45 protein-coding genes are annotated in these 47,258 nt (G+C 33.8%); 11 read left to right on the forward strand and 34 right to left on the reverse strand.

The window, feature by feature from the left end; all coding sequences use genetic code 11:
- Window positions 1-92: 92 nt before the first annotated feature.
- From P8I29_03605 to pdhA, 5 genes are all read right to left on the reverse strand, one after another.
- The gene (locus P8I29_03605; GenBank protein MDG1916883.1) at window positions 93-1,274 is read right to left on the reverse strand and encodes a hypothetical protein; all 1,182 of its coding nucleotides are present in this window, start codon (window positions 1,272-1,274) and stop codon (window positions 93-95) included.
- Between the two features lie 54 nt (window positions 1,275-1,328).
- Window positions 1,329-3,752 carry a phenylalanine--tRNA ligase subunit beta gene (pheT, locus tag P8I29_03610; protein ID MDG1916884.1) on the reverse strand — a complete coding sequence of 808 codons (2,424 nt, stop codon included), beginning with the start codon at window positions 3,750-3,752 and terminating at the stop codon, window positions 1,329-1,331.
- Window positions 3,753-3,814: 62 nt separating this feature from the next.
- Complete coding sequence (recG, locus tag P8I29_03615) at window positions 3,815-5,908, reverse strand: ATP-dependent DNA helicase RecG (protein ID MDG1916885.1); 2,094 nt, start codon at window positions 5,906-5,908, stop codon at window positions 3,815-3,817.
- 65 nt (window positions 5,909-5,973) lie between these two features.
- Complete coding sequence (locus tag P8I29_03620) at window positions 5,974-7,215, reverse strand: dihydrolipoamide acetyltransferase family protein (GenBank protein ID MDG1916886.1); 1,242 nt, start codon at window positions 7,213-7,215, stop codon at window positions 5,974-5,976.
- Window positions 7,216-7,220: 5 nt separating this feature from the next.
- Window positions 7,221-8,216 carry a pyruvate dehydrogenase (acetyl-transferring) E1 component subunit alpha gene (gene pdhA, locus P8I29_03625; GenBank protein MDG1916887.1) on the reverse strand — a complete coding sequence of 332 codons (996 nt, stop codon included), beginning with the start codon at window positions 8,214-8,216 and terminating at the stop codon, window positions 7,221-7,223.
- Between the two features lie 240 nt (window positions 8,217-8,456).
- Here pdhA and P8I29_03630 point away from each other — a divergent pair, with 240 nt between their 5' ends.
- The gene (locus P8I29_03630) at window positions 8,457-9,092 is read left to right on the forward strand and encodes a hypothetical protein (protein ID MDG1916888.1); all 636 of its coding nucleotides are present in this window, start codon (window positions 8,457-8,459) and stop codon (window positions 9,090-9,092) included.
- A 2-nt stretch (window positions 9,093-9,094) separates the two neighbouring features.
- Here the strand turns inward: P8I29_03630 and P8I29_03635 are convergent, their stop codons facing one another.
- From P8I29_03635 to P8I29_03645, 3 genes are all read right to left on the reverse strand, one after another.
- The gene (locus P8I29_03635; GenBank protein MDG1916889.1) at window positions 9,095-9,706 is read right to left on the reverse strand and encodes a hypothetical protein; all 612 of its coding nucleotides are present in this window, start codon (window positions 9,704-9,706) and stop codon (window positions 9,095-9,097) included.
- 94 nt (window positions 9,707-9,800) lie between these two features.
- Entirely contained in the window at window positions 9,801-11,804 is a 2,004-nt protein-coding gene (locus P8I29_03640) for a urocanate hydratase (protein ID MDG1916890.1), read from the reverse strand.
- A complete protein-coding gene (locus P8I29_03645) occupies window positions 11,801-11,983 on the reverse strand; it encodes a DUF5522 domain-containing protein (protein ID MDG1916891.1) in 183 nt (60 codons plus the stop codon). Before P8I29_03645 ends, P8I29_03640 begins: the two co-directional genes overlap by 4 nt.
- Window positions 11,984-12,033: 50 nt before the next feature.
- Between P8I29_03645 and P8I29_03650 the strand changes: the two genes are divergently transcribed.
- Complete coding sequence (locus P8I29_03650) at window positions 12,034-12,924, forward strand: pyridoxal-phosphate dependent enzyme (GenBank protein ID MDG1916892.1); 891 nt, start codon at window positions 12,034-12,036, stop codon at window positions 12,922-12,924.
- Window positions 12,925-13,019: 95 nt separating this feature from the next.
- Window positions 13,020-13,778 (forward strand): glucosaminidase domain-containing protein, encoded by a 759-nt coding sequence (locus P8I29_03655; GenBank protein ID MDG1916893.1) that lies wholly within the window; start codon window positions 13,020-13,022, stop codon window positions 13,776-13,778.
- A 2-nt stretch (window positions 13,779-13,780) separates the two neighbouring features.
- Here the strand turns inward: P8I29_03655 and P8I29_03660 are convergent, their stop codons facing one another.
- The 7 genes from P8I29_03660 to P8I29_03690 are packed head-to-tail and all read right to left on the reverse strand — an operon-like array spanning window position 13,781 to window position 22,085.
- Window positions 13,781-16,414 carry a hypothetical protein gene (locus tag P8I29_03660; GenBank protein MDG1916894.1) on the reverse strand — a complete coding sequence of 878 codons (2,634 nt, stop codon included), beginning with the start codon at window positions 16,412-16,414 and terminating at the stop codon, window positions 13,781-13,783.
- Between the two features lie 48 nt (window positions 16,415-16,462).
- Entirely contained in the window at window positions 16,463-17,062 is a 600-nt protein-coding gene (locus P8I29_03665) for a ribonuclease HII (protein ID MDG1916895.1), read from the reverse strand.
- The gene (efp, locus tag P8I29_03670; GenBank protein MDG1916896.1) at window positions 17,063-17,629 is read right to left on the reverse strand and encodes an elongation factor P; all 567 of its coding nucleotides are present in this window, start codon (window positions 17,627-17,629) and stop codon (window positions 17,063-17,065) included.
- A gap of 5 nt (window positions 17,630-17,634) precedes the next feature.
- Complete coding sequence (gene lpxA, locus P8I29_03675; protein MDG1916897.1) at window positions 17,635-18,414, reverse strand: acyl-ACP--UDP-N-acetylglucosamine O-acyltransferase; 780 nt, start codon at window positions 18,412-18,414, stop codon at window positions 17,635-17,637.
- A gap of 4 nt (window positions 18,415-18,418) precedes the next feature.
- Window positions 18,419-19,798 carry a bifunctional UDP-3-O-[3-hydroxymyristoyl] N-acetylglucosamine deacetylase/3-hydroxyacyl-ACP dehydratase gene (locus P8I29_03680; GenBank protein ID MDG1916898.1) on the reverse strand — a complete coding sequence of 460 codons (1,380 nt, stop codon included), beginning with the start codon at window positions 19,796-19,798 and terminating at the stop codon, window positions 18,419-18,421.
- Window positions 19,799-20,836: a UDP-3-O-(3-hydroxymyristoyl)glucosamine N-acyltransferase gene (gene lpxD, locus P8I29_03685; protein MDG1916899.1), complete on the reverse strand. Its 1,038-nt coding sequence runs from the start codon at window positions 20,834-20,836 to the stop codon at window positions 19,799-19,801.
- Window positions 20,837-20,852: 16 nt separating this feature from the next.
- Complete coding sequence (locus P8I29_03690; protein ID MDG1916900.1) at window positions 20,853-22,085, reverse strand: HD domain-containing protein; 1,233 nt, start codon at window positions 22,083-22,085, stop codon at window positions 20,853-20,855.
- A 46-nt stretch (window positions 22,086-22,131) separates the two neighbouring features.
- Between P8I29_03690 and P8I29_03695 the strand changes: the two genes are divergently transcribed.
- The 4 genes from P8I29_03695 to P8I29_03710 are packed head-to-tail and all read left to right on the forward strand — an operon-like array spanning window position 22,132 to window position 25,688.
- Window positions 22,132-23,691, forward strand: coding sequence for a bifunctional response regulator/alkaline phosphatase family protein (locus P8I29_03695; protein MDG1916901.1), 1,560 nt, complete (start codon window positions 22,132-22,134; stop codon window positions 23,689-23,691).
- 2 nt (window positions 23,692-23,693) lie between these two features.
- Entirely contained in the window at window positions 23,694-24,110 is a 417-nt protein-coding gene (tsaE, locus tag P8I29_03700; GenBank protein ID MDG1916902.1) for a tRNA (adenosine(37)-N6)-threonylcarbamoyltransferase complex ATPase subunit type 1 TsaE, read from the forward strand.
- The gene (locus P8I29_03705; GenBank protein MDG1916903.1) at window positions 24,103-25,308 is read left to right on the forward strand and encodes an alanine dehydrogenase; all 1,206 of its coding nucleotides are present in this window, start codon (window positions 24,103-24,105) and stop codon (window positions 25,306-25,308) included. Before tsaE ends, P8I29_03705 begins: the two co-directional genes overlap by 8 nt.
- Window positions 25,308-25,688: a DUF4258 domain-containing protein gene (locus tag P8I29_03710; protein MDG1916904.1), complete on the forward strand. Its 381-nt coding sequence runs from the start codon at window positions 25,308-25,310 to the stop codon at window positions 25,686-25,688. The genes P8I29_03705 and P8I29_03710 overlap by 1 nt, the downstream gene beginning before the upstream one ends.
- Here the strand turns inward: P8I29_03710 and P8I29_03715 are convergent.
- From P8I29_03715 to rsfS, 9 genes are all read right to left on the reverse strand, one after another.
- On the reverse strand, window positions 25,685-26,857 hold the full coding sequence (locus P8I29_03715; protein ID MDG1916905.1) for a proline dehydrogenase family protein: 1,173 nt from the start codon (window positions 26,855-26,857) through the stop codon (window positions 25,685-25,687). The genes P8I29_03710 and P8I29_03715 overlap by 4 nt on opposite strands.
- The gene (locus P8I29_03720; GenBank protein ID MDG1916906.1) at window positions 26,854-27,498 is read right to left on the reverse strand and encodes an O-methyltransferase; all 645 of its coding nucleotides are present in this window, start codon (window positions 27,496-27,498) and stop codon (window positions 26,854-26,856) included. Before P8I29_03720 ends, P8I29_03715 begins: the two co-directional genes overlap by 4 nt.
- Window positions 27,498-28,721 carry a pitrilysin family protein gene (locus P8I29_03725; protein ID MDG1916907.1) on the reverse strand — a complete coding sequence of 408 codons (1,224 nt, stop codon included), beginning with the start codon at window positions 28,719-28,721 and terminating at the stop codon, window positions 27,498-27,500. The genes P8I29_03720 and P8I29_03725 overlap by 1 nt, the downstream gene beginning before the upstream one ends.
- Before the next feature lie 69 nt (window positions 28,722-28,790).
- Window positions 28,791-29,162: a hypothetical protein gene (locus tag P8I29_03730; protein MDG1916908.1), complete on the reverse strand. Its 372-nt coding sequence runs from the start codon at window positions 29,160-29,162 to the stop codon at window positions 28,791-28,793.
- A gap of 41 nt (window positions 29,163-29,203) precedes the next feature.
- Complete coding sequence (locus tag P8I29_03735) at window positions 29,204-29,854, reverse strand: phosphatidylserine decarboxylase family protein (protein ID MDG1916909.1); 651 nt, start codon at window positions 29,852-29,854, stop codon at window positions 29,204-29,206.
- Window positions 29,851-30,672, reverse strand: coding sequence for a phosphatidate cytidylyltransferase (locus P8I29_03740; protein ID MDG1916910.1), 822 nt, complete (start codon window positions 30,670-30,672; stop codon window positions 29,851-29,853). The genes P8I29_03735 and P8I29_03740 overlap by 4 nt, the downstream gene beginning before the upstream one ends.
- On the reverse strand, window positions 30,659-30,868 hold the full coding sequence (locus tag P8I29_03745) for a DUF2007 domain-containing protein (GenBank protein MDG1916911.1): 210 nt from the start codon (window positions 30,866-30,868) through the stop codon (window positions 30,659-30,661). Before P8I29_03745 ends, P8I29_03740 begins: the two co-directional genes overlap by 14 nt.
- On the reverse strand, window positions 30,828-32,801 hold the full coding sequence (ftsH, locus tag P8I29_03750) for an ATP-dependent zinc metalloprotease FtsH (protein MDG1916912.1): 1,974 nt from the start codon (window positions 32,799-32,801) through the stop codon (window positions 30,828-30,830). The genes P8I29_03745 and ftsH overlap by 41 nt, the downstream gene beginning before the upstream one ends.
- A gap of 3 nt (window positions 32,802-32,804) precedes the next feature.
- Window positions 32,805-33,182: a ribosome silencing factor gene (gene rsfS / locus P8I29_03755; protein ID MDG1916913.1), complete on the reverse strand. Its 378-nt coding sequence runs from the start codon at window positions 33,180-33,182 to the stop codon at window positions 32,805-32,807.
- Window positions 33,183-33,252: 70 nt separating this feature from the next.
- On the opposite strand from rsfS, the gene P8I29_03760 reads away from it, so the two are divergent.
- On the forward strand, window positions 33,253-33,987 hold the full coding sequence (locus tag P8I29_03760; protein ID MDG1916914.1) for a biotin--[acetyl-CoA-carboxylase] ligase: 735 nt from the start codon (window positions 33,253-33,255) through the stop codon (window positions 33,985-33,987).
- Here the strand turns inward: P8I29_03760 and P8I29_03765 are convergent.
- Both P8I29_03765 and pyrE read right to left on the reverse strand, forming a co-directional pair.
- On the reverse strand, window positions 33,977-34,375 hold the full coding sequence (locus P8I29_03765) for an SRPBCC family protein (GenBank protein ID MDG1916915.1): 399 nt from the start codon (window positions 34,373-34,375) through the stop codon (window positions 33,977-33,979). The two genes, P8I29_03760 and P8I29_03765, sit on opposite strands and share 11 nt — an antisense overlap.
- Window positions 34,372-35,013, reverse strand: a complete 642-nt coding sequence (gene pyrE / locus P8I29_03770; protein MDG1916916.1) for an orotate phosphoribosyltransferase — start codon at window positions 35,011-35,013, stop codon at window positions 34,372-34,374. The genes P8I29_03765 and pyrE overlap by 4 nt, the downstream gene beginning before the upstream one ends.
- 7 nt (window positions 35,014-35,020) lie before the next feature.
- On the opposite strand from pyrE, the gene P8I29_03775 reads away from it, so the two are divergent.
- Window positions 35,021-35,620, forward strand: coding sequence for an NUDIX domain-containing protein (locus P8I29_03775; protein MDG1916917.1), 600 nt, complete (start codon window positions 35,021-35,023; stop codon window positions 35,618-35,620).
- On the opposite strand, the gene coaD is transcribed toward P8I29_03775, so the two are convergent.
- The 4 genes from coaD to P8I29_03795 are packed head-to-tail and all read right to left on the reverse strand — an operon-like array spanning window position 35,610 to window position 38,041.
- Complete coding sequence (gene coaD / locus P8I29_03780; GenBank protein ID MDG1916918.1) at window positions 35,610-36,071, reverse strand: pantetheine-phosphate adenylyltransferase; 462 nt, start codon at window positions 36,069-36,071, stop codon at window positions 35,610-35,612. The two genes, P8I29_03775 and coaD, sit on opposite strands and share 11 nt — an antisense overlap.
- Window positions 36,068-36,604, reverse strand: a complete 537-nt coding sequence (gene rsmD, locus P8I29_03785; protein ID MDG1916919.1) for a 16S rRNA (guanine(966)-N(2))-methyltransferase RsmD — start codon at window positions 36,602-36,604, stop codon at window positions 36,068-36,070. The genes coaD and rsmD overlap by 4 nt, the downstream gene beginning before the upstream one ends.
- The gene (locus tag P8I29_03790) at window positions 36,595-37,434 is read right to left on the reverse strand and encodes a DUF3822 family protein (protein MDG1916920.1); all 840 of its coding nucleotides are present in this window, start codon (window positions 37,432-37,434) and stop codon (window positions 36,595-36,597) included. The genes rsmD and P8I29_03790 overlap by 10 nt, the downstream gene beginning before the upstream one ends.
- On the reverse strand, window positions 37,415-38,041 hold the full coding sequence (locus P8I29_03795; protein ID MDG1916921.1) for a hypothetical protein: 627 nt from the start codon (window positions 38,039-38,041) through the stop codon (window positions 37,415-37,417). Before P8I29_03795 ends, P8I29_03790 begins: the two co-directional genes overlap by 20 nt.
- A gap of 75 nt (window positions 38,042-38,116) precedes the next feature.
- Between P8I29_03795 and P8I29_03800 the strand changes: the two genes are divergently transcribed.
- The gene (locus P8I29_03800) at window positions 38,117-39,529 is read left to right on the forward strand and encodes an AAA family ATPase (GenBank protein ID MDG1916922.1); all 1,413 of its coding nucleotides are present in this window, start codon (window positions 38,117-38,119) and stop codon (window positions 39,527-39,529) included.
- A 2-nt stretch (window positions 39,530-39,531) separates the two neighbouring features.
- Window positions 39,532-40,083, forward strand: a complete 552-nt coding sequence (locus tag P8I29_03805; protein MDG1916923.1) for a lysophospholipid acyltransferase family protein — start codon at window positions 39,532-39,534, stop codon at window positions 40,081-40,083.
- 4 nt (window positions 40,084-40,087) lie between these two features.
- Here P8I29_03805 and P8I29_03810 read toward each other — a convergent pair whose 3' ends face one another.
- The 4 genes from P8I29_03810 to P8I29_03825 all read right to left on the reverse strand — a co-directional run bounded on the left by P8I29_03810 (window position 40,088) and on the right by P8I29_03825 (window position 47,179).
- On the reverse strand, window positions 40,088-41,068 hold the full coding sequence (locus P8I29_03810) for a hypothetical protein (protein MDG1916924.1): 981 nt from the start codon (window positions 41,066-41,068) through the stop codon (window positions 40,088-40,090).
- A 133-nt stretch (window positions 41,069-41,201) separates the two neighbouring features.
- Window positions 41,202-42,428: an isocitrate dehydrogenase (NADP(+)) gene (locus P8I29_03815; GenBank protein MDG1916925.1), complete on the reverse strand. Its 1,227-nt coding sequence runs from the start codon at window positions 42,426-42,428 to the stop codon at window positions 41,202-41,204.
- Between the two features lie 39 nt (window positions 42,429-42,467).
- On the reverse strand, window positions 42,468-45,389 hold the full coding sequence (locus P8I29_03820) for an insulinase family protein (protein MDG1916926.1): 2,922 nt from the start codon (window positions 45,387-45,389) through the stop codon (window positions 42,468-42,470).
- 17 nt (window positions 45,390-45,406) lie between these two features.
- The gene (locus P8I29_03825; GenBank protein MDG1916927.1) at window positions 45,407-47,179 is read right to left on the reverse strand and encodes a DNA polymerase III subunit gamma/tau; all 1,773 of its coding nucleotides are present in this window, start codon (window positions 47,177-47,179) and stop codon (window positions 45,407-45,409) included.
- Window positions 47,180-47,258: the final 79 nt, after the last annotated feature.

Consider the following 47,258-nt stretch of genomic DNA (forward strand, 5'->3'; position numbering starts at 1 on the left):
GCAAGATGATAATGCTACTGAAGCCAAAAGTCCGGTTAATATGATTTTAATATTCATTTAATAAATTGTTAAGGTTAAAAATGTTTTGTTAATTAGAAGGCATATCCTACTCTAATTTTTATTCTATATGTTTCTAGTTTAGCGAAATCTGTTAATCCAGGTAAATCTCTGTAAAATCCTGATGTAAACTTCAACGATTCATTTCCTTTGGCTTTGATTATAACGTTGTTTCCATCTTCGTCAACAATACCATAATAGCCATTAGCTACATCAGAATCAGGGGCTGAGCCGTCAAAAGCGTATACATCACCATACTTTGTTTGAAGATAGTAATCTGCATTTAGACCTGCTAGACGATCGGTATTCACATTGTCCTCGGTTTGGTTTAAATTCCAGCTATCGTTTCCGTTAAATACTCTTTCGCTTCTGTTTACAATACTGTATTGAGGGCCTATTTGAACGTCTAGCGATACTTTATCATAAAACAACCATTGACGACCAATAGCTATACCAGCCATTAAGCCAAACTCATTATGTTTGTAAGAAACGTCGCGCCATCTTAGGTCATTGGTATTTGGATTACTAATATAAGGGTTCGTTGCGTTAGGTCTTGTTGTATTAGCTCCATTGGTACTTACTGACCCACTACTTTCATCGCCTATCCACGGGCCGCCATAATTTCCAAATACAGCACCATTATCGTCGTCAGGATACATCAAATAATTCATTGCTTGATTAGTTTCTTCTGGAGTGTTGTCATCAAAGTCAATACTCTTAGATTGCAAATTAACAAATGGTGCTACATACCAACCTCTTGGCGGATCGCCAACTTTTTGATTATAAGTTTTGATATAACTTCTATACTCAATGCCCAAGCCAAAACCACTTATAGAAGTGGTTGCTTGTCTACTAACAGAATGTACTGTAGCATCTTCAACAACTTGTGTTCCTGAAACAAGGTCACCAGGGTCGTGATTACTGTTTGTATCAATAACAGCTGTCATTCCAGCTCCAAATGTTTGGTCGAACTTCGAAGAAAAAAATGAGACTGAATATTGAATAGACCCCTTTGTTAATATATTAGGCCATTTGCCTTGTTTTCTTGATCTTCCAGCAGGTTTTATATTATTAATTCCTTCGTTGAATGTACGCTCGTAAGATACTTCATACATACCAAAAGCAGCATCTAAACCGCTAATTTTAACTACTCTTTCTTGTGCTTGAGAAATTATTCCAGCAAACATCATGGCTAGTACTATGGCAACTTTTTTCATTTTTAACTAGGTGTTTTCTATTTAATTAGTGATGTCAAATATAAGAAATTGAATTTACTTTCTTACTTCAGCACCTACTTTCTGTTCAAATGCATTAATTAACTTATCCATAACCTCGTCTATTTGCGTATCGGTTAGGGTATTTTCTTTGTCTTCAAGCACAAAACTTAAAGCATACGACTTTTTATTTTTTGGCAACTTATCTCCTTGATAAACGTCAAATAAGTTTACAGATTTCAACAATTTATTCTCTGTTTGTTTAGCGATTGAATTGAGTTTTGAAAACTCAATGTCTTTATCTAGTAAAAGTGCTAAATCTCTTCTCACAGTTGGGAATTTATTGACTTCCGAATATTTGGTGTTTGGGTGTATATTTTTGATAATTAAATCCCAATCGAGTTCAGCATACAAAACATCTGTTTTAATATTAAAGGCTTTAAGTGTTGCTTTACTTACAAAGCCAAAGTCAGCTATTTTATCCTTCTTATAATTGAATGAATATCCATCAACAAGGTAAGATATTTTACTGTTTTTTCCTATCAAATGGTTTAATCCTGTGCGTTTTAATATGTGCTCAACGTTTTGTTTAATCCAGAAAAAATCTTTTTTACGGCTTTTTTCATTCCAATTTTCTGATTTTGCATTTCCGCTAGCTAGTAGAATTAGCTTTTTATTTTCAACGTATTTTCCTTTAATAATATTGTAAGTCTTTCCAAATTCGTAAAAGCTTAAGTCATTGGATTTTCTGTTGATGTTATAGGCGATACTTTCTAATCCAGAGAACAATAAGCTTTGTCTCATTCCGTCTAAATCTTGACTCAAAGGATTGAGTAATTTAACTTGCTCATCTAACTTTATTTCTGAAATAAGCTCAGAGTATGATGACTTACTTAGCGAGTTGTTCATACACTCGTTAAAACCGTTGTTGGTCAATAAGTCTGAAATAATGTTCTGTAAATTATCTTCGTCAACTTTATTAGAGTACGATATTGAAGATTTGAGTTGTGTAGGAATATGAATGTTATTGTAGCCAAAAATCCTTAAAATTTCTTCAACGATATCTTCTTCTCTAGTAACGTCAACTCTATATGGTGGAATCGAAATGTGTAATCCATCTTCATCCCTTTTTATGATTTCGATGTCAAGGCTTTTTAAAATAGATTGAATAATATTTCTATCAATTTTTTCACCAATTAGTGAATCTACCTTTTTGTAAGAAAGGGAGATCTCTGTGTTAAGAATTTTATTCGGATAGAGATCTGTTATTGCAGAAGATATAGTCCCTTGACATATTTCTTGAATCAAGATAGCGGCTCTTTTTAATGCATAAATAACCAGATTAGGATCTACACTTCTTTCGAATCGAAAAGATGCGTCTGTACTTAATGTATGTCGTTTAGCTGTTTTTCTGATAGATACTGGATTGAAATAGGCGCTTTCTAGAAATATATCTTTTGTTTCTTTTTCAACTCCTGATTTTTTACCACCGAATACACCTGCTATGCACATAGGCTGATTTTTTCCATCACAAATCATTAAGTCTTCAGCAGACAATTCTCTCTCTATATCATCTAGCGTAATGAACTTAGTTTTTTCTTTCAATTGCTGTACTATAATGGCATTACCTTTTATCTTGTCAGCGTCAAAAGCGTGTAAAGGCTGTCCGGTTTCATGAAGCACATAATTGGTAATATCAACCAAGTTGTTTATTGGTGTTAACCCTATTGCTGAAAGTCGTTTTTGAAGCCATTCTGGCGATGCTTCAATCTTAACATTTTTAATGTTTAGTCCAGCATATCGTGGACATGCATTTTGGTCTTTTACTTCAACAGTGAATGCTTTTTCGCTCCCTTCTTTGAATGTGTTTATTTCTGGAAATTTTAATTCGCATTTTATGTTGTTGTGGTTAAGTATAGCGGCTAAATCTCTTGCTACACCTATGTGTGACATAGCATCTGATCGGTTTGGAGTTAAACCAATTTCAAAAACTATATCTGAGTCAATATTGAAATAGTTGCTAGCAAGTTCACCAGCTTTTGCTGTTGAATCTAATACCATTATGCCTTCATGACTTTCGCCTAGACCTATTTCATCTTCAGCGCAAATCATTCCTTCTGATACTTCGCCTCTTATTTTTCCTTTTTTAATTTTAAAAGATTCATCACCTGAATATAGCATTGTGCCTATTGTAGCAACAGGAACTTTTTGACCTGTTTCAACATTAGGTGCGCCACATACAATTTTAAGTGGTTCTTTTTCACCAATATTAACGGTTGTTATACTGAGTCTGTCAGCATTAGGGTGTTGTTCTTTAGTTAGTACTTCACCAATTACTATACCTTTTAAACCGCCTTTAACGCTTTCCACATTTTCTATACCTTCAACTTCAAGACCTGTGTCGGTAAGGTATCTTGCAACTTCTGTTGCTTCTAAATCAATATCGATGTATTCTTTGAGCCAGTTGTATGAAATCTTCATCTAGAGTAATATTATTAAGACAAAAGTAAGAAAAAGAATGAGGTGATGATTAGCTATTTATACTAAGATATTCTGCTCCATTCAAGTTGTTTGTTACTTATCTCTTTGTAATGGTTAAGTATAACTTTGTTTTTTGGTAGTTTTAGTTCGGGATCTTCTTCTAATAGCGTTAGTGCTAACTGTCTTGCATATTGTAAAATAGCATTATCTTTCATTAAGTCAGCAATTTTTAGCTCCAACATTCCGCTTTGTTGTGTGCCCATTAAATCTCCTGGCCCTCTTAGTTTTAGGTCAACTTCTGCAATCTCAAAGCCATCAGTTGTTCTAACCATAGTCTTAAGTCTTTCTTGTCCTTCACTACTTATTTTATTTCCACTCATCAGAATACAATAGGATTGTTCAGCACCTCTTCCGACACGCCCTCTTAATTGATGCAGTTGTGATAATCCAAAACGTTCAGCACTCTCTATAACCATTATTGAGGCATTAGGAACATTTACTCCTACTTCAATTACTGTTGTGGCAACCATTATTTGTGTTTCGCCTTTGGCAAACCTGTTCATTTCGAAATCTTTATCTTCAGATTTCATTTGTCCATGTACAATACTAATTTGTTTTCCTTTGAATGCTCTGCAAATACTTTCGTAGCCGTCCATTAAATCCTTATAATCTAATGACTCACTTTCGTTGATAAGTGGATAAACTATATATGCTTGTCTTCCTTTTTCTATTTCTTTTTCTATAAAACCAAGCATAGCTAGTCTGCCGCTTTCTGATTTCCAAATAGTTTTAATAGCTTTTCTGCCAGGTGGTAGTTCGTCAATTATTGATACATCTAGATCGCCATACAATGTCATTGCAAGCGTTCTAGGTATTGGTGTTGCGGTCATTACTAGCACATGAGGAGGATTGGTGTTTTTTAGCCACATTTTGGCTCGTTGAGCAACGCCAAAGCGATGTTGTTCGTCTATCACAACAAACCCTAAGTTTTTAAATTTTACTTTATCTTCTAAAAGTGCATGTGTGCCTATGAGAATATGTATTTCTCCGTTTTCTAAACCTTCGTGTAACGTATTGCGTTGAGATTTTTTTACTGAGCCAGTAAGTAGGGATATTTTTATTGGCATATTGGCCAGTAATTTAGAAACCGTTTCAAAGTGTTGTTGAGCGAGGATTTCGGTTGGAGCCATAAGACAGGTCTGAAATCCATTATCAATAGCCATGAGTATACTCATCAATGCGACTAAGGTTTTGCCACTCCCTACATCTCCTTGAAGTAGTCGATTCATCTGAGAATCTTTAGCGCAGTCATATCGAATTTCTTTTAAAACTCTTTTTTGAGCATTGGTCAATTCGAAGGGTAGGTGATTGTGATAAAAATTATTAAAATGCTCACCGATTTGTGAAAGTGGAAAGCCTTTTAGTTTTTGTTGCCGAACGATTTTCATTCGTATGAGTTGTAATTGAATAAAAAATAATTCTTCAAACTTCAGTCTGTATTGAGCTTGTTGTAATATTTTAGTATTTGCGGGAAAATGAATATTCGTAAAAGCGTCTTTTCTTGGAATCAAGTTGAGTTTCTTCGTTAATTCGTCAGATAAATTTTCCTTAATACTGTTAATTATCTGTGGTAATAATACTGAAGTCAGTTTTCCAATGGCCTTGTTAGTTAAGCCCTTGTTTGATAGTGCTTCGGTTGTTGAGTATATAGGTTGTAGTCGATTTAGTTTTGGCTCATATGTATGGTCAATTTGTTCTATTTCTGGATGAACAATGTTAATTTTACCATTGTAGAGATTGGGTTTTCCAAATACAACGTATTTACCATTTCCTTTTATGCTTTCTTTTATCCATCGAGTGCCTTTGAACCATACTAAGTCTATATTTCCATATTCATCTTGAAGTTTTGCGGTTAAACGTTTACTGTGTTTTGCTCCTACTTCTTGTATTCGACTGATTTTGCCCATAATTTGTACATATGGCAAGTCGCTGTTGATTTCATTCGTTTTGTAGAATTTAGTTTTATCAACATATCGAAAGGGGAAGTAGTTAAGTAAATCTCCAAATGTATGTATGCCTAATTCACTTCTTAAAAGTTCGGCTTTTTTAGGGCCAACTCCTTTTAAATATTCTATAGAATTAAACAATTCTTGCATGGCATAAAGATAAAAAAAAGCCCCATCAGAATTGATAGGGCTTTTAATTTACTTGTTTAACTTTTTTAAATACTATTTGAGCCCATAAATAAAACAGGGTTTTCTAAATAATTTTTTAGAGTACCTAAGAATTTTGAGCCAACAACTCCATCAACGACTCTGTGGTCGCATGATAATGTAACTTTGAGTGTGTTTCCTATTACAATTTCACCGTTTTTTACAACAGGCTTTTCTACAATTCCTCCTACAGCAAGTATACATGCATCTGGCGGGTTGATAATTGCGGTGAACTCTTCAATATCAAACATTCCTAAATTTGAAATAGTAAAGGTATTGCCTTCCCAATCTTCAGGTTGTAATTTTTTAGCTTTTGCCTTAACGCTAAAATCTTTAACCTCGCTTGAAATTTCAGAAAGTCTTTTGCTGTTTGCAAACCTGACAACGGGTACTAATAAACCATCTTCAACAGCCATTGCGACTCCAATATGGATATGATCATTATATCGTATTCTATCGCCTAACCAACTGGAATTAATTTGAGGATGTTGTTCTAAAGCCATTGAAGAGGCTTTTACAATCATATCATTAAATGATATTTTTACTGGAGATACGGTATTAATCGCTTGTCTTGCTTCAATGGTTTTATCCATGTTGATTTCGCAAGTTAGGTAGAAGTGAGGTGCAGAAAATTTGCTTTCCCCTAATCTTTGTGCTATGACTTTTCTCATTTGAGAAACTTCTACCTCAGAGAAACTTTCTATTGTTGGTGTTGTATTTCCGCCTGAGTAATTGTCTATATCTCTTTTAACGATTCTTCCAAAATCACCAGTACCTTTAACTAATGCTAAATTTATATTCCTTTCATCAGCTAGTTTCTTTGCTAAAGGTGAGGCAATATTTTTACTATTTGTAGTCGATATAGACTCTTTTTTAGTAGAAGTAGTGACAACGGGTTTTGGTTTTTCTTTGACCACTTCATTTTTTGCTGGGGCTTCACTCTTTTTTTCCTCTACTTTAGTTTCTTCAATTTTTGCTTCACTATCCTTTAGTAAAGAGGAAATGTCTTCGCCTTTTTCGCCTAGAATTGCTAAAATGCTATCTACTGGTGCTTTAGCACCTTCTTCAACTCCAATGTGCAAAAGAAAACCTTCTTGAAAGCTCTCAAACTCCATTGTGGCTTTGTCAGTTTCAATTTCGGCTAATAAATCGCCTTCTGAAACTTGATCGCCAACTTTTTTGTGCCATTTAGCTACTACACCTTCTGTCATGGTGTCGCTAAGTCGGGGCATATTTACTACTTCTGCCATCTTATTTAGTCTTTTATAAATGGATAATCTTCTTGTTCATAAACACTATCGTATAAATCTTGTTTTACTGGAAATGGAGATTCTTCAGCAAACTGGATAGCATCAGCAATTGTTTCTTTAACTTCTTGATTGATAGTTTCTATCTCTTTTTCTGAAGCATATTTATTTTTTTTGATGATTTCAAGAGTTGTATTTATAGGGTCAATTTTTTGATATTCACTGACTTCATCTTTTGTTCTATAATGTTGAGCATCAGACATGGAGTGCCCTTTATATCTATATGTTTTAGCTTCTAGAAATGTTGGGCCTTCACCTTTTCTTGCTCTTGCCACCGCTTTTTCTACGGCTTTTGTCATAGCTACAGGATCCATGCCATCAACAGGTTCGCTAGGCATTTCATACCCTAGTCCAAGTTTCCAAATTTCAGTATGATTGGCTGTTCTTTCTACTGATGTTCCCATAGCGTAGCCGTTATTCTCTACAATGAATATTACTGGTAGCTTCCATAGCATTGCTAAGTTAAAGGTCTCGTGTAATGAGCCCTGTCTAACAGCCCCATCACCCATGAAACATAGAGTGACCGCATCGCTGCCATTGTACTTGTCAGCAAATGCCAATCCAGCGCCAAGAGGTATTTGTCCGCCAACAATTCCGTGTCCACCAAAGAAGTTGTGTTCTTTGCTAAACATGTGCATCGACCCACCGTTACCTTTTGAGCAGCCAGTAATCTTGCCCATCAGTTCAGCCATAACATGCTTTGGTTCTACACCCATAGCAATAGGTTGAACATGATTTCGGTATGCGGTAATCATCTTATCTTTACTTGGATCAATAGCTTCTCTGCAGCCGGCAAGAATAGCCTCTTGTCCATTATAGAGATGTAAAAAACCTCTTATTTTTTGTTGAATGTAAAGAGCAGATGCTTTGTCTTCAAGCTTTCTCCACAAAAGCATGTTTCTGTACCAATTGACATAGGTCTTTTTTGTAATTTTTGTAGCCATAGTGTTAAAATTGGTGCAAATTTAACATAAAATAGGCTAATAATAGCTTATAACATTGTTGATGGAAGTGTATTATGATAATTTAACCTTTTATCTATATTAAAACTCGTATAAAAAGTTAAATATAAGATAAAACAACTAAAAAAGTTTAAAAATAACACCTTGAAGAGGTAAGATAAAATTTTGTTGTCGTATAAAATCAAAGGAAATTATGTCGATATTTGTACTTTATACCTATAAATGAAACATATATTTATTTTACTATCCTTTATTTTGTTTACATCCTCTCTTTATTCTCAAAGTTTTAGAGTGTCTAAAAATGTATTGAGTACTAGCTTATATCAGCCGTTTGCTCCAGAATCCGGATATACGATTTCATATGAGCGTATGCTAGATCCAGGATACAGCTCTAATGCAGCCCAATTTTCTTACAAAATGAATGTTACTCTAATTTCTGATAATAAAAGAAGTAGAGTAGGAAACGATAGTATTCAAGTGTTTTATGATAGAGATGCCTATCAATATTCGGGCTTTTCAGTTTTGCCTGAGTTTAAATATTATTTTACATGGGATGCTCCGATGGGGATTTATATCAATTTATTTGGTAGTTATACGGACTATATCAAAACTTTTACTGACGTTAGAATTGGTGAGGCCTCGAGTTATGAAAAAAAATATACAAAGATTGGAAGGGGTATTGGAGCAGGTTTCCAATTCAAAATTTTCAGTGATTTTACCTTAGATATTGTTGGAGGTTACCACCTTCAAAATGTTTCCACAGAAACAAAGTCATATGGAAGTGACGAATTTCTTGAAAATCCGAAAGAGAAAGATGAAAATCTTTATCTGAATGTCGGTTTTGGAATAAATTTTTAAATTTATTTTATCCTGAAACCAACTCCTATTTGTAAATAAATCTTCTCTAGATACTCATAATTCTCAAAAATTCTACCAGTGTATTTAACATATTCTGATTTGCTAATACTAAATTGAGGACCAATACTTACTTTAAGGTTAAGTAATTTCTTTTCTTGATATCGGTATCCAATTCTAGGTGTAAAGTAGATAATGGTTGAGTTCTCAGTTAATTTTTCTTCAAAATTATGATGGTTATGATGGACATAGTCTTTTATCAAGAAAAATTGAGGTCTGAGAGTAAAGCCAACTTCTATTAGATTGTCACGTCTGCCATAAATAAAACTTGCATTGATAGGAAACCCGATATTTGGAGGCACTATGTAGCCTTTCTTTTTATCTATTGTACTTACACAGCCTGATATGCTATATCCATAATTATCCCTTGCTTTTTTGAAATAATCAAGGGTGATAGCTGGCATAAACAATAGGTGATTGGTTTCAAGATAGAAACTTTTTTCACCATCCTTTTTAGCAAATGGATTAGTGGCTTTGGAAATAGAAATATTCGTTAATAGGATTACAAGAGTCAGAAAATGAAACGACGAGCTCCAAAAAGAGTATTTATTTTTCATGCTTTACCTTATGCTTTAAGTAGACTTGTAATATAGATTAGCAAGTCATTAATTACGAGATTTTAAAAGTAGTTAAAAAAACGTTATTAAAAAATTAATTATTAAAATCTAATGAGTCTAAATACTTTTCGTTAACAATATTTGGTAAAGTAACTTTCAATTCAGGGGTGCGTTCCATCTCTTTTTTGATAGCAAAAATGGCTTCTTCATTTCTTGCCCAGCTTCTTCTTGCAATGCCATTGTTAACATCCCAATGTAGCATAGATTGTATTTTTTTATCACTCTCTTCTGAGCCATCTATCAGCATGCCAAAGCCTCCGTTAATTACTTCGCCCCAGCCTACACCACCACCATTGTGAATAGACACCCAAGTAGCGCCTCTAAAACTGTCACCAATCACATTATGTATTGCCATGTCAGATGTAAAACTAGAGCCGTCATAAATATTTGAAGTTTCTCTGTAAGGAGAGTCTGTTCCTGATACATCGTGATGATCTCTTCCAAGAATAACAGGCGAAATAACGTTATTTTTTATAGCCTTATTGAATGCTTTTGCGATTTCTATCCTGCCAAGAGAATCGGCATATAATATTCTAGCTTGTGACCCTACAACTAATTGATTTTGATTGGCATTTTTTATCCAGTGAATATTATCTTCCATTTGTTGTTGGACTTCTATAGGTGCTTGTAATTTTAATTTTTCTAAAACCTCACAAGCAATTTTATCTGTTTTATCTAAATCTTCTTTTTTGCCACTACCACAAACCCATCTGAATGGGCCGAAGCCATAATCGAAACACATAGGTCCCATAATATCTTGAACGTATGAAGGATATTTAAAATTTAGCCCATCTTCACTCATAATATCAGCACCTGAACGAGAAGCTTCTAATAAGAAGGCATTGCCATAGTCAAAGAAATATGTGCCTTTTGAGGTATGTTTGTTTATGGCATCGGCATGACGTCGAAGGGTTTCTTTAATTTTGATTTTAAACAAATCAGGCTTGTTAGCCATAAGCTCGTTGGACTCTTCAAATGTTAATCCAATAGGGTAGTAGCCTCCAGCCCATGGATTATGAAGTGATGTTTGATCAGAGCCTAAGTCAACATATATATCTTCTTCAAGAAACTTCTCCCATACTTCCACTATGTTACCTTGAAAAGCGATGGATACAATTTCTTTATTTTCTTTTGCTTTTTTTACTCTTTTAGATAGGGTGTCTAGATTATCAATGACTTCATCAACCCACCCTTGTGAGTGTCTAGTTTTTGTAGCTTTAGGATTCACCTCTGCAACAACTGTAATACAGCCTGCAATATTTCCAGCTTTGGGTTGTGCGCCACTCATTCCTCCAAGTCCTGCAGTTAAAAATAATTTTCCAGAAAGTCCATTATTACTGATTTTTCTACCGGCATTAAGTATTGTGATAGTTGTACCATGAACAATACCTTGTGGGCCAATGTACATATATGATCCAGCAGTCATCTGACCATATTGGGTAACACCTAAAGCATTAAATTTTTCCCAATCATCTGGCTTTGAATAGTTGGGTATCATCATTCCGTTGGTAACTACAACTCTTGGAGCATTTTTGTGAGAAGGAAACAAACCCATTGGATGACCTGAATACATTACTAACGTTTGTTCATCTGTCATTTCAGCTAAATATTGCATACAAAGTAAATATTGAGCCCAATTTTGAAATACGGCTCCATTACCACCATAGGTGATTAATTCATGGGGGTGTTGGGCTACAGCATAGTCTAAATTATTTTGAATCATCAACATAATAGCTTTTGCTTGTATAGTTTTGCCTGGGTACTCTTCAATATTCCTTGCTTTCATTTCATAGTCTGGTCGGTATCTGTACATATAAATTCTACCATACGTTTTTAATTCTTCTAAAAATTCGGAAGCCAAAAGTGCATGTTGCTCTTTAGGGAAGTATCGCAAAGCATTTTTTAATGCTAGCTTTTTCTCATCGGCACTTAGAATATCTTTTCTTTTTGGTGCATGATTGATGTTAGTATCGTATTCTTTTTTTTGTGGAATTTCATTTGGAATACCTGCTAATATACTTTCTTGAAATGCTGTCATTTTTTTTTCTTTTTTAAAGAATCCGTCTCTTTATTATATCCGTATGGACAATGTTTACAACCACTCTTGCAACAATAGCCTCTTTTTAAATGGTATTTTTCTGTAAAAATAATGTATCCATCTTTACTTTTGTAAAAGTCTTCCTTTGCTAATTTACTTTGGTTTGAAAAGTTTACCATTGAATTATTGAAAGGTACAAATTTACGATAATCATTGCTTATATTAGTTTATGTTTTCACAAGTAGTTCAACAAGATATTCAAGAAATACATAGTGCTTTTTTACACTCTAAAAAAGTTAGGCTATTAGTTCAAAGAGAGGACTTAAACGATCCATATTGCATGGGTAATAAGTGGTGGAAATTAAGATACAACTTAATAGAAGCTATTAGAGAAAAGCATAATAAGGTCTTAACATTTGGAGGAGCGTTTTCTAATCATATTGTTGCTACTGCTTCGGCTTGTAATAGAATGGGACTGAAATCTATCGGTATCATTAGAGGCGATTCTACTGATAAGCTAAATCCATCTCTTATAAGGGCACAGAATGACGGCATGGAATTATTCTTTGTTGATCGACAGATTTACCGCAATAAGTCCAATATAGATTGGAAGTCTATTTATGGTGATCATTATCTTATTCCTGAAGGAGGAACTAATGAGTTAGCAGTTTCTTCATGTGAGGAGATGATTTCTTTTAAAGAATTCGATATGGTATGTGTTCCAGTAGGAACAGGTGGAACATTGTCAGGCATAATAAGAAGTTTGAAACCCTCTCAACATGCTATAGGTTTTTCTTCACTAAAGGGTGGAGGCTTTTTAAATGATGAAGTGAAAAAATATGTAGATCATTCAAATTGGTCAATTCAATTTGATTATCATTTTGGTGGATACGCTAAGATTAATCTAGAGTTGTTAAGTTTTATGAATGAATTTAAACGTGACTTCTCTATTCAGCTAGATCCCGTTTATACTGCTAAGATGTTTTATGGCATCTTTGATATGATAAAGAATGAACAGATTCGTTCAAATAGTACTATTTTAGCTGTTCATACCGGAGGGATTCAAGGTATTGAAGGAATGAACCAACGTATACAATCTAAAGAATGGAAAATCGACTAATCTTATTTTTTTGTTTCTTCACTTTTCAACTTTCAGCTCAAAATATGACTCGAAGTCAGTATATAGATCAATATAAAGACGAAGCTATTTACCAGATGAGAAAATATAAAATTCCTGCTAGTATAACTCTAGCTCAAGGTATTTTAGAAAGTGCCGATGGAAACAGCGAATTAGCTAATAAGTCGAATAATCATTTCGGTATTAAATGCCATTCCGATTGGGAAGGAGAGAGGGTCTTTCATGATGATGATAAAAATAATGAGTGTTTTAGGAAGTACGATAAAGTTAGAGATTCTTATGATGATCATTCAGAATTTTTACTTAAACCAAGATATGCTGATTTGTTTAAATACTCTATAAAGGATTATAAATCGTGGGCTAAAGGGCTTAAAAAAGCGGGCTATGCAACAAATCCAAGTTATGCTAAACACTTGATTAAGATTGTTGAAGAAAATGAATTGTATCGATTTGATGAAGATATAAAAGAAGAAAGCGATAAACTCGTATATAGTGGTTTTTCACTTGGTTGGACAGATTTATTTAACCAGTCAATAGTGTATAAAAATGACAAAAAGGAGTTTTATATAAACCTACGTACATCTGTATCTATAGATAACTTGTCTTTAATGTTTGGAGGTGGAAAGCTGTTAACTTCTGCATTTGGCATAGGAGCTGACGTTGGACTTGCTACTAATTTAGGAGGTATAGATAAAATAGACTTGCGACCCAACTATGCTTTATCAACTCACTTTTTTATTTCTGTAAAACAAAAGCAAATCAATTTTAGATTTTCAATATCTTCAGTGGACGCCAAAGAATTTAAGCCTAGCATAACTATTGGTTTATTGAGGTAATCTTATTCTAGGCTATAATTGTTAAGAATGTTTTCATTCACTACAATTAGGTTTAGCTTGTTGTCTTTGTCTAGGTCAACACATTCAAAATCGCCACCGCCAAAGAGGGGGCTTCCCGAAAAAGCATTGCCTTTTGTGTCGAACAGATGACAACTGCCATTACTTGAAAAACCTATAATAGACTGCTTGTTGAAATTAAATACTTTAGGATTAGATTCATTTTGAATATCAAAGTCTAAAATTTCAGATTCTAGGTTATAGCATTTAACCCTAGAGTTATCAGAAATGAATAAGTCCATTAACTCATCGTTATTGAAATTTGTGGCGTAAAAGCTAGAGCTTTCAAGTTCCGATGTTTTGATTTTGGTTTGATTTCCTTTTAATATGGTTAGCCATACATTACCTCTGATGTCAGAGGTGTATATATTGCCCGTTTTTTTATCAATAAAGAATGCTTTTTTTACAGGTATTTTTCCAATGTCAATGCGTTTTTTTCCATTTCGTCCAACAATCTTAGTATTGCCGTCACTATCCATTACATAGATATAGTCTTTACCTTTAATATTAGCATATTGAATCTGATGACTAATTGGCTTTTTCAGCTTTTCAAACTTCCATCCAGAAACAAGTTTTCCTTCTTTAGAATAATTATATACCATCCCATTTTCAGAAGGAATTAAAATTCGATATTTCCTGTTCTTGTCATAGTCTAATAAGGTATGACCTCTTTTAGCTTTCGAGCTAAGTCTTATAGGGTAGTTTTCTACATCTCTTCCCAGTCTATCAATAATGTACAAACTGTCTTCAGTGTTGAAGATATATTGAAGCTTTCCGTTTTTGTAAAAATCCATTTGATCGACTTTATCTAAGATAATGCCGCCTATTTGCTTTTTCCATAAAACTTTACCTTTTGAACTTACTAAATAGATTATCTTTTTATCATCTTGAATAACTATATTGTTCTTTTTACTGCTGTGGTTGTATACAACTTGAGGCGAAATAGTAATGTTATTATCCAAATTCACAATCCAGTCTAGTTGAGTTTCTTCAGCTTGATTGGACTCATATTGTAATACAACATTATTATAAAACAGTTCGTTTTTGGAGCTCAATTGATAAACAAATCCGCTGACATTTGACCAGTTTTCTTTTACTATAAAACTCTTCCATTTTTTCTTAACTAAATCGTTCCAATTACCCATGGATGGATTGGTGTAGTAGAGGAAGTTACAGCGAGAGCCTATTTGATCTTTAAAATTAATGAATGTGGAATTATTGTCCAACACCTTTTTAGAAAGAAAATTATTTATGAATGCTTTGAGAGATGAAGCTGAATTGGCAAATATAAGATAGCCGTCAACATATGTGAAGTAATTTTCGTTGACAGTATTAAACATTTGACCATATAATTTTGATAAAACATTATTGATTTCAAATTTAGATATTTTATATCCTCGATAATTTTCAGAGAATGGCTTGTTTTCTGTTTTTGGATTGATGTGGTTGAGTAATTCTTCCGATTCTTTTTTAGATTTAATGAATATAAAATCGTCAGATTTACCTGAAGATGAAAATGTGCTGATTGTGCCCATTTCATTTAAAACCATTCCATTAAAGTAATTCTCAATATCTAGGTCGTAAGTAGATTTTATATCAGAGAGTGCCTTATTATGTTCATATAGGTTGTTGTGTTTTGCTAAAAAATCTTTGTAATTGGTATAGAATAATTTAAAATCTTCAATGCCTAAAGCCGTGATTTTGTATGTGTTTCTTGGAGCTACTTTGCTTATTTCTATTTTTTGTTCAAGTTGACCAAATAAAGAGGTCAAGTAATTCGATGAAGAATCTTCAACTAATGTGAATCCTGAGAGGGTTAAATTATTATCGGATGTTTCTAAATCAAGTTCAGCCCAATTTGCCCATCTACTAATCCATTTTTCATCTGATTTTAAAAGTTTTGAATTTTGAGATAGAAGCTTAGATAAATTAGCGTAGTTGATATAGATATGTTCTCCAGCAAATGTGCTTTTTGTGCTCTGTACTTTTATGAATTCTGAGTTGTCCAGTAGACTAATCTCATTATTCAATTGTCTTATTCCGTCTTCAATTAGCAAAGAAGAGGAGCTCATAAACAAGATGTCTTTATGATGACACAAGTTCCAGTTGTTTTCTAATTCAAAAACTTTAACTCCATCATACTCTCTGCTTTTGAAATTGCCAATTAAAGAATCATTCGTTTCTATAAGTTTTAATTCTTCGGCAGTACAAGCAGTAGAGATAAATATATAGAAGTCATTAGTAGAGTGATGGAGTGATAAATAGAGTTTCTGATTGTTTATAAAGTGGTTTAATTCTTCTGAATTTTGAACTTTACTCGAAAGCTGTTCTATTGTTTTTTTGATTTCTATCCAGTTATTAGAATTAGAAATAGTGTTCCAAATGGTAGTATTTTCTATTTCATTTAATGATGAGTTCCAATTGTCGGTTTCTACTATTACAGCAGCGCTAATTGGTATAGATTGAATAGCGTCTGTGGTTTGTTCGTTGAGTTCTTGATATTTTTTATATAGTAAGAAAAAAATAATCCCAACTAAAAGGCTTAAAATTAGGACAACTGTGCTTTTGTTTAGCTTCATAATATATGATGAGATTGACAGCTCAAATTTAAGTAATTATAAATTGTATCAAAATTCAATTTTGATTTGGGTGGGAAGTAATTGATAGCTTTTTCTGTGGTGTTTGCTAATACCTATTTGACCAATAGCTGTTCTGTGTTTTGCTGTTGGATAACCCTTATTGTTTTTCCAATCGTATTGAGGGAAATCCGAATCTAAATCTATCATTAATTCATCTCTATAATTTTTAGCAAGTACTGATGCTGCCGCTATTGAAGCGTATTTTGAGTCTCCTTTAACTATACACAAGTGTTCTATGTTTTTGTACGGGTTAAATCGATTTCCATCAATGAGTAATAAATCTATATTTCCTTTTAGCTTTTCTATTGCTCTATGCATAGCAAGAAAAGAAGCGTTAAGAATATTAATTTCATCTATTTCTTGAGGGGATACGATACCTATTGCCCAGCAAATGGCTTTTTCTTTAATGATAGGCTCGAGTAATTCGCGTTGCTTGTGAGTGAGTTGTTTTGAATCGTTAAGTAGTATGTGCTTGAAGTTTGTAGGCAGTATTACTGCTGAAGCTACTACAGGACCAGCTAAACATCCTCGACCGGCTTCGTCACAACCAGCCTCAATGAGCCCTTTGCTATGAAAGGCTTTTAGCATTTATGATTTTACACGCTCAGAGTAAGCCCCTTTTCGAGTGTCAATTTTTATTTTGTCACCAATGTTTATAAACAATGGAACATTTACAGTAGCTCCTGTTTCTACTGTTGATGGTTTTAATGCGTTTGTTGCCGTATCGCCTTTAATTCCCGGTTCAGTGTAGGTGACTTCTAAAACTACTGATGCAGGTAAGTCACAACCCAATATCTTTTCTTCTTCTGCGTGGAAAAGTATATCAGCATTTTCTCCTTCTTTTAAAAATTCTGGGGCGTTAATGAGTTCTTTATTGAGAAAAACTTGTTCGTAATTGTCTGTATTCATAAAATGAAAAGTATCTCCATCGGCATAAAGAAATTGATGTTTTCTATTTTCTATTCTAACAATATCAATTTTTACTCCAGCTGTGAATGTATTGTCAAGTCGTCTTCCGTTAGTAAGATTTTTCAACTTGGTTCTCACAAATGCAGGTCCTTTACCTGGTTTAACGTGTTGAAACTCTACAATTTGCCATAAGTCATTGTTATGTTTTATGCAAAGTCCGTTTCTGAAATCTGATGTTGTTGCCATATTTATTATTGTTTGTATCCTTTTATAATTCCTCTTTCTGATTCACTAATAAATTGGATTATATTTTCTCTTTCTTCACTTTCAGGAAATTCTTTTTTTATTTTTTCTAAAGCTTGAGAATAGTTTAAATTGGATTGAAAAATAGTTCGATAGACATTCTGTATCTCTAATATTTTTTCTTCGCTAAAGCCTTTTCTTGATAGTCCGATAGAATTAATTCCGATAAAACTTAGTGGTTCTTTTGCCACTTTAATATATGGTGGAACATCCTTTCTTACTAGTGAGCCGCCAGAAATCATGGCGTAAGAGCCGATTTTCACGAATTGATGAATAGCACTTATTCCGCCAATAATTGCGTGTTCAGCAATCTCTACATGTCCGCCTAATTGAACGCTGTTTACAAGAATAACATTATTAGCAATGTGACAATCGTGAGCAATGTGAACGTAGGCCATAATAAGACAATTTTCTCCAATTGAAGTTACTCCACTAAAATCAGTTGCTCTATTAATAGTTGCAAACTCTCTTACGGTGGTATTATCTCCAATGCTAACAACACTTTTTTCGCCAGAAAATTTTAAATCCTGAGGTATCGCTGAAATAACCGCTCCCGGAAAAATGTTGCAGTTATTGCCTATTCTAGCGCCATCCATGATAGTGACGTTAGAACCAATCCAACAGTCATCACCAATCTCTACGTCATCACTTATACTTACAAATGATTCAATTTTTACTCGTTTACCGATTTTTGCTTTGGGTGATATATTTGAAAATGTATGTGACATTAAACTACTTTACTTTTTTTATTTGAGCCATTAATTCAGCTTCCATTACGAGTTTGTCACCAACAAAAGCTTGTCCAAACATATGACATATTCCTCGTCTTATAGGACTTATTAACTCTGATTTGAAAATTATAGTATCTCCTGGTAAAACTTTTTGTTTGAATTTTACTTTATCAATTTTCATAAAGTAGGTAAGATAATTTTCAGGATCTGGAACAGTGCTTAACAATAAGATTCCACCAGCTTGTGCCATAGCTTCTATTTGAAGAACACCTGGCATTACCGGAGCACCTGGAAAATGACCGTTAAAAAAATCTTCGTTTATGGTCACATTTTTAATCCCAACAACGTGTGTGTCACTTAATTCCATTATTTTATCAATTAATAGAAATGGGGGTCTATGTGGTAACATGTCCATAATCTGATGGATATCTTTTACTGGAGTTTGATTAGGATCGTAAATTGGGGCTTCTTTTTTCATAATTTTAATTAATTTCTTAGCAAATGCAATATTAGATTTGTGTCCTGGTTTGATAACTTTAAGATGACCTTGAATATGTCCTTCAATAAGAGCTAAGTCTCCGATTACATCTAAAAGTTTGTGTCTAGCCGGTTCGTTTTCATATCTTAAATCTATATTATTTAGAATTCCTTGCTTTTTAACTTCTATATTTTTCTTATTAAAAATATCTGCTAATTTAAGAAGTTCTTTAGAATTTATTTTTTCTTCAACAAAAACAACAGCATTATTAAGACTGCCGCCTTTGATTAATCCTTGTTCATAAAGGGGCATTATCTCATGCAAAAATACGAATGTTCTTGCATCAGAAATTTCTTTTGTGAAGTCTTTCAAACTGTTTAGTTGTGCAGAGGATACTTGCAATACTTTAGATTGGTAATTTATTTGAACGTCAACTTTAAACTCTTCAGCAGGTTCAAGTATATATTCACTTCCAGTTTCAGAATCTTTGAAACAGAGTGTTCTATTAACTTTATAAACTTTTTTTATGGCATTTTGCTGTTTTAGTCCAGCTTCAGATAACACTTCAATATATAATTTCGAGCTTCCATCTAAGATAGGGAGCTCAGGACTATCAATTTCTATATCTAAATTATCTATTTCTAAACCTGCTAATGCAGCGAGTAAATGTTCGGTAGTTTGAACAATGGCATCATTTTTCTTTAGCTGTGTTCTCCTATTAGTTTCGTCAAGATTAGATAAAGAAGCTTCTATTACAGGATTGTTTTCTAAGTCAGTGCGAATAAACTTTATCCCAGAATTTATAGGCGCTGCTTTAAAGGTAAGGGTAGACTTAATACCTGTGTGAAGACCATATCCACTAATAGATTTTGTAGTGGATATAGTGTGCTGATAATTTGGCATTTATTTACTTAGTATATTATTTAGTTCTTTTTCAATTCTATTTACCAAACTATTTAGTTTTGGAAGTTGTCTAAAATAGACATATGCTCTTTTATAGTCAGAAATAGAAAAAGCAGGTGACCCTTGAACTATTTCATTGTTTTTAATATTGGATTGGATTCCAGATTGTGCAGCAATTTTAACGTTGTTGCCTATTTTCAGATGACCAACAATTCCTACTTGACCTCCAATCATACAATTTTCTCCAATTTTTGTTGAACCAGCGACTCCAGATTGAGCGGCTATAACGGTGTTTTTTCCAATCTCAACATTATGAGCTATCTGAATAAGGTTGTCTAATTTGACACCTTGGCGTATAATAGTCGATCCCATTGTTGCTCTGTCTATCGTTGTATTAGCTCCAATCTCAACATTATCTTCTATAATTACATTTCCTATCTGTGCGACTTTGGTATATTCATTTTCTGAGTTTGGTGCAAAACCAAAGCCATCACCTCCAATAATTGCTCCTGATTGTATGAAACATTTTTCGCCAATACTACAATGATCATAGATTTTTACGCCAGAGTATAAAATAGTGTCGTTCCCAATTGTACTATTTTCGCCAATATAACTATTCGGATAAATTTTAACATTATCTCCAATGGTCACATTATCGCTTATGTGAACATTAGCTCCTATGAAACATCTTTTGCCTATAGATGCAGATTTTTCAATGCTTGAGGTTTTGTGAATGCCTTCAATTTTATTTCTCGATTTACTGAATTCGTCTAACATGTAGGCAAAACTTTGATAAGCATCTTCAACAATTATCAGGTTTGTCGAAACTTTTGTTTTGTCAATTTCTAGATTTGAATTGACTATCACAGCACTAGATTTAGTGGTGTATAGGAACTCTTCGTATCTTTCATTTGCTAAAAAGCTTAAGCTTCCTTTGCTTCCTTCTTCTATTTTTGAAAGCATACTTATTTTGAAGTTGCTGTCTCCTACAACTTGTCCTTTTAGGATTTTAGCTATTTCACCTACTGTATAAATCATCTTTGATAAAAATAGTTCAAATATGTTGGTTTTTTGGGAAGCAATAAAAATATTTTTTAACGGTTTTGCATAATGCTGAAACCGTCGATTTATCCGCTGCTTCCATCAAGTCCTTTGTTATATTATCCTTGAACAAAATGTTTATATCAGAATCATTTAATTTATATGCATTGTTTGTTATTTCTCCTTCTAGAAAAAAGTAATCAACATTTTTAGCATCTATATCGTAGGATTCGATAATATTCTTTTTTGCTTTTGAAACAACATTAGCCTCCAACGGTTTGTCTAATAATTTTACTTTGAACAACTTTCTTTTTGCAATTATATTGGATAGAGTTGATAAAATTTTATCAGGATGATTTTGCCATTCTTTAATTGAGGCCATTATGTCGTAATCATCGAGTTCTGTAAATGCTTCAAATACTTTGGGGTTAGACTTAAAATCTTCAATAGAAAAATTATTTTTTAAGAATAGCTGAAAACTGCTAGTTCCAAATAATTCTACATTATTTTGGCTAAGTTCTTTTGCTCTTTGTAGAATCTTTATTAGCATCTGTTCTGCGCTAACTACTGTTTTATGAAAATACACTTGCCAGTACATTAAGCGTCTAGCAATAAGGAATTTTTCTACCGAATATATTCCCTTACTTTCAACAACTAACTTGTTGTTTACTACATCTAACATATTGATGATTCGTTCTGCACCAATAATACCCTCTTGAACTCCAGAATAAAAACTATCTCTATTTAGGTAATCCATTCTGTCCATATCAAGTTGACTAGAGACCAGTTGGTGTAGGTAAGATTTAGGATATTCGTCTTTAAAAATTTCGATTGCCAAGTCAAGCCTTCCATCAAACTCATCGTTTAGCCTGTCCATATAAAAGAGTGACAATTCTTCGTGAGTTACATGGTCAACAATACTATGCTCGAGAGCATGTGAATATGCTCCATGCCCAATGTCATGTAAAAGTATAGCTATTTTAGCTCCTTCTGCTTCTTTATCGCTAATGTCATGCCCTTTTGATCTCAAAACGTTTATTGCTTTTTGCATTAAATGCATAGCGCCAATAGCATGGTGAAAGCGAGTGTGAAGTGCTCCAGGATAAACAAGGCTGGTGAGTCCTAGTTGAGAGATTCTTCTAAGTCTCTGAAAGTAAGGGTGTTCAACTAAACTTAAAATAATTCCGCCCTGTAGACTAATAAAACCATACAATGGGTCGTTTATGATTTTTGATGATTCTTTCATTCAAAAAATAACTGTAATTTTAATCCTTGTAATTCTCGATGAAGATATGAATTTAAATGAAAAGATAACTATCCTGTGGGTTGATGACGAAATTGATCTTTTAAAGCCTCACATAATGTTTTTAGAAGATAAAGGTTATGTAATAGTAACAGCTAATAATGGTGTTACTGCTATTGAACTGGTCGAAAACAGGCATTTTGACTTAGTGTTTTTAGATGAAAATATGCCGGGCTTGTCGGGTTTAGAAACACTTATTCAGTTGAAAGATAAGCGTTCCAATATGCCTGTTATTATGATTACCAAAAGTGAGGAAGAAAGTATAATGGAAGAAGCTATAGGCTCAAAAATCTTGGACTACCTCATAAAGCCAGTAAATCCTAGCCAAATTCTTTTATCTATCAAAAAACATATCGATAGTGATCGTTTGGTCAGTAAAAAAACTAATGCTGATTATCAGAAGGAGTTTACATCAATAGGAATGAAGCTTGGCGGAGTGTTATCCAAAGAGGAGTGGATAGAATTGTTTAAAAAAATTACATTTTGGGAACTTGAACTAGAACGTTCAGGCGATGATGGTATGAAACAAATTTTGGAAATGCAAAAAGCTGAAGCTAATGCACATTTTTTCAAATATGTGAAATCTAATTATCAGTCTTGGCTAAAAGATGAGGATTCTACATTAATGTCACATCAGTTATTTAGACAAAAGGTTCTGCCAAATATTCAAGAAGATAAAAGTACATTCTTTATTGTTATTGATAATTTGCGATACGATCAGTGGAAAATGATAGAATCATCTATATCTTCAGAATTTAGAATAGATGAAGAATCGTTATACTTAAGCATATTGCCAACCGCAACTCAATACTCTAGAAATGCAATTTTTTCAGGACTCATGCCACTAGAGATGGAAAGGCTACATAAAGATTGGTGGAAAAACGATACTGATGAGGGAGGTAAAAATATGTTTGAGGAGCAGTTTTTGTCTGCTCAGCTTCAACGTCTAGGAAAGGGTCATTTAAAAATGTCATACAACAAAATCACTAACATAGATGCTGGTAGGAAGTTAGCTGACAATATGCAAAATCTCTCTCACAACCAGCTCAATGTTATTGTATACAATTTTGTAGATATGCTTTCGCATGCTAGAACCGATATGAAAGTGATTAAAGAATTAGCAGAAGATGATGCTGCTTATCGTTCGCTAACGACCTCATGGTTTGAGCATTCACCATTAAAAGATATGATGACTTTTATCGCAAAAAATAAACATAAGCTGATTATAACTACAGATCATGGGACCGTTTTAGTCAAAAAACCAACTAAGGTTTTGGGCGATAAGGACATGACAACAAACCTACGTTATAAACAAGGTAAAAATATGAAGTATAATGCTAAAGAAGTTTATGAAATTGATAATCCAAAAGATGTATTTTTGCCATCAGTAAATATCAGTAGTAAGTATATTTTTGCTCGAGAAGATTATTTCTTTGCATACCCTAACAATTTCAACTATTACGTTAATCATTACAAAGAAACCTTTCAACACGGAGGTATATCTCTTGAAGAAATGATTATTCCTATTGTAACTCTTAGTCCGAAGTAAATATGGAGTGGATTTGTACCGACCTATCTCAACTTGATTCGATAAGTGCTGAAATAATTAAGCTTTCAAAAAGTAAAAAAATAGCTTTTCATGCCTCAATGGGTGCAGGAAAAACGACACTTATTAAGTCTATCTGCAAAGAGCTAAAAGTAATAGATGTGGTTAAAAGCCCTACTTTTTCCATTGTAAATGAGTATATTAGTGAAATAAATGGAAAAATATATCATTTCGACTTCTATCGTTTGGAAGATAAAAGTGAGGCATATGATATAGGTGTGGAGTCTTATTTTGATAGTTCGGCATATTCTTTTGTCGAATGGCCATCTTTAATCGGAGATTTGTTGCCTTCAGATTTTGCACATATTTATATTGATGTAGAAAAGGAAAAAAGAATTATTAAATTAGTGTTCAATGACTAATATTTCATCTTTTGGAAGTGGTGATTTAATACCTCAAGAAGAAAAACTAGAATTAAAAAAACAAGCCAAATCTTTATTTATTGGCGTTCCCAAAGAAATTACATTTCAAGAAAGTAGAATTGCTATTGTGCCCGATGCTGTTCAGCTATTAGTTAGTCGTGGACACGAGGTTCTTATTGAAACCAAAGCTGGTGAAGGAGCTAACTTTTCAGATTCTGAGTTTAGTGAAGCAGGAGCAAAAATAGTTTATGATACCAAAGAAATTTATCAAGCTGATATCATTTTAAAAGTTGAGCCGCCAACAATCGAAGAGATTGAAATGATGAAAGGGCGTCAAACGTTAATTTCGGCACTTCAAATAACAACTCGTTCAAAAGAGTTTATTGAAAAATTGGCAATCAAAAAAATCAATTGCTTAGCCTACGAATTTATACAAGATGATTCAGGAATGATGCCGTTAATTCGCTCCATGAGTGAAATAGCTGGTAACACTTCAATTCTTATTGCATCAGAATGTCTTAGTAATGTGAACCATGGTAAAGGTTTGCTGTTAGGAGGTATTGCAGGTGTTACTCCTACAGAAGTTGTAATTATCGGCGCTGGTACTGTAGGTGAGTTTGCAGCACGTTCCGCTATGGGCTTAGGTGCCTCTGTTAAAGTTTTTGATAACTCTTTATCCAAATTACGACGACTGCAGAACGATTTAAATACTCGCGTTTTCACATCAATCATTCAGCCTAAAGTTCTTGCCAAGGCACTTAAAAGAGCTGATGTTGTTATTGGTGCTTTGCGCTCAAACGATAAGCGAACTCCTTGTGTTGTCTCTGAACAAATGGTTTCTGATATGAAAGAAGGATCAGTAATTATTGATGTAAGTATTGATCAAGGAGGTTGTTTTGAAACATCTGAAATTACAAATCATTCAAAGCCTATCTTCAATAAATTTGGGGTGGTTCATTATTGTGTGCCAAATATTCCCTCTAGAGTTGCACGAACGGCATCTTTTTCATTAAGTAATTTGTTAACTCCGATTATTCTTAAATCAGGAGATTTTGGAGGTTTGGATAATGTTATTATTTCTGATGTCGGTTTACGTCAAGGTGTTTATATTTGCCACGGAATGCTAACCAACAAAATGGTAGGCGAGTGGTTTGAATTAGATTACAAAGAAATAGACTTAATTATTGCCAGCATATAATGACTAGACGTTTTTTAATTTTCCTTTTCGGGGTATTACTTGGAGTAATGATTATCAGATTTGCTTTTCCGGGAAGATTTACTGAATATACTCAGTACTTTGATTTGGATTATAGGGTACTGTACCATCTAAATAACGATACTATATATATTAGTTCACAAGCTCAATGCCATTTAGACTGTCTTAACTTGGAGCAAAAAGACGTTTTAAATGTATTAAACGATGGTGAAGTTAATTTTGAAAAAAGTGATAAAGATGCAACGCCTTGTAAATATTACGTTGTTGAGAAAAAAAGCCTCAGTGTTGGTTTCGACCTTTGTGATGATAAAGTTACCTTAAAAGATTTTTCTTTATCTGATGATAGCTGTTCTTGCTATTAACAAGATCTTCTGTTTTTTTCTTTTATTATCAATGCAAGCTCTCTTCCTGTTTGCCCAGAGATTGATGTGTTTTCCTCCGCTCTTCTAATAAGGTAAGGTAATACATCTTTGATAGGACCGTATGGCATATATTTCGCTACATTATATCCATGTTTAGAAAGGTTGAAGCTTATATGTTCGCTCATGCCTAATAGTTGAGAGAAGTAAACCCTTATATCCTTTTTAAGGATATTGTTTTCTGCCATAAGCTTTGTCAATAGGATAGAACTTTCTTCATTATGTGTTCCAGCACACAAAGCAATTTTATCAATATGACTAATGCAGAATGTGAGTGCTAAATTATAATCATTATCACAACTTTTTTTATCTTTTTGAATAGGGGATGGATAGCCCAATTCTTTAGCTCTTTCCCTTTCTTTTTCCATGTATGCACCTCTTACAATTTTTAAGCCAAGAAAGTAATTGCCGTTTTCAGCATCGGCATAGCTTTGCTTGAGGTAAGCAAACCTATCCCAACGGTACATTTGAAGAGTATTAAATACAATAGCTTTTTTGGCATTATATTTACGCATCATTGAAGTAGCTAAACTATCTATTGCATCTTGAATCCAACTCTCTTCAGCGTCAATAAATATGCGGACATTATTATCATAAGCTGTTGAGCAAATTGTTTTTATACGATTTTTAACCCTTTCGTATTCTTCTTTTTCTTCATTGTTGAGCTCTTCTTTTGCACTACTCACTTTTTCTAAAAGCTCCAAACGCGCTAGTCCTGAGGTTTTAAAGACAGCAAAAGGTATGTTATTCTCGTCTTTGGCCTTTAGTATTGTCCGAATAGTTTCTTGGGTTACTCTATTGAAGTCTTCTTCACTACTTTTACCTTCGACAGAATAATCTAAAATAGTGCCGATTTGATATTGTGCTAAATCTTTTATCCTTTTATCGCATGTGTCAATAGACTCTCCACCACAAAATTGTTCGAAAATAGTTTGTTTGATTAAGCCTTTTATAGGAAGTCTAAAGAAAAATGCAAGTTTTAAAAGTAAAGGGGATATTTTAACTAAAGTGTTGTTGCTTACTAGTTTAAAAAGCCAATAGGATTTATTCAGTTGATTTGTTGTTTTACTTTGAAAAGCAACTTCAGTATTTTCGAATGATAGCTGTTTCATTTTGTTTTTTGGCAAATCATCAAGCCATCTCTTATAGGCATTAAAATATGTTCTACTCTGTCTGAATTATGAATAAGTGTATTAAAATCTTTCAGAGCTTTAGTCTCTTGATCTTTGTCATTAATTTCCTCAACTACCTTACCACTCCATAGTACGTTATCTGCTATAATAAATCCGCCGATTGGCATTTTATCTATAACTATTTCAAAATACGTACTATAATTTTCTTTATCTGCATCAATAAATACTAAGTCAAACTCTTCATCAATGGTAGGGATTATTTTTGTTGCATTACCAATATGTTGAACAACATTTTCTGCTATACCTGCTTCTTTAAAGTAGGAAGAAGACATAGATGTTAATTCTTCATTAATATCGATGGTATGTAATTTGCCATTTGGTTGTAATCCTTCTGATAAACATATTGCTGAATAGCCTGTGTATGTACCAATTTCTAAAATTGTTTTGGGACGTATCATTTTGCTAAACATACTTAATGCTCGACCTTGAAGGTGTCCCGACAACATTCTGGGAATGAGAACCTTTGCCCAAGTTTCTCTGTTTAGCTTTGCTAAAACATCACTTTCTTTTTCAGTGTGTGAACAGGCGTATTGTTCTATTTTTTCAGGTAAAAATTCCATTATACTTTATATATAAGACTGGATAGATTGTCCAAGTTAAACACTTCGTTAGCTACATTTACAAGTTCTTCGGAAGTAACATTTTCAATTTTATTTTTCACTAATTCAAAGGTATCAACTTTATTGTAAAGTAGCATACTTTTCCCCATTGCTAACATTAGATTTACTTCACTTTCTTGACCTATAGCAATTTGACCTATTAGTTGTTGTTTAGCTTTTTTTAGTTGAAGTGTTCCCAGTGGTTTTTCGCAAAATTTTATCAACTCTCTTTTAGCTAGCTTAATGCTTTTATTCATTTTGTCATTGTCTGACGCTAGATATATTGAAAATATTCCTGTGTCGCTGTAAGAAGTATAGTTTGACTCAATTGAATAGGTGAATCCATATTTTTCTCTAATAGCTAAATTTAATCTTGAATTCATTCCGGGTCCGCCCAAAATATTATTTAATAAGATTAATGCTGTTTTTTTGGGGTGATTGACTCCATATGCTTCAGTTCCTAAAATACAATGCGATTGAAATCCTTTTCGTTCTACTTCTATTTCCTTCTTTCTATAATTTGAAAATTTGTTTTCTTCTCTTTTTAAATCCTTTTTAGGGATATTTGCAAAATGATTTTCAATGACTTTTATTAACTTACTCATGCTAATGTTTCCTACGGAACTAATTATTATCTCATGAGTTAAGTAATTTTTATGCATAAAATCCTCAATCATTTTTTTGTCAAAAGTTTGTATGTGTTTGGGGGTGCCCAATATGTTTTTGCCTAATGAATGATTGCTAAAGACTTGCTCTTCAAATTCATCAAAAATTAGTTCAGAAGGGTTGTCTTTGTAATAATTTATTTCATCGAGAACGACTATTTTTTCTTTTTCAAGTTCTTTTTTTGGAAAAATAGAATTAAAAGTAATATCACTCAACAATTCTAATGCTCTGCTATAATACTCGGGCATAAAAGAGGAGTAAATACAAGTTTCTTCTTTAGTTGTAAAGGCGTTAAGTTCACCACCAACATCTTCCATTCTACTTAGAATATGATATGCTTTTCTTTTAGAAGTCCCCTTAAAGATAACGTGTTCTATAAAATGAGCTAGACCTTGTTCTTGCTCGGCTTCATCACGGGAGCCTCCTTTTATAATAAGACCGCAGTGGGCTACTGCCCCAGTAGTTTTTTTATGAACTATCCTTATTCCGTTTTCTAGCTGATGATGATGAAAACTCATTTATTAATTGATTTCAATAAAAAAACTCGAATAGTTAACTATTCGAGTTTTTGAAAAAGATATATGTTTTTATTTGGATGCCTTGGCATCTGACTTACAACATCCCTGTTTTTTCTTGTCGCAATTAGCAACTTTTTTACCTGTCTTTGTACAACAAGCATCTCCTTTAGAGCATTTTTTTGATGCAGATTTTTCGGCTTTGTCTTTAGAGCAGCTTTCTTTCTTTGCTGAGCAACACGCTTTTGAAGCTGTTTTATCAGCTTTAGCATCTTTACTGCAAGCTTTTGTTGATTTCTCAGAAGAACATTTCTTAACCTCTTCAGAAGAACACTTTTTTACAGTTTGTTCAACTTTTACATTTTCTACTTTGTCAGTGGTTGTTTGTGCAACTAGTGTGTTGCATAAAAATCCGACTAACATTATTAATATTAACTTTTTCATTTGTCTTAGTTTAATTTGAATACGAATTTACGAAATTTTGTTTAATATCTGGCAATAACAGTTTTATTTCCTTTGACTACCTGGTCAAGTTCGACATTAATTTTTGTTCCAATAGGGAAAAATAAATCTACTCTAGAACCAAATTTAATAAAACCGAAATCTTCTCCTTTTTTGGCAGTGTCATTTTCTTTAGAGTACATTACAATTCTTCTTGCTAATGCGCCTGCTATTTGTCTAAATAAGACCGCTATTTTATCATTTTCGACAACTACTGTAGTCCTTTCGTTTTCTGTTGATGATTTTGGATGCCAAGCTACTAGATATTTTCCTGGATGGTATTTTGCATATTGTACTTTTCCATTTATTGGGTATCTATTTACATGAACATTTATAGGTGACATGAAAATGGAAACCTGAAGACGTTTATCTTTAAAATATTCGGTTTCTTCAACTTCTTCTATAACTACAACTTTTCCATCTGCTGGTGCTACCACCTCATTTTCTGAGGCTTCCACTTTTCGTACAGGATTTCTGAAAAATTGAAGGATTAGGAACATGAATATTAATGATGCAATTAGAAAAATAGTATTGAGCCATTCTATTGCAAAACTTGATACAGCATAATTTAATGCAATTAGGATAATTATTGTTGTAAGAATAATTCTGTAACCTTCTTTGTGAATTAATTTCATAATATGAATAATTTGAAAAAATATACGATAGGAATAACGAATAATACACTGTCAAAACGATCTAAAATACCACCGTGACCAGGTAATAAATTTCCGCTATCTTTTGCATTTGCAGAACGTTTTATCATAGATTCTATTAGGTCGCCAATAACTGAACATATACATACAATAGCTCCTAGCAATAGCCATTCATATGTGTTTATTAATAAAAAGTATTGACTTAGGACGTATGAACCTATAAGGCATAAAATTAATCCGCCAAAGACCCCTTCCCATGTCTTTTTGGGGGATATACGTTCTAGCAACTTATGCTTTCCAAAATTTACTCCTGCGAAATAACCGCCTACATCACTAAGCCATACTAAAATAAATATACTTAGAGTTAATTCATAATTGTATTCATTATTATCGTTAAAAGCTAAAAATATTAGAATAGATAGAGGTATAGCTACGTAAATAACGCCTAGAATTGTTAGCCCAATATTTACAAAGCTAATATCTTTGTTTCTGAATAGTTCAAAAGTAAATGATAAGAATGTCATTAGTAGCGATATGCTTATTAAAATTAGGCTTATTTCTTTATCAATAAAGTGAGAAATGGAAGCAAAAAACACGCTAATTGCTATGGCAAACCCTGCGACTTTTTGAGGTCGAATATCTTTATTTTCAACTAATTGGTAAAACTCTTTCAAGCCAATTATAAGTACAACAAAGAAGAATAAAAAGAAAGTATATTCACTAATTACAAGACTCCCAATTAACGAGATTCCATATAATAGACCTGTAATGGTTCTAGTGACTAAATTACTTTTCGACATCTTTTATTATTTCTAGAGCCTTCTCAAAATCAGTGTCCATTACTTTTAATTCTGCTTCTCCAAAGTTCAGATAGGATGAGTCAATTTTGTTTACGATGACAGAATGGATTTCGTGTTCAGATAATTTGCCTTTAATAAGCTCTATTTGATAAGGTTTATTTGTCGTTACTAGCGTTATCCACTTGTTTTGGCTCATCTTTTTTTTCTTTTGATTCGTCTTTTTCTTCTATTTTCTTGTCCCATGGTCTTGGTCCAAAAATATCAAGCAAATCTTCTTTAAAGATAACTTCTTTTTCTAAAAGTAATTCGGCTAATTTAGTGAGTTTATTTTTGTGCTTTTTTAATAGTTTTAATGTTTCTTGATAACAGTCTTCTACTAGTTTACTTACTTCATCATCTATCAACTTAGCAGTTGACTCACTGTATGGTTTGCTAAAACTTTCTCTTCCACTTGAATCATAAAAACTGATATTTCCAACTTTATCACTCAATCCGTATACAGAAACCATAGAATAGGCTTGCTTAGTGACCTTTTCTAAATCACTTAGTGCACCAGTAGAAATTTTATCGAAAATAATTTTTTCTGCTGCTCTGCCACCTAAAGCTGCACACATCTCGTGTCTTAATTGTTCAGTAGTTGTTAGTTGTCTTTCTTCAGGTAAATACCACGCAGCTCCTAACGAACGACCTCTAGGAACAATAGTTACTTTAACTAAAGGCGAGGCGTATTGCATGAACCAACTTACTGTAGCATGACCTGCTTCGTGGAATGCTACTGTTCTTTTTTCATCTTCTGAAATGATTTTATTTTTCTTTTCTAAACCACCGATGATTCTATCTACTGCATCCAAGAAGTCTTGTTTTTCAACAATTTTTTTGTTTTTTCTAGCAGCTATCAAGGCTGATTCATTACATACATTTGCTATGTCAGCCCCTGAGAATCCAGGTGTTTGTTTGGATAAGAAATCAACATCAACATCTTTTGCTAATGTTAGTGGTTTAACGTGAACTTCGAAAATTTCTTTTCTTTCATTAAGATCTGGCAAGTCCACAAAAATTTGTCTGTCGAATCTTCCCGCTCTTAGTAGTGCTCTATCTAGAATGTCTGCTCTATTGGTAGCGCCGATAACAATAACTCCTGAGTTAGTTCCGAATCCATCCATTTCAGTCAATAACTGATTTAGGGTGTTTTCTCTCTCGTCATTACCACCTGTAATATTACTTTTTCCTCTTGCTCTCCCTATCGCATCTATCTCATCTATGAAAATAATAGAAGGCGATTTCTCTTTAGCTTGTTTGAATAAATCACGAACTCTTGAGGCACCTACTCCTACAAACATTTCTACAAAGTCAGAACCTGAAAGAGAAAAGAAGGGTACTTGTGCCTCTCCTGCAACAGCTTTTGCTAGTAAAGTTTTCCCTGTTCCTGGAGGGCCTACAAGAAGAGCTCCTCTAGGGATTTTTCCGCCGAGTGCAGTGTATTTTTTGGGATTTTTTAAAAAGTCAACAATTTCTTCTACTTCTTCTTTAGCACCTTCTAGTCCAGCAACATCTTTAAAGGAAACATTGACTTTGGTCTTGTCAAATAGTGTTGCTTTAGATTTTCCTATGTTGAAGATTTGTCCGCCAGCGCCACCAGCACCACCACCCATCCTTCTCATGAAGAAGATCCAAATAGCAACCATAATCAGGATTGGGAAAATCCAGCTAAAGGCATCGCCAATGACATCTTTTTGAGTAGTATATTTGATTTCAACTTTATCTTCTTCTTGAAAATTTAATTGAGCCTCTTTTAGTTTTTCTTCTAGCTTGTCTGGAGAAGAAATTTGAAAGAAATAGTGAGGGCCTTCATTAACAGAGTTTCCTAAGGATTTTTTGCTAACACTCTTGTATTTGTCTCTTTTGAGGAGGTCTTTTTTGATATAAATTTGTGCAATATCTCTATTTACAACAACGATTTTTTCTACTTCTTTAGTTTGAAGCATGGTTCTATTGAATTCCTGCCAAGAGGTTTCGCTAGTCGTATTGATGTTCAGAATTTGAATGCCAAAAAATAATACAGCAATAATGGCATAAATCCAATATAAGTTAAATTTTATACCTTTTGGTTCTTCTTTTTTATTTTTCATCCCTTATGCAGTTTCTTTAATGAGTTGAATCTTAGCGTCACCCCACAATTTTTCAATATTATAATACTCTCTTATTTCTTTTTGGAAAATATGTGCTACAACATTTCCATAGTCCAGAAGTATCCAGTCACCATTTGTAAGTCCTTCTTTGTGCCAGGGTTTTTCTTTTACTGTCTTTAATGTTTCTTCAATTACAGAATCTGCTATTGCAGAGGCGTGTGTATTTGAAGTTCCATGACAGACAATGAAAAAATCACATACCGATGATTCTAAACCTCTTAAGTCAAGACTCACAATTTCTTTAGCTTTGATTTCTCGCATTCCTTCAATGATTACATTAGCAAGGATGTCAGATGTTTTTAGCTCTTTTTTGATACTCATTAAATAGTTTAGAAATTATGATTCTTATTTAAGGGGCAAAAATACAGAAATTTATCCGTTAATTTGTTTAATGGATTGCTTGTTTGTAGGACAAAACATTATTGAACTCACATCTGTTGATTCGACGAACTCTTACCTTACAAAATTATCATTGGATAATTTTTTGCCTGAGGGTACTGTCGTTATAACAAATCAACAGCTTGAAGGAAGGGGGCAGAGAGGTAATAGTTGGTTTTCTGAGTCAAATAAATCATTGATTGTCAGTGTATTACTTCTTCCAAAGATTGATTTAAAGAGACAGTTTCTGTTCAATAAATTCATAGCGTTATCTGTTTGTCAAGCTATAAATCATTATGGACTTTCCGCTAAAATTAAGTGGCCTAACGATATCTTTGTCCGTGATAAAAAACTTTCAGGAATCCTTGTCGAAAATACTGTTCGGTCTAATATAATTGATAAAAGTATTGTGGGAATTGGCGTTAATGTCAATAACAACCTTAAAGCTATTCCCAACGCTACTTCTTTAGAGTTGTACTTGAAAAACCCTCCTTCTATTAATGAGCTACTCGTTGTGTTATGTGAGAAAATCGAAAAAAATTATTTTCTATTCAAACAAGATTCTGCATTAATCAATCAATTGTATCATGAAAACCTTTATATGAAAGAGCAATTGCAAATGTTTGTCAAAGGTGAAGAATCATTTAGTGGAGTCATTAAATTTGTAAATGAATCTGGTCAGTTGGTTGTTGACGTAGATGGTCAACAGGAATTCTATAATATGGGAGATATAAAGTTTATGATTTAATCTCTTTCAACTTTTCAGCTAATAAGTTTAAGAAATTAGTTAACGGTTTAGCTACCATCATCTTCATCATTGGATTAAGCTCTGCTTCAAAATGAAATTGTGCAATACATTGAGACTCCCCTTCCTTTTTTAAAGAGCAACATAGGGTAAAAGGTAGTTTACCATCTTCTGCACTCATCTTCACACTGCTAAAAGGTGTTCTTTCGCTAATTTTAAGTTTTATGTTAGGCATACCTTGAACGCTAAACGAACATGTATCTTGAGTAATTTTAACATCTTGGACTTGCGGAGGCATGAGCTCTGCAAAGTTGGTGAAATCGCTAATGAAGTTAAAGATTTCTTCGTCGGTGTTATTTATCGTTACAGCTTGACTTTCGATTAAACTCATTTATTCCATGTTGAGGGGTCTTCTCGCCACTCTTTAAGCATTTCAACATCACTATTTGTGATATATTTAGTGTCTAAAGCTTGGTCGATTAGAGTGTTATAGTCACCTAGTGTGAATAGTTCGCAATTGGAGTTTTCAAAACTTGTTTTAGCATGTTCAAAGCCATAACTGAAGATTGCTCCCATGCCATTTACTTTAAATCCACCGTCTCTTAGTGCTTGTACTGCTGCTAGACTACTTTTGCCACTGCTAATTAAATCTTCAATAACAACCACAGATTGTCCGCTTTCAACTTTTCCCTCGATAAGGTTCTTGCGCCCATGTTCTTTAGCTGAAGCTCTAACGTACACAAATGGCACACCTAATTCTTGAGCTACAAGTACACCATGAGCAATTGCGCCAGTTGCCACTCCAGCAATAACATCAGGCTTGCCGTATCTGGTCAAAATACCTTCTACTAAATGCTGACGTATGAACGTTCTTACCTCAGAATGAGAGAGGGTAATTCTATTGTCACAGTAGATTGGAGAATTCCAGCCTGAAGCCCAAACAAATGGCTCGTCAGGATTGAGAATTATAGCTTTGATTTGCAATAATGATTTTGCAACTTGCTTAGCAGTTTCAACGTCTAAAATCATGGTGCTAATGTATGAAGTTTTTATAAATCATCATTCCTTAATTATATCAAATTCTACCGCTCGAGAGAACTACAGACATTATGATTTTAATACCGCTTTTGTTTGGGCTAGTTTTCTAAATAATTTATCAGATGACAAGCCCCTAAAATTATGGGTTTATTCTGATGATTTGGATTTAGCTTGGGCTAGTTTTAAATCAGAGTTTACTCTTATAAAAGCTGCTGGAGGTTTAGTGCAAAATGAGGGCAATTATCTTTTTATATATAGAAATGGTAAGTGGGATTTGCCAAAAGGTAAGTTAGAACCCAATGAAGATATTGCTGGGTGTGCTGTAAGAGAAGTGGAGGAAGAATGTGGTGTGGATAATGTTTCAATAGAGTCTAAACTTTTACAGACTTATCATACGTATTCTATGCAGGGTGAAATGATTTTAAAAGAAACACATTGGTATTTGATGAAATCGACTTATTCAAAAGATTTTTGTCCACAGACAGAGGAGGGTATAGAAAAAGTAGAATGGAAAGGTGTAAATGATATCCCTCAATTAATGAAAAACTCATTTTCTAATATTCAAAGAGTTCTTGATTCAGCAAAAATTAGAGGTTGATTTCTTTTGGAACAAATTGGCTAACATCACCGCCATTTTTAATGACATCTCTTACTAATGTTGAGCTGATATGAGAATATTCGGGTTCTGTTATAATAAATATGGTTTCTATGTTTTTTTTCATAGAATGATTCATTTGAGCAATTCCTTTCTCATATTTAAAGTCATGAGAATCCCTTAACCCCCTTAGGATATAATTAGATTTCTCAGTCATGCAATGGTCAATGGTAAGACCTTCATACTTCATAACCCTTACGTTTTTTTCTTTTGCAAATACAGCTTCTATCCATTGAACTCTTTCTTGGATAGAGAAGTATTCATTTTTAGTAGAATTAATGCCTACACTTATTATGATCTCATCAAATAAAGGCAGAGCTCTCAAAACAATAGATTGATGACCTTTGGTGAAAGGTGAAAAAGAACCAGGAAAAACAGCTATTTTTTTACTCATGCGTTAAAGTTAAAAAAACTAAACATTACTCGACCATATTGGCGAACATTTTTAAAATTTTCATTATCGCTAAAATCAGTGTGTTTGTCATGTTCGATAACTAATATCCCATCGTCTTCTAATAGTTCTCGAGAGAAAATATGATTAGGAATATCTTTTATTTTGTTTAAATCATATGGTGGGTCAGCAAATATGAAATTGTATTTTTCTTTGTTAGATTTAATAAATCTAAAAGCATCAGATCGAATAACTTTATTATTTAGACTTAACTCCTTATTTATCTTTTTAATGAACTGAATACAATGAAAATTAAGGTCGACTGAAGTGATAGAAGGACAGCCTCTTGATGCAAATTCATATCCAATATTTCCTGTGCCTGCAAACAGTTCTAACAATTTAACGTTTTCAAAGTCTACCAAATTGTTGAGTATATTGAATAGACTCTCTTTTGCAAAATCGGTTGTTGGTCTAACCGGCAAATTTTTTGGACCAATAATGGATTTACCTTTATATTTTCCTCCTATTATTCGCACAAATGTTGGTGTAAAAGGGTGTAATATTCATGATTATCTAAAGAGTTAATATTTGGACTTAGCTTAACTAATCGTTTTGAAAAGTTTATGGTCCGAATATAGGTGTAAGCCAAATTATAAAACTCAGAGTCTTTTTTGACATCACCCATTAACTCTAAAACTAACTGTTCTGGATTTAAATTTATTTGCTCACAAACAAATAATATAAAGTATATACAGTCATGTGCATTTTTATGATTAAAAACATTGAAGTAAACGAGTTTAGAATGGTCTATAACAGTTATGTGCATCTGTTTATAGTCGACATTTACAATCATTTTCTTATCCTCATTATTTTTGTTGTTTGCCAACATATTTGGTATATGGATGGAGCTGAAATGTTTTACCGTTGATTTCGAAAAATAAGTGGTGATTATTTCTTGTTCGGCTGTAGAAATGCCGTATACAGAATAGCTATCAATTTGTGGTATTTCGTCAGCTAATACTTCTAGTTTTTCTGATCGAATATGATTAAATTCTAAATAGCTTTTTTTGTCCTCATTTTTATATAGTGTTGAGGGGATTAAGGTGAATTTTTTAGTGCTTATTGTAATGTTGCTCGAGGCGTATTCACGCATAATCCACTTATTACTTTCAATAGATTTTTCGATTTGAGACAAAGGATAATTATATGATTCAAGACCAAGAATTTCAGAATCTTTGTGAATACAAAAAGAAAATCCATTCAAACCAATTTGAATGGATATGTGACAATCGTCAACTATAGAAAGAGCTTCTAAAGCTTTTAAATCAAAAAGCGAATGGATTGGTTTATTCACCCCAGTTTCCATTGATAGATACTTCCGACATCGAGCCTACTCTTATTATATTGTTTAAGTCAATACCTTTGTTAGTGGCATCTAGTCCGTTAAGAAAAGTAGTGTAAGTTGTGGATACTTCAAAAACCTGAACTACGACTTTACCTTTTTCAATATTTCCTGATTCTATGTTAAACATCTCATCTGAAAAAGGAACAATAGGAAGTTTATCTAAATCAAAAGGGAATCGACTATCTCTAGTGTCTAAATAATCTTGGTTGAAAATGGTTTGGTATGCAGGAACAAATACAGTATCTCTACTAATGATTCCAGCTGATAGAGCTTGGCTTTCAGTGAGAGAATCAGGCGTTTCACCTATAGCTTTTACAACGGCTAAAGAATCATTTTTAACAAATGACAATAAGCTGTTAAAATCTCCAGCATATACTCTGTATTTATCTTTGAATGCTATTTGAGCTGTTCTTATATCTTTTAAGTCTTGAACAACAGCTGACTTACGGTAGTTTGTTTCTTCTTGAAATTCTTTCAAGCTAATAGGGCTTCTGTATACTAACCAAGCCAAAATGATAATGACTGGCCAAAGTATTAACTGTATTGTTTTTCTGTTCATGATTTTCATATAAGTTTACTTAGGCAAATCTACAATTTTTTTTAAGGATAATATTGGTAGATTTGTATCTACTTCACATAATCGATGAATAAGGCAAAATTAGTTCAACTCTTAAATAAAAAATTTCCTTTTGAGCCCACTTCTCAGCAATCGGAAGTGATCAATCAATTGTCTGAATTTGTTGAAAATTCATCAGCTAATAGTCTTTTTCTTCTCAAGGGCTATGCAGGTACAGGTAAGACTACACTGGTTAGCTCACTCATCAATAGTTTATGGTCGGTTGGTAAAAAAGTGGTTTTGTTAGCGCCAACAGGCCGAGCAGCTAAGGTGCTTTCTGTTTATTCCCAAAAAAGCGCATTTACCATTCACAAAAAAATATATTGGATGCGTACGAATTCCCAAGGAAATACCTATGTGACTTTACAAGAAAATAAGCATACCAACACTATTTTTGTTGTTGACGAGGCATCTATGATTCCTGATTCTTCTGATAAGGGTTTTGGAGGAAGAATATTGCTAGATGATTTGATTGAGTATGTATATTCGGGTGTCATGTGTAAGCTCATTCTTATAGGTGATACTGCCCAGCTGCCACCTGTACATTTAGAAATTAGTCCAGCTCTGGATGAAAATTTATTGGGTGTAACTTACAGAAAAGATGTTTATTCTGCTGAACTAACTCAAGTGGTTAGGCAACAATCTTCGTCATTAGTTTTAGAAAATGCTACTCAGTTGAGGGATAAAATCAAGGATAATAATTTTAGCACGCCCAGTATCAAATGTAACAACGAGGTAATAAGGTTAGATGTTGGTATGGATATTCAAGACGCCTTGGAAGATGCTTATTCACAAAGTGGTGTAGAGGGTACAGTTGTCATATGTCGTTCCAATAAAAGAGCCAATTTATACAATCAGCAGATTAGAGCTCGAATAAGAGGGCAGGAGGATGAGCTATCAACGGGTGACTTTCTAATGGTTGTCAGAAATAACTACTTCTGGTTGCCTGAAGGGAGCAAAGCGGGGTTTATTGCTAACGGTGATATGGTTGAGGTGATGCGTATTTACGAAATTAACGAACTTTATGACTGCAGGTTTGCAAGAATTTCTGTTCGCTTGGTGGATTATCCTGATGAAGAAAACCTAGAGTGTATTGTACTTTTAGATGTTCTTACTTCAGAATCTCCTGCAATGACCTATGAGCAATACAAGAAGTTTTATGACGAGGTGGCAAAAGATTATACAGATATTCCAAAACGAGCTCAACGTAACAAAGAAATTAAGTTAAACCCTTACTTTAATGCTTTACAAGTTAAATTCGCTTATGCTATAACTTGTCATAAATCACAGGGGGGGCAATGGGAAAATGTATTTGTTGAACAGGGTTATTTTACCTCCGATATGTTAAGTAAAGAATATTTCAGATGGTTATATACTGCGCTTACTAGAACTACAAAAAAGTTACATTTGATTAACTTTAAAAAAGAATTTTTCAATTAGATATGAAGAAGTTAGTTTCAAGATTGATTCTTAATCTTATAGGTTGGAAGGTAGTGGGTGATATCCCTTCCGAAAAAAAATACGTCATTATTGTATCTCCACATACTAGCAATTGGGATTTTATAATTGGCAGATGTTTTGGTTATATGCTTAAAATAGAGGCCAAATTTCTAGGAAAAAGTCAATTGTTTCGTTTTCCTTATGGATGGATTTTTCGTTGGCTTGGTGGTATTTCTGTCGATAGAACAAAACATAATAATTTGGTTGCCTATGCCATCGACTTGTTCAAATCTTCAGATGAATTAGTATTGGGTCTTGCACCTGAGGGTAGTCGCTCCAAAGTAGATAAATGGAAACTCGGTTTCTACCATATTGCTGTTGGAGCTAATATACCCATCGCATTAGGTTTTCTTGATTTCAAAACTAAAGAAGCAGGTGTGCAAACAATGTTTTATCCCACAGGAGATATGTCTAATGATCTTCAGCAAATAGAAAACTTTTACAAAAAAGTTACTCCTAAATATCCGGAAAAGTACAATCCCAAAATTTTCTAATTCACTAAAGTGAATTTAGGAGTATCTCTAGTTCAGCCTCTGTTACTTCAGTTAAAGAGGAGATGATTTCTATATGATCTTGAGTAATAGTAGCATCAGCAAATTGGTAAAAATAACTACCGTCATTTTCAGAAATCACCACAAAAGTGACATCCATGTCAACAGGTGTGGAGTAGGAAGCGCCCAAATCAAATGTGCCGTCAGTATCGTAGTCGCTTAAACTTGCTACTGAGTTAATATCACTATAATAGATGAATACAGCCGAGTTGTCACCGTTAAATGTATCAGGCAAAACAACCTCAACTTGTGTTAAAGGGTCGGCAGAGTTATAGAAGTAGTCGCAGTTTATCCAACCAATTGAATCTATTTCAAAGTCAAAACTGAAAAAATCTTCAAAAAATGTAGAGTCTTGACCATTTCCACCTGTATTAGTGATTACGGTGTCATCTTCGCTCTCATCCCATCCAAATCCACCTTGATTGTCAAAACTACCATCAAAGAAATCCATAGGTATATAGTTGCTGGTAGGGATACTTACATTAACAGGGCTACTATCATTTATACTCAATTGTTGTCCGTTTTGTGTAGCGTTTAGATAAACAACGCCCCCAGAAACAAGCAGTCGTCCACTATGAGTAAAAGTAGGTCGATTGAGCAACATCATTTCTTTTTTTGTTAAGGCTTCGACAAGTTCAATCGTGAAGTTTCCGCTAACAGGGTTTCCAGTTGAATTTATGAATGTATTTGCGCCAAAAGTATAGCTAATACCTTTGTTAGAAACTATGGTTTGAGAATAGATAGAACTATTTGCATTTATAGTTTCAGTAGCATCTTCTAAATTATCCTCAAAGAATTTGTTGATTTGACTTGAGTTTGGAATAGTGATTAAGTTTGAAGGTAATATTATTGTTTCTGTTTCTTTTTCACATGAAAAAAAGAAAAATACTGACAATATCGCTAAAAGAGGAATTGAGAAATACTTCATAATGTTATGGTTTTTGACTATTAAACTTTCTCAAGTTATGAAAAATTAATGATTTTAATATAAAAACAATATCAATGGTCTTATTACTTCAAAAAAAATATCCCATCAATTCTGATGGGATATTTAAGAAAATTTAAGCCATTTTAGCTTTTAGACCTTGGTCTAGTGCATCTAGAAAATCTTCGGTTACTACGTAATGACTTTCATTAAGGTCTTTGCCGTGAATACAAAGTGCTAAATCTTTTGTCATTACACCACCTTCAACCGTATCTACACATACATCTTCCAATGTTTGGCAGAAGTCTATTAACGCTTGGTTGTTGTCTAGTTTCCCTCTAAACGCCAAGCCTCTTGTCCATGCAAAAATGGAAGCAATAGGATTAGTAGAGGTCTTATTGCCTTGTTGGTGTTGTCTGTAGTGACGTGTTACAGTTCCGTGAGCTGCTTCAGCTTCCATTACATCACCTTCAGGGGTTACTAGTGTTGAAGTCATTAGTCCTAGAGAACCAAATCCTTGAGCAACAGTATCGGATTGCACATCACCATCGTAGTTTTTACAAGCCCAAACAAAAGCACCGTTCCATTTTAAAGCAGCAGCAACCATATCATCAATCAAACGGTGTTCATAGATTAGGCCAGCCTTATCAAATTCAGTTTTAAACTCATTTTGATATACCTCTTCAAAGATGTCTTTGAAGCGACCATCGTAAGCTTTCAGAATGGTGTTTTTTGTTGATAGGTATAAAGGCCATCCTTTTGCTAGTGCTTGGTTAAAGCAAGAGCGTGCGAAACCGTAAATAGACTCATCGGTATTGTACATACTCATAGCTACACCACCTTGTCCTTCGTACTGATATACTTCCCAACTTACTTCCTCACCATTTTCAGGAGTGAAAGTCATGGTTAATTTACCTTTTCCTTTAATTACGGTATCTGTTGCTTTGTACTGATCTCCAAAAGCGTGACGACCTATACAAATAGGCTTGGTCCAGTTCGGTACTAATCGTGGTACATTAGAGCAAATTATAGGCTCTCTAAATACAGTGCCACCAACGATATTTCTTATCGTACCGTTTGGTGATCGCCACATTTTTTTCAAACCAAATTCTTCTACTCTATCTTCATCAGGAGTAATAGTAGCACATTTGATTCCTACCTTATACTTCTTGATAGCATTTGCGGCATCAATGGTTATTTGGTCATCTGTCTCATCTCTACTTTCCATTCCTAAGTCATAATATTTGATATCTAAATCGAGGTATGGAAGGATTAATTTGTCTTTGATAAATTTCCAAATGATGCGCGTCATTTCATCGCCATCTAATTCTACTACTGGATTGTTTACTTTAATTTTACTCATGATAATTTTATTCGATTTTTAAGTGTGCAAATGTACTATTTAGTATCCGAAAACATCTTCCAAAGACAAGAATTTTACATCGCCATATTCTTTTAGTGCTTCAATGTTCAGTTCATCTTTATTTCCTAGTACCAAAATGGTGTAGTCATTACCACTCATGTGGTCATTATGGAAGTTGGTTAAATCTGTCATTTCGAAGCTGTCGATGTTGTCGAAGATATCCTTTCTAGAATCGTAATCGTAACCCAGTCTTTTAGCCGATTCGTAGTTGAAAAGAACACGGTCTTTGGTGATACGTTCGGTACGAATCTTTTGTATAACGGCCTCTTTAGCATTTTCTAAGTTGGCTTCGACTTCTGGAATAGTTGTGAGAAGCTCGTTCATACCTACCATAGCCTCAGCTAGTTTGTCAGCTTGAGTACCTATGTAGGCTGTTACATAATGTGATTTGTCATTTTCTCTTGGAGTGCTGTAAGCACTATAAACAGAATAGGCTAAAGCCTTAGATTCACGTAGTGTTTGGAAAACGATACTTCCCATACTACCACCAAAATATTCATTATGAAGTTTTATAAGTGGCATTTTTTCAGCATTGAATTTTTGACCTTTCGCAACCATTAATATTTCTGCTTGTTTCATGTCGTAATCGATGACATAAACAGAAGTTTCATTGATGTCCAATTCTTTAAAGTCTTCAACTTCTTGGATAGGCTTCAATTCGGAAGGAATAGTATGGAGTTCAGCTATACTTTTTTCTGCATCTTCAAACGATTTTGGACCATAGTATAACACACGGTGTTCGTAGGAAGTCATGTTGCGAATAATATCAATCAATTCATCTGATGTTGTCGCCATTATTTCTTCATCTGATAGGGTGTTTGTAAATGGATTAATAGGACCATATTTAGCATAATTGCTCAGTCCGCTATAAAGAATAGTTTGCTTATTGAGTTTAGCATCAGCTCTCTTTTTCAAAGTATTCAGTTTAAGGTTTTCTAGTGCCTCTTCATTAGCCACTACATCTGATAATAGTTTTTCGAAAAGCCTTACAGATTCATCAAAGTTATCGTCTAGTCCTGTTAGGGTAATATAACTTTGTTCATTTTGGCTATTTACAGATAGTTCACAGCCTAGTTTATAAAACTCTTCTTTTTTACTAGCAGGACTCATGTCTTCAGTACCAAGATAGTTGAAGTAGTCAATGGCCATGCTTAATTTTTTACTGTGGTTTTTACCTCTATCGCTAATGTAGAATAACTTAAATCGGCTATTCTCTTGATTTTTCATGTACAATAGCGGCACACCTATATCAGCTTGTTTGATGTCGCTGGCATAATCTAGGAAGTCAGGCTCAATATTAGGGACTTCATCTTCAAAGATTTTAGTTAAGAATTCGGATTGTGAATCTCTATTCACTTCGACTGGTGTGATAGCAGGCTTAGTTACTTTAGTAACGTCCGTATCTTCGCCTAAATTCTTACGTACATATACGTAGTTGTCTTGGTAATATTTTTTAGCGACTTCCATCACTTCTTCTTTGCTAATGCTTTCTAGCACCTCCATCTCTTTGACGTAGTCTTTCCAGTCGACACGTTGAATAAAGGCTTGTACGAATTCGTTGGCTCTACTTGAGTTACTTTCGTAAACTTTTATTTTAGAAAGTTTCATGTCACTAATTATAGCAGGGATAAGCCAATCTGGGAAATCTCCACTTTTCACTTTTTCTACTTCGCTAATTAGTAAGTCTTTCAATTCATCTAGAGTCTGTCCTTGTTTAGGAGAGCCATACAATATATGTGTGCTATAATCAGAAAGTATGTAAGGGAAACAACTAGCTTGTAGGACTTTTTGTTGTTGGTTTAAGTTGAGGTCAATAAGTCCTGCTTGGCTGTTACTCAATATCATATCGATGATACGCATCACTTGTGTTTCTCTGTCTTTAACACCGGGGAAACGATAACCTAAATATAATCGTTCTGTTTCTGGTCCAAATACATCTTTCACTATAGGTTCAGTGATAGCTTCTTCAACACCTGCTGAGAATACAGGATCTTCTTTTCTCTCATAGCTACCAAATTTTTGGTTTACCCAATGGATTACTGAGTCAGGGTCAAAATCTCCGGACATACATATAGCCATATTGTTAGGCACATAGTTCTTGTTGAAGTACTTTCTAATTTCTGATAGAGAAGGGTTTTTAAGGTGCTCAATAGTACCAATAGTTGTTTGAGTTCCGTAGGTGTGTTTTTGAAAAAGACCTTCTAGTAGTGCTTCAAACATCTTACGGCCATCACTATCTAATCCTCTATTTTTTTCTTCATATACAGCCTCGAGTTCGGTATGAAAAAGTCGAAATACTGGCATACGAAAACGTTCAGCTTCAATGTCGAGCCATTTTTTCAATTGGTTAGAAGGTATATCGTTAACATAGACGGTAGCCTCGGCAGAGGTGTAGGCATTTGTTCCTTTAGCACCTATGTTAGATACCATTTTGTCATATTCGTTAGCGATTGCATATTTGGCAGCTTCGCCAGAAACAGAGTCAATTTGTGCCCATATTCTATCTCTATTTTCGGTATCACTCATATCGATTTGACGGTATTCTTCGTATAAACCTTCTATTTGTTTTAGCATAGGCTCTTCTTTTGAGTAATCTAAAGAACCGTATTTGTCAGTCCCTTTAAAAAGCATGTGCTCAAGATAATGTGCTAGTCCGGTTGCATCAGAGGGATCGTTTTTACTTCCTGCTCTAGTTGCAATATAGGTTTGCACTCTTGGTGCATCTTTGTAAACAGAAAGATAAACTTTAAGCCCGTTATCTAGTGTGTAGATACGTGCTTTCATTGGGTCGTTCTGAACCTTTTCATAGTTGTTTTCTATTTTGCTCATTCTTTCGTTGACGTTGTATCCTATCCAAGCCAAAGCGACAAGAATAAGGATGATTGTTAATTTACTTTTCATAGTATTTTAGTTAATTGTTAGAAGTTTATTTCAAGGTCAAACCCTTCCTTTAATGTTAGTAAGTGAGGATTTTTCTTAGCCATTTTTTTAAATTTATCTTCAGGGGTGTATGCTTTTATTTCTTCTTCTTTAATGGGTTTAATATCTATTTTTAAAGTGATTTTATCGTTTTCAAGCTTTGACTTCAAATACCCTAAAATATTCGATCTCTCTTCGTTTAACACCTCTTCTTGAACTTTATTGTCCAGCGACACACATATATTATAATCGTCCCCAAGTATTGCTTTTTTATCTCTCAGAATAGATAGAAGATTGTGCTTCCCATCGTTTTGTTTTTCACTAGCGAATTTTTGCCAACAGCTATTTAGATTTTCCTGTGTAAAGTCTTTGGTGTTGAGGTTTTCTAAGTGTGTTGTTTGACTTGTTTCTTCTTCTTGTTTTTTCTCTTCAGAACCGATGTTTATTGAAATTGTTTTATTCTCGAGATTATCTTTGAAATTGACAATTTTAATGGATTTTTTAGATTCTTTAGGTAAGTCAATTTCTGGTTTTTCAATAACCATTTCTACAACTTTCTCTTGTGTTTTGTTAAAGGTAGGTGTGCTATTGTCAGAAAGAAGTGGTTTTGGGGTCTCTTTTAGCTGATTTTCGGTTTGTTTTTTAACGACGAAGGTTTTTTTTTCTGTCGTTTGGTTTATTTCTTTAACGCCGCAAATTTGCATGAGAGTAATCTCGACCAATAGTCGCTGATTTTTACTCATTCTGTAGTTCAAATCTACTTTATTGCAAAGTTCTAGAGCTTTTAGCAAGTGGTGTTGTTCCCATGTATTACTTTGCTCCAAATAACGTTGCTTTATGCTATCGCCAACCTCCAAAAGACTAAGGGTAGTTGGATCTTTGGCAACTAATAAATTTCTGAAGTGCATCCCTAAGCCGTTGATGAAATGATGTCCGTCGAAGCCATTATTTAAAATTTCATTAAATCCGTTTAGGGCAGACGGGATATCGGCATTATACAAAGCGTCTGTTACCTTAAAATAATAGTCGTAATCTAGTATGTTGAGGTTTTGAATAACCGCTTGGTAAGTCAATTTATCTCCGCAAAAACTGATGATTTGATCAAATATGGAAAGAGCATCTCTTAATGCGCCGTCGGCTTTTTGAGCGATAATATGTAAAGCTTCCTGTTCGGCTTCTATGCCTTCATTTTTAGCTACATAGGCCAAGTGATTCGCAATGTCGGCTATCTGTATGCGTTTGAAATCAAAAATCTGACAACGGGATAATATGGTAGGTATAATTTTATGCTTCTCGGTTGTGGCCAATATAAAAAGAGCATGAGCGGGGGGCTCTTCTAAGGTTTTTAGAAAAGCGTTAAATGCTGCTTGAGAAAGCATATGAACCTCATCAATAATATAGATGTTGTATTTACCGACTTGCGGGGCGAATCGTACTTGGTCAACTAATTCACGAATTTTATCCACTCCATTGTTTGAAGCAGCATCTAGCTCGTGTATGTTGAAAGAATGGTGTTCGTTAAAGCCTTTACAAGAGTCGCATTCATCACAAGCCTCCGTTTCTGGAGATAGGTTCATGCAGTTAATGGTTTTGGCTAATATTCTTGCGCAAGAAGTTTTTCCCACCCCACGAGGACCACAAAACAAAAAGGCTTGTGCCAAATGGTTGTTATTGATGGCATTTTTTAGGGTATTGGTAATGGACTGTTGTCCTACTACAGTATCGAATGTAGCAGGGCGGTATTTGCGAGCCGAAACAACAAAATTTTCCATTATTAATTTTTGGGAAAACAAATATAATATAATGATTTAAATGTTGAGTTTTAAATTGATATTCTTTAGATTTGGGTTG

The organism is Flavobacteriales bacterium (assembly GCA_029248105.1).
Classification (GTDB): domain Bacteria; phylum Bacteroidota; class Bacteroidia; order Flavobacteriales; family UBA7312; genus UBA8444.

What these genes read in the sequence shown, in the direction of transcription:
- rsfS (MDG1916913.1), bottom strand. Translation starts at nt 33,182, where the DNA reads ATGAGTATCAAAAAAGAGCTAAAAACATCTGACATCCTTGCTAATGTA.
- P8I29_03705 (MDG1916903.1), top strand. Translation starts at nt 24,103, where the DNA reads ATGACTAATATTTCATCTTTTGGAAGTGGTGATTTAATACCTCAAGAA.
- P8I29_03630 (MDG1916888.1), top strand. Translation starts at nt 8,457, where the DNA reads ATGAAACATATATTTATTTTACTATCCTTTATTTTGTTTACATCCTCT.
- P8I29_03665 (MDG1916895.1), bottom strand. Translation starts at nt 17,062, where the DNA reads ATGCTAAAAGCCTTTCATAGCAAAGGGCTCATTGAGGCTGGTTGTGAC.
- P8I29_03635 (MDG1916889.1), bottom strand. Translation starts at nt 9,706, where the DNA reads ATGAAAAATAAATACTCTTTTTGGAGCTCGTCGTTTCATTTTCTGACT.
- P8I29_03660 (MDG1916894.1), bottom strand. Translation starts at nt 16,414, where the DNA reads ATGAAGCTAAACAAAAGCACAGTTGTCCTAATTTTAAGCCTTTTAGTT.
- P8I29_03645 (MDG1916891.1), bottom strand. Translation starts at nt 11,983, where the DNA reads ATGGTAAACTTTTCAAACCAAAGTAAATTAGCAAAGGAAGACTTTTAC.
- efp (MDG1916896.1), bottom strand. Translation starts at nt 17,629, where the DNA reads ATGGCAACAACATCAGATTTCAGAAACGGACTTTGCATAAAACATAAC.
- P8I29_03735 (MDG1916909.1), bottom strand. Translation starts at nt 29,854, where the DNA reads ATGAAATTAATTCACAAAGAAGGTTACAGAATTATTCTTACAACAATA.
- P8I29_03745 (MDG1916911.1), bottom strand. Translation starts at nt 30,868, where the DNA reads ATGAGCCAAAACAAGTGGATAACGCTAGTAACGACAAATAAACCTTAT.
- lpxD (MDG1916899.1), bottom strand. Translation starts at nt 20,836, where the DNA reads ATGATTTATACAGTAGGTGAAATAGCTAAAATCCTAAAAGGACAAGTT.
- P8I29_03760 (MDG1916914.1), top strand. Translation starts at nt 33,253, where the DNA reads ATGGATTGCTTGTTTGTAGGACAAAACATTATTGAACTCACATCTGTT.
- P8I29_03720 (MDG1916906.1), bottom strand. Translation starts at nt 27,498, where the DNA reads ATGGAATTTTTACCTGAAAAAATAGAACAATACGCCTGTTCACACACT.
- P8I29_03825 (MDG1916927.1), bottom strand. Translation starts at nt 47,179, where the DNA reads ATGGAAAATTTTGTTGTTTCGGCTCGCAAATACCGCCCTGCTACATTC.
- pyrE (MDG1916916.1), bottom strand. Translation starts at nt 35,013, where the DNA reads ATGATTTTAGACGTTGAAACTGCTAAGCAAGTTGCAAAATCATTATTG.
- P8I29_03655 (MDG1916893.1), top strand. Translation starts at nt 13,020, where the DNA reads ATGAGAAAATATAAAATTCCTGCTAGTATAACTCTAGCTCAAGGTATT.
- P8I29_03800 (MDG1916922.1), top strand. Translation starts at nt 38,117, where the DNA reads ATGAATAAGGCAAAATTAGTTCAACTCTTAAATAAAAAATTTCCTTTT.
- P8I29_03650 (MDG1916892.1), top strand. Translation starts at nt 12,034, where the DNA reads ATGTTTTCACAAGTAGTTCAACAAGATATTCAAGAAATACATAGTGCT.
- pdhA (MDG1916887.1), bottom strand. Translation starts at nt 8,216, where the DNA reads ATGGCTACAAAAATTACAAAAAAGACCTATGTCAATTGGTACAGAAAC.
- P8I29_03795 (MDG1916921.1), bottom strand. Translation starts at nt 38,041, where the DNA reads ATGAAAATCATGAACAGAAAAACAATACAGTTAATACTTTGGCCAGTC.
- P8I29_03605 (MDG1916883.1), bottom strand. Translation starts at nt 1,274, where the DNA reads ATGAAAAAAGTTGCCATAGTACTAGCCATGATGTTTGCTGGAATAATT.
- P8I29_03730 (MDG1916908.1), bottom strand. Translation starts at nt 29,162, where the DNA reads ATGAAAAAGTTAATATTAATAATGTTAGTCGGATTTTTATGCAACACA.
- P8I29_03680 (MDG1916898.1), bottom strand. Translation starts at nt 19,798, where the DNA reads ATGCCAAATTATCAGCACACTATATCCACTACAAAATCTATTAGTGGA.
- P8I29_03815 (MDG1916925.1), bottom strand. Translation starts at nt 42,428, where the DNA reads ATGAGTAAAATTAAAGTAAACAATCCAGTAGTAGAATTAGATGGCGAT.
- P8I29_03725 (MDG1916907.1), bottom strand. Translation starts at nt 28,721, where the DNA reads ATGAGTTTTCATCATCATCAGCTAGAAAACGGAATAAGGATAGTTCAT.
- tsaE (MDG1916902.1), top strand. Translation starts at nt 23,694, where the DNA reads ATGGAGTGGATTTGTACCGACCTATCTCAACTTGATTCGATAAGTGCT.
- P8I29_03805 (MDG1916923.1), top strand. Translation starts at nt 39,532, where the DNA reads ATGAAGAAGTTAGTTTCAAGATTGATTCTTAATCTTATAGGTTGGAAG.
- P8I29_03820 (MDG1916926.1), bottom strand. Translation starts at nt 45,389, where the DNA reads ATGAAAAGTAAATTAACAATCATCCTTATTCTTGTCGCTTTGGCTTGG.
- P8I29_03640 (MDG1916890.1), bottom strand. Translation starts at nt 11,804, where the DNA reads ATGACAGCATTTCAAGAAAGTATATTAGCAGGTATTCCAAATGAAATT.
- P8I29_03775 (MDG1916917.1), top strand. Translation starts at nt 35,021, where the DNA reads ATGTATGAAGTTTTTATAAATCATCATTCCTTAATTATATCAAATTCT.
- P8I29_03690 (MDG1916900.1), bottom strand. Translation starts at nt 22,085, where the DNA reads ATGAAAGAATCATCAAAAATCATAAACGACCCATTGTATGGTTTTATT.
- ftsH (MDG1916912.1), bottom strand. Translation starts at nt 32,801, where the DNA reads ATGAAAAATAAAAAAGAAGAACCAAAAGGTATAAAATTTAACTTATAT.
- P8I29_03620 (MDG1916886.1), bottom strand. Translation starts at nt 7,215, where the DNA reads ATGGCAGAAGTAGTAAATATGCCCCGACTTAGCGACACCATGACAGAA.
- coaD (MDG1916918.1), bottom strand. Translation starts at nt 36,071, where the DNA reads ATGAGTAAAAAAATAGCTGTTTTTCCTGGTTCTTTTTCACCTTTCACC.
- P8I29_03790 (MDG1916920.1), bottom strand. Translation starts at nt 37,434, where the DNA reads ATGGAAACTGGGGTGAATAAACCAATCCATTCGCTTTTTGATTTAAAA.
- P8I29_03810 (MDG1916924.1), bottom strand. Translation starts at nt 41,068, where the DNA reads ATGAAGTATTTCTCAATTCCTCTTTTAGCGATATTGTCAGTATTTTTC.
- P8I29_03715 (MDG1916905.1), bottom strand. Translation starts at nt 26,857, where the DNA reads ATGAAACAGCTATCATTCGAAAATACTGAAGTTGCTTTTCAAAGTAAA.
- P8I29_03710 (MDG1916904.1), top strand. Translation starts at nt 25,308, where the DNA reads ATGACTAGACGTTTTTTAATTTTCCTTTTCGGGGTATTACTTGGAGTA.
- P8I29_03765 (MDG1916915.1), bottom strand. Translation starts at nt 34,375, where the DNA reads ATGAGTTTAATCGAAAGTCAAGCTGTAACGATAAATAACACCGACGAA.
- pheT (MDG1916884.1), bottom strand. Translation starts at nt 3,752, where the DNA reads ATGAAGATTTCATACAACTGGCTCAAAGAATACATCGATATTGATTTA.
- lpxA (MDG1916897.1), bottom strand. Translation starts at nt 18,414, where the DNA reads ATGTCACATACATTTTCAAATATATCACCCAAAGCAAAAATCGGTAAA.
- P8I29_03740 (MDG1916910.1), bottom strand. Translation starts at nt 30,672, where the DNA reads ATGTCGAAAAGTAATTTAGTCACTAGAACCATTACAGGTCTATTATAT.
- P8I29_03695 (MDG1916901.1), top strand. Translation starts at nt 22,132, where the DNA reads ATGAATTTAAATGAAAAGATAACTATCCTGTGGGTTGATGACGAAATT.
- recG (MDG1916885.1), bottom strand. Translation starts at nt 5,908, where the DNA reads ATGCAAGAATTGTTTAATTCTATAGAATATTTAAAAGGAGTTGGCCCT.